We start from the raw sequence: 57,671 nt of genomic DNA, 5'->3' as shown, positions 1-57,671 counted from the left end.
CTCGACCCGGCGCTCGGGATGCCTGGCCAGGTCGTCGGCGTAACGCTCGGGCGCCTCGGATCGAAACTCGCTATAGGCGCCACCAACAAGATTCGCGTAGTAGGATTCGAGAATTTCAGGGACCCGGCATGTTCGTCGGTGAAGTTCATCCTCGTAGTCCAGTACCTCGCCGCGAACGGCATCGTAGCGATAGATACCCCCCTCTCCGAATTCCTCGTCCTCCCGGGCAAAGAGGGTCGCGCATTTCCGAATGACAAGCCCGAACCCCGGCCGAGGCTCCTTCACCGAGAGCAGGTAGCGGGTACGATATGCCGTTCGATCATAGTCCTCCCGCGCGGTCACCGACGCGGCTACGGTGGCGATGCACTCGGCCACCCAGGATGCCTCGATCAGGTCATCACAGATGTCGATGTGCGAGTTGCTGGACCCGATGCTTGGCACGGGCACGATCAAAACAACTGAACCGCCGATGGTCTTGGCAAGCTGGTCAAGCTCCGCAGGCTCGAGATCGCTCAGATCGAAAGTCGGGCAGCCGGCCGGGTCGGGATCAATGTCGGTCACGAGCAATGAATAACATCGTCCTATCCGCCGGTCGCCCGCGAATGGATCCCGCCCCGTCAGGGCAAATGCGTCCCGACCGATGAGCCGACATCGCGGCCTCTATCGAAGTCAGATGCCATTACGCCCGCCGAAGTTCGGCTTCAGGATCCTGGCGCCGTCGCGCAGATGATCGAGGTGGTCCGACCAGTGCTGCATCATGCGGACACGCTCTTCCCAGTATTCGCCGCGCGTGTAGGCACGACGCACGCCGTTGTTCTCCATGTGTGCAAGCTGGCGCTCGATCGCATCGGGATTGAACAGCCCCGACTCGTTGAGCAGCGTCGCGGCCATTGCCCGGAAGCCGTGCGCGGTCATCTCACCCTGCTTGAATCCGAGCACGCGCAGCGCTGCGTTGACGGTGTTCTCCGACATCGGCCGTCGCGGCGTACGGAAGGACGCGAAGCAATAGCGCCAGTTGCCGGTGAGTTCGTGCAGTTCCTCGAAGAGCGCGACGGCCTGGGTCGAGAGCGGCACGCGATGCGGCCGACGCATCTTCATCTTCTCGGCCGGGATTGACCAGACCGAACGGTCGAAGTCGAACTCGCTCCATTCGGCCTGCCGCAGCTCGCCGGGGCGGACGAACAGATGCGCCGAAAGCCGCAGCGCATGGAGCGTGATCGCATGGCCTGTGTAGCCTTCGATCGCCCGCATCAGTTCGCCGGCACCCTTCTCGGTAGTGATTGCGGCAAGGTGTTTTACCTTCGGTACCGTGAGTGCGCCGCGTAGATCCCGCGCCGGATCGGTCTCCGCGCGGGTGGTGGCGATCGCGTAGCGGAACACGCGGCTCAGCACGCTGCGCATCCGGCGCGCACTCTCGTAGCGCCCCGTTGCCTCGACGGCACGGAGCACCGCCAGCACTTCCTGCGCGGTGATCTTGGCGATCGGACGGTTGCCGAGCTTGGGATAGGCCTTGTCGAGCAGCCAGCGGATTTTGGCGAGCGTGACGTCGGCCATGTCCTCGCGCTCGTTCTTCGCGAGCCATTCCTCCGCGACGATCTTGAAGCTGTTTTCCTCGGAAATCATTTCACGCGCGGTCGCCAGCTTCTTCTCGTGCGAAGGATCTAGGCCTGCAGCGATCATCCGCCGCGCGTCGTCGCGCTGGGCGCGGGCGTCGGCGAGCCCGACATCCGGCCATGCGCCGAACGACAGCGTGCGCTGCTTGCCGAGGTGGCTGTAGTTGAGCCGCCAGAGCTTCCGGCCATTCGGCTTGACGAGAAGATAAAGGCCTGAGCCGTCGGTAAGCTTGTAGTCCCGGTCGGCCGGCTTGGCGTTGGCGATAGTCGTAGCGAACAGTTTTCCCATGGTATCGGCCCGTCCATTGAGGGCCGCCGATACCATGCAGGATACCATGTTTGTTCCCGATTGGTGCTGGATCAGCCCGGATTTGACCGGACGGGCATAGCACAAAAAACGGCAGAAATCTGCCGTTTTTCGGACGTTCTCGGAAGAACAAATGGTGCCCAGAAGAGGACTCGAACCTCCACGACCTTGCGATCGCCAGCACCTGAAGCTGGTGCGTCTACCAATTCCGCCATCTGGGCACGGGGTAGGCGGGGGGCTCTAGGGGAGCGGTGGCGGCCTTGTCAACATGCCTCCTGATGCGGCAAGGGGATCGGCGTACGCCAAGGCATATATGGGCAGAATTTTATGAGCATGAACGGCAAACTGGTGACGCTGATCGGCGGCGGCGGGTTCCTGGGGCGCTATGTCGCACAGGAATTGCTTGCGGCCGGCGCGCGGGTGCGAATCGCACAGCGCGAACCGCGCCAGGCGTTGTTCCTCAAACCGCTGGGTGGATTAGGCCAGACACAGTTCGCCGCAATCGACGTGACCCGGCCGGAAAGCGTAGCCCGCGCGGTCCAGGGATCGGACGCCGTGGTCAACCTGGTCGGTATCCTGTCGGGCGATTTCGACGCAGTGCAGGTCCGCGGCGCGCGCCACGTCGCCGAAGCGGCAGCGGCCGCAGGTGTCGGCGCGCTGGTGCATGTCTCGGCACTGGGCGCGGATACCGATTCGCCGTCGGCCTATGGCCGCACCAAAGCCGAAGGCGAAGCCGCGGTACGCACTGCCTTTCCGGGCGCGACGATCCTGCGTCCCTCGCTGTTGTTCGGACGCGAGGATCAGTTCGTCAATCGCTTCGCGGGCATGATCGCGAGCGCCCCGGTGGTGCCGGTGATGCGCTCCGGCGTGAAGTTTCAGCCGCTCTATGTCGTAGATGCGGCTCAGGCAGTGGTACGTGCGCTGGCCAAACCGGCAGGCTTTGCGGGCAAGACTTTCGAACTGGGTGGGCCCGATATGATCACCATGGGTGGCCTGATCCACTGGATCGCAGACGCGATCGGCCGTGAGCCGATGATCGTCGAACTGCCCGACTTTGCCGGCGCGGCAATCGCCACCTTGGGATTTCTGCCGCTCGCGCCGATCACGCGCGACCAATGGCGCATGCTGCTGCGTGACAATGTCGTCACCACGGGCAGCGGCCTGGCCGCTTTCGGCATCGAGCCGACCCCATTGACCGCTGTCGCGCCGGGCTGGCTGGTGCGCTATCGTCGACAGGGGCGCTTCGGCGTCCGGGCCGAGGCCGCCTGAAGCCCTGATATCTTTCCGAATCACAGGAACATCGCGGCCGGTGCCGCACCAAAGGGGTATCCCGCGTGAACGACCTGATCATCATCATCCTGCTCGGCATCGTCGAGGGGGTGACCGAGTTCCTGCCCGTGTCTTCAACCGGCCATCTCATCCTGGCCGGGGCGTTGCTCGGCCTGCCCCAGGCCGATGCGACTTTCGACATCGTCATTCAGCTTGGCGCGATTCTGGCGGTCGTGGTCCTGTTCTGGGGCCGGTTCATGAAGGTAGCGCAGGGGTTGCTGGCACGCGATCCGGCGGCGATCCGTTTTACGCGCAACGTGCTGCTCGGCTTCCTGCCCTCTGCCGTGGTCGGCGCGATCGCCTATAAATCGATCAAGGCCGTACTGGAGGCACCGGTGATCGGGCCGATGGTGGTGGCGATCGCCCTGATCGTGGGCGGTGTGCTGATCCTGGTGATCGAACGGCTCGCCAAGACCATCAAGACCCGGTCAGTCGAGGATATGCCATGGCGCACCGCGCTGGTCATCGGCGTGGTGCAATGCCTGTCGATGATTCCCGGCGTCAGCCGCTCGGGCGCGACCATCATGGGCGCACTGACTCTTGGTGTGGATCGTGAGACGGCGGCTGAATACAGCTTCTTCCTCGCTATCCCGACGATGCTGGGGGCCACCACACTGGCGCTGTACAAGGGCCGATTCGAGCTGGGCAATGCCCATCTCACTGCGATTGCGATCGGCTTCGTGGTGTCTTTCCTGGTCGCGTTGGCAGTGATTCGCTGGTTCGTCAGCTTCGTCGGCAAGCACGGTTTTGCGCCCTTCGCCTGGTATCGCATCATAGCCGGCAGCATCGCCTTGATCGCGCTGCTGGCGCATTAATACCGATACGGCCATAAATTAGCAGACCAATGCACCAGAAAACAGTCACTTTCTCCATGTAGCCCCTTAATAGGTAAGCAAGACTTACCTAAAAGTCGATTTTGCCGTGACTTTGCCTGTTTCTGCGGCTAAGACGCGCCTCGTTAACCGAGCGAGGCCAATGACCGAAACCATGCTGAAATTCGTGGGAACGCCGCAGGCCTTTCCCGGCAAGCGCGCGCCCATGCTGCGCGCGGAGGATTTCCGCGAGATCGCCGACCGCTATGCGCCGCCCGCCGCCGAGGATCAGGCCGGGCGCTGCTCGCAATGCGGCGTGCCTTATTGTTCGGTACATTGCCCGTTGCACAATCATATCCCCGACTGGCTTCGCCTGACCGCCGAAGGTCGGCTGCGCGAAGCCTTTGAGCTGAGCAATTCGACCTCCACCATGCCCGAGATCTGCGGCCGGATCTGCCCGCAGGACCGGCTGTGCGAAGGCAATTGCGTGATCGAATTCTCCGGCCACGGCGCGGTGACGATCGGATCGGTCGAGAAGTTCATCACCGACACGGCCTGGGAGGAAGGCTGGGTCGAGCCGCTTGTGGTCGGCGCCCCGCGCGGACAATCGGTCGGTATCATCGGCGCCGGACCGGCCGGGCTCAGCGCGGCGGAATATCTGCGCGGCCATGGCTATGACGTACATGTCTATGATCGCTACGACCGCGCCGGGGGATTGCTGACCTATGGCATTCCCGGTTTCAAGCTGGAGAAGCATGTCGTCATGCGCCGCGTCGACCGGCTGAAGGAAGGCGGCATCGTCTTTCACGATAATTTCGAGGTCGGCCGCGATGCGAGCATGACCGAATTGCGTCAGCGCCACGACAGCGTACTGATCGCGACCGGCGTCTATCAACCGCGCGCGATCAAGGCGCCGGGCGTCGGCAGTGAGGGCGTGGTCGATGCGCTCGACTTCCTCACCGCGTCGAACCGCAAGGGCTTTGGCGATGCCGTGCCCGCTTTCGACGACGGATCGCTCGATGCGGCGGGCAAGCATGTCGTGGTGATCGGTGGCGGCGACACCGCGATGGATTGCGTGCGCACTGCGGTGCGCCAGGGCGCCGCATCGGTGAAGTGCCTCTATCGCCGCGACCGCGCCAACATGCCGGGGTCGCAACGCGAAGTGGCCAATGCCGAAGAGGAAGGCGTCGAATTCGTCTGGCTTTCCGCACCCGAAGCGTTCCTCTCGGGCGATCGGGTGACCGGCGTGAAGGCCAGCCGGGTGCGGCTCGGCGCTCCCGATGCGAGCGGCCGTCGCGCACCCGAGGTCGATCCCGATGGCGGCTTCGACGTGCCCGCCGATCTGGTGATCAAGGCGCTTGGCTTCGATGCCGAGGATCTGCCGCATCTGTTCGGCGCTCCCGAGCTCGGCGTCACGCGCTGGGGCACGGTGCTGGTCGATAACAAGACGCTGATGACCAGCCTCGACGGCGTGTTCGCGGCCGGCGACATTGTGCGCGGCGCAAGCCTTGTCGTGTGGGCGATCCGCGACGGGCGCGATGTGTCGGCAGCGATGCACAAATGGCTGAAGGCCAAGGCCGCGGGTGAGCGGAAAGCGGCATGACCGGCGCACCGAAATTCGCGCTGCTGCTGGCATTGACGACACCCGCCTCCCTGACCGCTCAAACGGCGCCGGTGGCGGGCCCAGTCCCCGCCCCCAGCACGTCAGCCCCTGCACCAATCGGGCCCCCTGATGCCGCACGGCTCGCCGCCGCACGGCCGGTGATCGAGCGCATCTGGCCGCTCGGCACCTATGAACGGCTGATGCGCACCACGATGGATCAGACGGTCGGCAACATGATGTCGGGCCTGTACGGCATGAAGATGGACGACATCGCCGCGACCATGCCTGATGATGACAAGGCAAAAGGCGCTGCGCTCAAGGGCAAGACCCTGGGTGAAGCGATGGTCGCCGACGACCCCCATTTCGAAGAGCGGATGCGCATCTCGATGCGCGTCATGGCGGACGAGATGTCGCGGATCATGACCGACGCCGAACCCGAGGTGCGCGAGGCGCTGACCAGATCCTATGCCCGCCGCTTCACCGTTGCCGAACTGGGCGATCTCGATCGCTTCTTCGCGACCCCGACCGGCACCGCCTATGCCCGCGATTCGATGTTGCTGATGATGGGTCCTGACATGATGCAGGCGATGCAGTCCTTTGCGCCACGCATGATGAAGGAAATGCCGGCGATGATGGCCAAGATCGAGGCCGCCACCAAGCACCTGCCGCCAGCGCCCAAGCGGAGCAAAAGCAAGTGACGATGACAGACTCAGCAGGAAGACTCCCCATGATCAGGACAGCGACGCTCGTCGTGCTGCTGGCATCAGCCGTCTCCGCACCTTTGGCCGCCCAGACCACGCCAGCGCCTACAGCACCGGCACCGGCACCGGCACCGGCGCAGGCGACCCCGGTCGATCCGGCGCGACTGACTGTGGCGCGTGCGCTGATGGATCAGATCATGCCGTCCGCGACACGCGACCAGATGATGCGATCGATGATGGCCGCAATGATGCAGAACATGACCCGGTCGTTCGCCCAGAATGCCGAACTCGCCGCCGCGATGGACAAGCAGCCGGGGGCGCGGGCAGTATTCGACCGCTTCATGGAACGGCAGATGGCAAGGAGCACCGAGGAACTGATCGCCAATCTGCCGGGCATGCTCGATGCGATGGCACGCGCATATGCCCGCCGCTTCACGCTCGCGCAGTTGAACGACATGGCGACCTTTTTCGCGACGCCGACGGGTCAGGTCTATCTGGCGCAGGCACCGACGATCATGGCTGATCCCGATGTCGGCGTGTGGATGAATGGCCTGATGACGCGATCGATGCAACGCATGCCCGACGAAGTGGCCAAGCTGAAGGCAGAGATCGAAGCGCTGGACAAAAAGGGGCGCCACTGATGAACAGCCAGATCGCCAATCAGGCCGAACGCGACCGCCTTGCCCGTGACGGCATGTACCGGCCCGAGTTCGAAGGCGACGCCTGCGGCGTCGGGCTGGTCGCGGCCACCGACGGCAGCGCCTCACGGCGCGTGGTACAGTCGGCGATCGATGCGCTGAAGGCGGTGTGGCACCGCGGCGCGGTCGATGCCGATGGCAAGACCGGCGACGGGGCCGGCCTGCATGTCGATCTGCCGCTCAAATTCTTCGATGATGCCGTCGTCGCATCGGGGCACAAGGTGCAGCCGAACCGGCTGGCGGTCGGCATGATCTTCCTGCCGCGCACCGATCTCGGCGCGCAGGAAGCCTGCCGCACGATCGTCGAGAGCGTGATCATCGAGGAAGGCTATTCGATCTATGGCTGGCGCCAGGTGCCGGTCGATGTGTCGGTGATCGGGCAAAAGGCGCAAGCCACGCGGCCCGAGATCGAGCAGATCATGATCGCCGGCCCCCTGCCCGATGAGGCGAGCGCCGCCGAGTTCGAGAAGAATCTCTATCTCGTCCGCCGCCGGATCGAAAAGCGCGTCATCGCCGCGCAGATCCAGGGCTTTTATATCTGTTCGCTGTCGTGCCGCTCGATCATCTACAAGGGGCTGTTCCTCGCGGAATCGCTGTCGGTCTTCTATCCCGACCTGCAGGACCAGCGCTTCGAGAGCCGGGTAGCGATCTTCCATCAGCGTTATTCGACCAACACCTTCCCGCAATGGTGGCTGGCGCAGCCGTTCCGCTGCCTCGCGCATAATGGCGAGATCAACACGATCCGCGGCAACAAGAACTGGATGCTGAGCCACGAGATCCGCATGGCAAGCCTCGCGTTCGGCGACAATTCCGAGGACATCAAACCGGTCATCCCGGCCGGTGCATCCGATACCGCAGCACTCGACGCGGTGTTCGAGGCAATCTGTCGTTCGGGTCGCGACGCGCCGACCGCCAAGTTGATGCTCGTACCCGAGGCATGGCTGGGCAAGGACGAGATGCCTCGCGCGCATCTCGACATGTACAAATATCTCGCCAGCGTGATGGAGCCGTGGGACGGCCCCGCCGCACTTGCCATGACCGATGGCCGCTGGGCGGTTGCCGGCATGGATCGCAACGCACTGCGGCCGCTGCGCTACACCCGTACCTCCGACGGGCTGCTGATCGTTGGTTCCGAGAGCGGCATGGTCGTGGTGCCTGAATCGACCATCATCGAGAAGGGCCGGCTCGGCCCGGGCCAGATGATCGCGATCGATCTCGACAAGGGTGAACTGCTCAAGGACCGTGAGGTCAAGGACCGGCTGGCAGCCGAGGCCGATTACGGCGCGATGATCGGCAATTTCACCGCGATCGACGATCTCCCCGCTCCGCCCGCCGATGCGACGGCTCGCTTCAGCCGCGCCGATCTGATCCGGCGCCAGGTCGCCGCCGGCCAGACCCTGGAGGATATGGAGCTGATCCTGTCGCCCATGGTCGAGGGCGCGAAGGAAGCGATCGGGTCGATGGGTGACGATACGCCGCTCGCGGTGATCTCGGACAAGCCGCGGCTGATCAGCCAGTTCTTCCGGCAGAATTTCAGCCAGGTGACCAATCCGCCGATCGATAGCTTACGCGAGCGCCATGTCATGTCGCTCAAGACCCGCTTCGGTAACCTCGCCAACATCCTCGACACCGAGGATCGGCGCGACGGCGTGCTCGTGCTTGAATCGCCGGTGCTGACCGGCACTGACTGGGCGCGTCTCAAAGCCTATTTCGGATCGGCAGTGGCGGAGATCGACTGCACCTTCGAGGCGAGCGGCAAGCCCGAACATCTGCGCGCAGCGATCGCACGGATTCGTGCGGAAGCCGAACAAGCGGTGCGCGAGGGCAAAAGCGAACTGTTCCTGTCAGACATGAACATCGGCCCCGACCGAGTCGGCATCGCCGGCGTGCTGGCGGCAGCGGCAGTACATACGCATCTCGTGCGCAAAGGGCTGCGCTCCTATGCCAGCGTCAACATCCAGACCGCCGAATGCCTCGACACGCATTATTATGCGGTGCTGATCGGCGTCGGCGCGACCACGGTGCACGCCTATCTGACCGAGGCATCGATCGTTGACCGGCACGAACGTGGCCTGTTCGGCGACCTCAGTCTCGAGGATTGCTTCAAGCGGCATCGCAAGGCGATCGATGAGGGGCTCCTCAAGATCATGTCGAAGATGGGGATCGCGGTGATCTCCAGCTATCGCGGCGGCTATAATTTCGAAGCGGTGGGTCTTAGCCGGGCGCTGGTCAACGACCTGTTTCCCGGCATGCCGGCGAAGATTTCGGGTGAAGGCTATGCCTCGCTGTTCGTCAATGCGACGGAGCGGCATGAGGCGGCCTATGATCCCGCCGTCGCGACGCTCCCGATCGGCGGCTTTTATCGCCAGCGGCATACCGGCGAGGCGCATGCCTATTCGGCGCAGCTGATGCACTTGCTGCAATCGGCGGTCGGCAACGACAGCTATTCGACCTATCTGCAATTCTCGCGTGGGGTCGAGGCACTGCCGCCCATCTATCTGCGCGATCTGCTGCAGTTCAATTTCCCCGACGAAGGCGTGGCCGTCGACCAGGTCGAGGCGATCACCGAGATCCGCAAGCGTTTCGTCACGCCGGGCATGAGCCTTGGCGCGCTTGGGCCGGAGGCGCATGAGACGCTGGCCATCGCAATGAACCGGATCGGCGCCAAGGCAGTGTCGGGCGAAGGCGGCGAGGACAAGGCGCGCTACACGCCCTATGCGAATGGCGACAATGCGAACTCGGGCGTCAAGCAGATCGCCTCGGGCCGGTTCGGCGTCACCGCCGAATATCTCGGCGCGTGCGAAGAGATCGAGATCAAGGTCGCGCAGGGCGCCAAGCCTGGCGAGGGCGGGCAGCTGCCCGGTTTCAAGGTGACCGAGTTTATCGCCAAGCTGCGCCATGCGACACCGGGCGTGACATTGATCTCGCCGCCGCCGCACCATGACATCTATTCGATCGAGGATCTGGCGCAGCTGATCTACGACCTGAAGCAGATCAATCCACGTGCGCGCGTCTGCGTGAAGCTGGTCAGCTCGGCCGGGATCGGCACCGTGGCAGCCGGCGTGGCCAAGGCGCATGCCGATGTCATTCTCGTCTCCGGCCATGTCGGCGGCACCGGCGCGAGTCCGCAGACCAGCATCAAATATGCCGGCACGCCGTGGGAAATGGGGCTGAGCGAAGTCAACCAGACGCTGACGCTCAATGGCCTGCGCGGGCGGATCAAGCTCAGGACCGATGGCGGACTGAAGACGGGCCGTGACGTGGTGATCGCCGCGATCCTCGGCGCCGAGGAATTCGGCATCGGCACGCTCAGCCTCGTCGCGATGGGCTGCATCATGGTGCGGCAGTGCCATTCCAACACCTGCCCGGTCGGTGTGTGCGTGCAGGACGAGCGCCTCCGCGCGAAGTTCACCGGCACACCGGAAAAGGTCATCAACCTGATGACCTTCATCGCCGAGGAAGTGCGCGACATCCTCGCCCGGCTCGGCTTCCGCAGCCTGGACGAGGTGATCGGCCGCACCGAATTGCTGCGCCAGACCAGCCGTGGTGCCGAACATCTCGACGATCTTGATCTCAACCCGATCCTCGCCAAGGTCGATGCGCCCGACGATCAGCGCCGCTTCTCGCTGACCAGCTTCCGCAACGAAGTGCCGGACAGCCTCGATGCGCAGATGATCAAGGACGCGGCAGCGGTGTTCTCGCGCGGTGAGAAGATGCAGCTGACCTATTCGGTGCGCAACACGCACCGCGCGGTCGGCACGCGCCTGTCGAGCGAAATCACTGCCAAGTTCGGCATGTCGACGCTCGCCGACGGGCATGTCCATGTCCGGCTGCGCGGCTCGGCCGGCCAGTCATTGGGTGCATTCCTGTGCAAGGGCGTGACGCTGGAGGTGTTCGGCGACGCCAACGACTATGTCGGCAAGGGCCTGTCGGGCGGCAAGATCGTCGTCCGGCCGGTGGTCAGCTCGCCTTTGGTCAGCCAGCAGAACACGATCATCGGCAACACCGTCCTCTACGGCGCGACCTCGGGCAGCCTGCTCGCGGCGGGCCAGGCGGGCGAGCGTTTCGCGGTGCGCAATTCGGGCGCGACCGTGGTGGTCGAAGGCTGCGGCGCCAATGGCTGCGAGTATATGACCGGCGGCGTGGCGGTCGTGCTCGGCGCGGTCGGCACCAATTTCGGCGCCGGCATGACCGGCGGCATGGCGTTCATCTATGACGAGGACGGCAGCTTCGCACGCCGCGCCAATCCGGAAAGCATCACCTGGCAGCGACTATCGTCGATGCATTGGGAATCGGTGCTGCTCAATCTGGTCCGCGCGCATCATGCCGCAACCGATTCCAAATGGTCGGGCAGCCTGCTCGACGATTGGGGCCGGGTGGTCGACCGCTTCTGGCAGGTCGTGCCGAAGGAAATGCTCACCCGACTGAGCCATCCGCTCGACGACAGCGTGGAGATGGTCGCGGCGGAATAGGTCGGGGTCGCGTTCAATCGCCCGCTATGCTATGGATATCGCTGGTATTCGAGTCGACGGTGCTCCGATGAGACTGACCCTGTTGCTTTCCCTGGGCCTTGCCATGACCACCCCGGTCATGGCGCAGGATCGCGTCCCGGATACGGAGCGTTCGGCGGACAAGCTGGCGCGCACTCTGTCGGATCCCGCGGTTCAGGACGGGATCGCTGGGATCATCGGCGACCTGGCGAACGCAATCCTCGACACGCGGGTCGGTCCGCTCGCACGCTATACCGATCCGCAAGACGATGTGCGGTCGGACGATACCTTGGGTACACTGGTCAGGCGCGACGATCCCGCATTCGATCGTGACCTCCATGACCAGACCCGCAATGCCGTTGCCGCTGCTGGAACGGTGGCTGGCGATGCCGCGACGATGAGCGGCGAGTTGCGCGCCACCGCCAACCGCTTGCGCCGCGTGCTCAAATCCGCCCGCGATGGCGAGAAAGCCCGATCTTCGCACGACAACTGACGTCAAGCGCTGGACGTCCCTGCGCCTCGCGTTAAGTAGGCAGGGATGTGGCAACTCCATCAATTCCCTCTATGTCCTTTTTCACGCAAGGTCCGGCTTCTGCTCGGCGAAAAGGGCGTCGGTTACGATCTCGTGCGCGAATCGCCATGGGAGCGACGTGACGAATTCCTCGACATGAACCCCGCCGGCCAAGTGCCGGTGATGATCGATCCGGCACGGAAAATCCTGCTGATGGATTCGATGGCAATCTGCGAATATCTCGAGGAAACGGTCGAGAAGTCGGCGATGATCAATGGCACGGCGGTCAATCGCGCCGAAATCCGCCGGCTGGTCGCCTGGTTCGACACGCAATTCTTCGCCGATATCACCGCACCGCTGCTCCGCGAACGGATGGAGAAGCGGCTGGTGACCAAGGAATCGCCCGATTCCAAGGTGCTGCGCGAGGCAATGAAGGCGGCAGTGCGTCACCTCGATTATACCGATTATCTGCTCGACCATCACAACTGGATGGCAGGATCGACGATGAGCCTCGCCGACCTGGCGGCGGCGGCACAGATTTCGGTGACAGATTATCTCGGCGGGATCGACTGGAAGAATCATGAACAGACCGCGCGCTGGTATCGCGGGCTGAAGAGCCGTCCGAGCTTCCGACCCCTGCTGTCGGAGCGGATGGAGGGGATCACCCCGCCCAAACATTATGACGATGTGGACTTCGATCTCTGATGCACGCGACGCATGACCCGGCGGCGGCGGCCGCGCCGACGATCGGCTTCGACGATTTCCTGGCCGTCGATATCCGCATCGGCACGATCGTCGAGGCGCTGCCTTTTCCCGAGGCGCGCAAGCCGGCCTACAAGCTGGCGATCGATTTCGGTCCGACGATCGGGATCAGGCGGTCCTCGGCGCAGATTACCGAACACTACACGCTGGAGGAGCTGCCCGGACGCCAGGTCGCGGCGGTGGTCAATTTCCCGGCACGCCAGATCGGCCCGATGATGTCCGAAGTGCTGACGCTGGGCTTTCCCGATGCCGAGGGGAAAGTCGTATTGTTCAGCCCGAGCGTGGTGGTGCCGAATGGCGGGCGGCTTTTCTAGGGCAGGACAATCTCTGATTGGGCCGCCGCTGTCAGCGTGTCGCCCCTGTTATCCCCTGTTTTCGACAATGTATTTTTCTGCCCCTGTTATGTTGGATTCGGCTGCCGGATTACGCGTTTGTTTTCAGCAGCATGGCTGGCCCAGCCCCTGTTATGAGAACAGCGGCGGAACAGGGGCAATAACAGGGGCCGTTGCGATCAAAACAGGGCGATGATCGCCCGGCGTTTCGCGGCCATGTCAAAGAGCAGGGCAAGCACGCTTCGCTCGGTTTGCCCAACCGCCAACATGCAGCATCATGCAACGCCATTGAATCGCCGTTAACGACAGGGCCGCGAGGAGACGCGGGCAGGAAACATGGGGCACCAGATATGTCCCATATCCCCCTGCCCGTACCCGGACGGAAGCTCTATAGTAATAACATTATATCTTTTCCCATTCATCAAATTGTCTTAAATTTCATTCCGATTCCGTTTCGAAAACTTGCACCCATTCCACGACGCTTGACAATATAGTTGAATCACAAATAATGTGTCGATCTATGATATAGATTACCTCAGTACACTGATTCATCACATAATGTCTTTCTAATGAAACAAATCATTTGAGAGGTGAGTCAAGCGCATGTTGAATGATCGAAAATCTACTTCCTGCGCACCAGAAGATTCCCCTTCTTTGCTGGGCAGAGATGATTTGATTCGAACCGAAACGCCTCAATCCGGTATACTTGCCGGCATTGCGCAAACGCGATCCTTCGTTGAAAGACAAAGGACATTATCTGGATACGTATACGCTCTGATCAGGGTGATTGAACATTCAAGCGCCTGGGTCGGGTCGACGCAGAACATAGACTTCAAGATCGCGCTTGGTCAGCTCATCGGTCATTGTGGTGAAGAAGTTGCCAATCTTCATTACAGACTCAAGACACTCCTGACCAAGGATGTGACTCCGATTGCGACGGATGAATATGAGCGCTGGCTGGCGAGCGCGGCTACGCTGCACGATGTCCGGAGCCAGGCTGCGTTTCTTTCCGGAACACTGAGTGGTCTTTGCCGGCATTTGGCATGGTATATGTCCAATACGGACCCAATTGGTGATCAGCCTACCGTCATACTCCTTCGTGGGACAGAAATTTCCCTCAATCACCAGATTGCCATCATCTCCTCCTTCGCCGCCGATTGGCAGGATATTGCGTTCCCGGCACCCGTCACGGCCACAAATTCGCACAGCTATCTCGGAACCGAGGCGGTGCCGCCCCTGGTCGATCAGCCAGGCCGACCTGAAACCTGGCAATATTCCGAACAGCAAATCATCAAACCGATGAGCCATCAGAACTATGACCATCTCATCGAGCTTGGCGAACATATGCAACGCTGGCTCCATCAGGTGGGGATCGACGTAGAAATCAACGCAATGGAGATTTGCGGGCGGAACATTGTCGAATTCCGCGACATGCCGATCGAGTTCAAACTGGATATGGCACGCCAGGTCTGGGATGAAACGCGTCACGCCCAAATGATGCGCCGCCACCTTAAAGAACTCGGCAGTGATTTCGGAGATTATACCTACTGCAACAAGGTATGGTCAAAATATATGCTGGGCTCCACTTTGGCAGAACGCCTGGCGATCGAACAAGTTCTCCAGGAAGGTCATGCGCTCGAAGCGAATATCCCCTTCGGTGAGGCGATGAATGACGCCGGCATCCTCCACATTGCGGAGATGATCGATTATGTCGACGCCGACGAACTCAGGCATGCGTATTTCGGCTGCAAATGGCTGATCCATATTCATGACGGTTCGGACACGGCTTATCTCGACACGGTGCGGGACATGGCCATCAGGCTGGACATGCCGCTGGCGCCGCGTGGCCCACTCCAGGCGGAGCTACGGAAAGTTGCCGGCTATCCGGATGCGTTCATCGATCTTCTGGCGATGGCAAGCAGCAAGCCTCCGCAAGCGACAAGCAGCGACGCCAATGGAACAGCATTGGCTCAAAGATGAGGGCGATGAAAGGTCGACCATATCACGTGGACGACAACCATCTCCTCACATCACGTCACACTGAAACAATATAACCAGTCCGAGGCAGATCGTGTCCGATAAACCGATAAGTCAGCTGAGTTTGATGCCGGCCCCGCTTGGTGGGGCGATTTCGGACAGGCTTTTACTGGATGAGAAGACGATATTCGGTCATCCGCCACTGGAAGCGCTGTGCATCGTTTTCGCCCGCTGCAACATGGCGTGCCCAAGCTGTTGCCGGGGCAGTCAGCATGAGGATCCCGAGACAAAACTGACGGTAGGCGCGCGCTCTTTCTCCTTCGATCACGTCGTCCGCGAAATCGAGACGGAAATGCAGGCGGCAGGGGCGTATCCGGGAATCAAGAAAATACCCTATTTGACGGGAGGCGATCCCTCCACCTTCATCCGCGAGAGCGTGGCATTAGCGAAGTATTTTGCCGATCTCGGCGTCAAGATCGGTTTCGCTCATAATGGATTTTCTGCGAAATTCGCACGGGCCATCGCACCGTACAGTCAATATGCCGCGATCGATATCAAAGCATCCAGACCTCACGAATTTGAATACACTACAGGGGTAAAAAGCAGCCTTTTTTCAAAATACATGCAGGAAGTGACCCAGGTTTTGCGAATCCTCGCATCGCACGATGTTTTCACCGAAGTTCGATATCCCATTTTCGATTTCACCCAGGAAAGCGATATGGACGAGGTTGCAGCCATGGCTTCGGGAGAGATGGGGAGTAACTCGATATTACTCTATCGAATTTATCTGCCGAGCAACGAACAGACATTCGTTCCGAGAACATGGTCCGAAATTACCGAGATCGCCAACCGGATCAGCGCACGTCATCCATCCATCAAAATAGGATGCCTGGAGGGGTTCAGCCTGAACAGGAAATTCGCCCTGTATGCCAAGGGCGACCTGATCGACACTCTGGGCCTCAAAGGCGTTCATGACTTCTCGTCGATCGCCCATAACCGGGGCAAATTTCTCCGCCTTGAAGCCAAGGACCGATTGGCAATGGTATGACATCGGCTCTGAATATCCGGGTGTCAGGTCCGAAATTTGGTTTAGATGTATCAGCCGATTGGCTTGTCCTGCCACTGATCCCGGGGTTTCGCTAAAAGCTGCCGGGGATCGACACCACTCGTACCAGTCAATCGAAAAACCGAACCGGGGGCAGCAATCCTGCACCCATCAGTCGTTCGGAACTCATCGAAGCAGCATCAAACGCTTTCCAGCAATTCGCTCGCTCCGGCCCGGATATCTGGGCTTCACAGGCGCATGCCGCGGTCGCGTCGCGCTGCAACGCAGCCTGCTGATGTTTCGGCGGGGCGGGGCGTGGCAGCCAGCGACCAGAAAGGTCGCAGCGATAGCAAGCAAGCGGCGCAACCTAAGTGGGATGATCGATCAGATTCACTATCCCGCCAGGCTTCGCGACGCCTGTTCGAACATATCCTTCGACAGCCCCGGCGTCGCGACGATCCGCTCCAGTTCCGCCCGCATCATCGCCGCACGCGCTTCATCGAAGCGGCGCCAGCGGCCAAGTGGCGGGATCAGCTTGGCGGCGGTCTGCGGGTTGAGCTTGTCCAGCGCGATCAACTGATCGGCGACGAAGCGATAGCCTTCGCCCGACGCCTGATTGAACGCGCGCTGGTTGACGCTGAACGCCCCGACCAAGGCGCGGGCGCGGTTCGGATTGGCGAGCGTGAAGTCGCGGTGGCGCGCCAGTTCGGTGACCATCGCCAGCGTATCATCGCGTGCCGAGAGCGCCTGGGTCGAGAACCATTTGTCGAGTACCAGCGCATTGTCGCTGTAGCGATTGTAGAAGATGTCGAGCGCCGCGATCCGCTCCGGCGCATTGCCGCTGACCAATGTGGTCAGTGCGCCTTGCCGGTCGGTCATATTGTCCGCCGCCTCGAACTGGCCAAAGGCCAGGCTCGCCGCATCGACCGCACCGCTTGCCGCGATATAGCCGAGCGCGACTGTCTTCAGGCGGCGCTGCCCCTTGGCCGAGGGGGAATATTCGAACTTGGCGGCGCGCGCGCCGTCATAGGCCGCACGCCACTGTGCCTCGAGCGCTCGGCCGAGATCGCGGCGCAATGCCTCGCGCGCGCGGAAGATCGCTTCGGGATCGACCAGCGCCATCTGATCGCCGATAAAGCTGTCGGACGGCAACAGTACGGCTTCGGCAATGAAGGCCGAATCGAGATGTGGGTCCTGCAGCGTATTGGCGACCGCCGCGATCACCGCAGCATGGTCAGCCTGCCCATGTTTCGCACCCTCGACCAGCGTATCGAGCATCAGTTGCTGCATCGCTTCGTAGCGCGCAAAGGGATCGTCGTCATGCGCCGAGAGAAAGGCGAGATCGGCGGCCGAGCGGTCGGTCTCGACGATCACCGGCGCGGAAAAGCCGCGATTGATCGACAGGACCGGGCGTTCGGTGACGGTCTCGAAGCTGATCTGCTCTTCCGCATCCGACAGCAGGATGAGCTGTTCCGATCCGATCGGCTGTGCGGTCTCGGCACCGAACAGCTTGAGCTTGAGGGGCAGGACCATAGGCTTCTTGTCGGGCTGGCCGGGCGTCGGCGGCATGCGTTGCGCGAGCTTCAGCACCGCGCGGCCGCTTCCGGGTTCATGAGTCAGCGAGGCGGAGACGCGCGGCGTGCCAGCCTGTGAATACCATAGCCGGAACTGGGTCAGGTCGATGCCGCCGCCCTCTTCCATGCATGCCACGAAATCCTCGCAGGTCGCCGCCGTACCGTCGAAGCGGTCGAAATAGAGATCGGTCGCGGCGCGGAATTGCTTCGGGCCGAGCATCGTCGCCATCATGCGGATGACCTCGGCACCCTTGTTGTAGATCGTGGCCGTGTAGAAATTGGAGATTTCGAGATAGGCGTCGGGACGGATCGCATGCGCCAGCGGACCCGAATCCTCCGGGAACTGCGCGGCGCGAAGGCCGCGCACATCCTCGATCCGCTTGACCGCCGCCGATCCCTGATCGGCTGAGAAGCTCTGATCGCGAAAGACGGTGAAGCCTTCCTTCAGCGAGAGCTGAAACCAGTCGCGGCAGGTAACCCGGTTGCCCGACCAGTTGTGGAAATATTCATGCGCAACGACCGCGGCGATCGCGTCGAAATCATAATCGGTCGCGGTTTCCGCATCGGCCAGAATGTAGCGCGAATTGAAGATATTGAGGCCTTTATTCTCCATCGCGCCGAAATTGAAATCATCGACCGCAACGATGTTGAACACGTCGAGATCATATTCGCGGCCATAGACGTCCTCGTCCCACTTCATCGAGGTCTTGAGCGCCTCGATCGCGTGCGCGGTCTTGGGCAGGTCGGCGGGACGCACCCAGATGCCCAGCGCGACCTGGCGGCCCGAACGCGTGATGAAGGTCGCGCGGTTGGCGACCAGATCGCCAGCGACCATCGCGAAGAGATAGCAAGGCTTGGGATAAGGATCGTGCCACTCGGCCCAGTGCCGCCCGTCGCCCAGATCGCCCGCACCGACCGGATCGCCATTGGCGAGCAACACCGGGAAGCGCGCCTTGTCCGCCGCCATGCGTACCTTGTAACGGGTCAGGACATCGGGCCGGTCGGGGAAGAAGGTGATGCGACGGAACCCTTCCGCCTCGCACTGAGTGCACAGATTGCCGCCAGAGGCATAGAGGCCCATCAACTGGGTATTGCGGTCGGGCGCGATCTCGACCTCGGTTTCGATCACATGTGCGGACCCCGATAGCGGGATCACCAGCGCATCCTCCTCGATCCGCCAGTCGTTGATCGCGACGCCGTCAACCTTTACCGACAAGGGCGTCTGCCCGGCGCCGTCGAGCACCAGCGGCCGATCATGTGCGCTGGTCCGCACCACGTTGAGCGTCGCATTGACCCGCGTCGAAGCCGGGTCGAGATCGAGATCGAGCGCGATTTCGGGTACCTGCCAGTCGGGCGGGCGATAATCCTCACGGCGGGTGACGGCGGGATGGGCGGTGGCGGTCTGAACGTCTAACATCGATGCCGATCTACAGGACGTAGCAAGGGCTGCACCACAGAAATCTCTCATTTTCGTGCGATCGTCGAAAATCTCACACTCACGTGCCGGGACGTTGAGCACGAGCGGCAGGCCACTGAAATCTCACACTCTTGCGTGACGGTGCAGCAATGCTAGTCCGCGGAGCACACATATTGCCGAGAAGGACCGGGGCATGTTTCGAGTAATCGGCGTGGTAGCGCTGGCTGGCCTGGCCGGAGCGACAATTGCCCAGGCCGCGCCAGTCCCCCAAACCGCGCCGGCGCCAACGCCGACACCCGCGCCCGCCAAGCGGAGCGCCGCCGCGATCAACGCGATCGTCAACGCGGTGCTGCCCGACGATCAGGCGGCAATGAAAGCGCATGTCATGTTCCTCGCCTCCGACGCGATGCGCGGGCGTGAGGCGGGAAGCCCGGAATTCGACATCGCGGCGCAATATGTCGCGGCGCAATTCTATGCCGCCGGCCTGCGGCCGGCCGGCCAGGATGGCGGCTATATCCAGAAAGTGCCGCTGACCACCTACAAGGCGGCCGACAAAGGCAATTTCGTGCTGTCCAAGGCCGGCGCACCGCCCCAGGCGCTGGTGTTCGGGGAGGATTATACGCCGGGCGCCAATCCGGGCCGGCGCGAAACGGCGATCGACGCGCCGGTGGTATTCGTCGGTTATGGCATCGTCGCGCCGCATGTGAAGCGCGACGATTATGCCGGTGTCGATGTGCGGGGCAAGATCGTCGCCTATTTCGGCGGCGCGCCGAACAGCCTGCAAAGCGAGGAGCGCGCGCATTTCGCCAGCCCCGCGACCAAGGCGGTGATCGCGGCCGATCATGGCGCTGTCGGTACGATCATACTCGACCGGCCGGGCCTGGCGCGCGGGCGCAGCTTCGCCACTCAGGCGCGCGACTGGGACGAGGCGCGCACGACCTGGGCCAATCCCGACGGCACCGGCGAAAACGCCGGCGCCCCGGGCCTTGGCACGATCAGCGCGGCGGGCGCGGCCAAGCTGTTCGCCGGGGCGAAGGTCAAGTGGGAGGACATGCTCAAACAGGCCAACAACAGCGAAACCAGGTTCAAGGCAGTCGAACTGCCCGGCACGCTGACCGTTGCGCTGAAGACCAGCTTCGAGCCGGAATCGAGCGCCAATGTCGCCGGGATCATTCCGGGGACGGACCCGAAGGTCGGCAAGGAAATCGTCATCCTGTCCGCACATCTCGATCATATCGGCGTGGGCAAGCCCGATGCGACCGGTGACACGATCAACAATGGCGCGGAGGACAATGCGGTCGGCATCGCCTCGCTGATCGAGGAAGCGAAGCGTTTCAAGGCGAGCGGCAAGCCGCCGCGCCGCACCATCATGTTCCTTGCCGTCACTGCCGAGGAAAAGGGCCTGGTCGGCTCCGATTATTTCGCAAAACACCCGACCGTGGCGAAGGAAGCCATCGTCGCCGACGTCAATCTCGATATGCCGCTGCTCACCTATCGCTTCGAGGATATGGTGGTGTTCGGCGCCGACCGCTCGACGCTCGGCCCGATCGTCAGCAAGGCGGTCGCCGGAGTCGGCGTGACCATGTCGCCCGATCCCGATCCGTCCCAGGCGATCTTCGTGCGCTCCGACCATTACCGCTTCGTGCAGCAGGGTATTCCCTCGGTCTTTCTGTGGCCCGGCCAGGCTGGCGCGGGCAAGGCGGCCTGGGCCAAATTCTTCGCCGACAATTACCATCAACCCTCGGACGAGATATCACTGCCGATCGACTGGGCGCAGGGCATCCGCTTCGTTGACGCGAACTATGCGATCGCGCGCGAGATCGCTGATGGCGACGACCGGCCACGCTGGAACAAGGGCGATTTCTTCGGCCTGCTCTACAAGGGATATGGCGCGCGATAGGGACTGCCTTCGTCTCTGCTCGTTTCGCATGAACAGACGCGCGGGAAAATAGCTCTACCTTCGTCATGCCGGACTTGCTCCGGGATCCACGGTGCCGCACTACCGCAGGCTCAGGCTTTCATGGCACGGTGGATGCCGGAACAAGTCCAGGGTGACGGCTTGTGCAAATTGGGGGAGCAACGATGCGCAAGGCAATCATCTGGAGCGGCATCGCGTTCGCCGCCGCCATGCTACCTGCCATAGCCCATGCCGCCAATCCCGGCTTTGACGTCGATCAGGCGACGCGCGCCTATCTCGATGTGCTGCAGGGTCCCGCACGCGCCAAGTCCGACGCGTATTTCGAAGGCGGCTATTGGCTGACATTATGGTCGGCGCTGGTCGCCATCGCCTCCTATCTCGCGCTTCTCCCGACCGGCCTGTCGGCGCGGTTCCGCGACTGGTCGGAACGGCTGGTCAAACGGCGTTGGCTCCAGACCGCACTTTACGCCGTGCCCTTCACGCTTGTCAGCACGTTGATCGCGCTGCCCTGGACGATCTACACCGGCTATTTCCGCGAGAAGCAGTACGGACTGATGAACCAGTCCTTCATCGCCTGGTTCGGCGAACAGGCGATCGGCCTGGCGATCGGCATCCTCATCAACATGGCCCTGCTGACCGCGCTGTTCGCCGTGATCCGCCGCTTTCGCCGGACCTGGTGGATCTGGGGCGCGGGCACGATGATCGTCTTCGCCCTGTTCGGCGCGCTGATCGGTCCGGTGTTCATCGCGCCGTTGTTCAACAAATATACCGAGCTGCCGAACGGGCCGGTCCGCGACCGGATCGTCGCGATGGCCAGGTCGAACAATATCCCCGCCGAACATGTCTATCTGTTCGATGCGTCGAAACAGACCAAGCGCATCTCGGCCAATGTCTCGGGCCTGGGACCGACGATCCGCATCTCGCTTAACGACAATCTGCTCAATCGCACGGCGCCGGACGAGATCGCCGCGGTGATGGGACATGAGATGGGCCATTATGTGCTCAATCATGTGACCAAGATGATCGCGATGTTCGCGGTGATCCTGCTGATCCTGTTCGGCATCGTCTATCGCGCCGGCCCGGCGATGATCCGGCGCCATGGCGCACGCTGGCAGGTGCGCGGCATTGCCGATCCTGCCGCGACGCCGGTCCTCGCGTTGATGGCGGCGGTGGCGGCGCTGGTGCTGACCCCTGTCCTCAACACGATCATCCGGGTGAACGAAAGCGAGGCCGACGCCTTTGGCCTGAACGTCGCGCGCGAGCCCGACGGCTTCGCCAAGATCGCGATGCGGCTGTCGGAATATCGCAAGATCGAACCCGGCCCGATCGAGGAAGCCTTGTTCTTCGACCACCCCTCGGGGGCGACACGCGTGCGCATGTCGATGCAGTGGAAGAAGGATCATGTTCCCGGCGCGGCGATGGTCAAGCCGGACCTGAAGCTCGACCAGTAAATGCCGTCGCTGCTGATCTTCGGGCTCGGCTATACGGCGGGCCGGCTTGCGGATCGGCTGCGCGGTGAAGGATGGCGAGTGACCGGCACGTCGCGGGACCGGCGCGCGGACACGATTCCGTTGACCGACCCCGCGAGCGTGCTGCCCGAGATCGCCGCCGCCAGCCATATCCTGTCGTCCGTCCCGCCGGAGGAGGATGCCGATCCGGTGCTGGCCGCCTATCGCGACGCGCTGGCAGGCTCTCCAGCATGGCTTGGCTATCTCTCCTCGACCGGCGTCTATGGCGATGCGGCCAGCGGCTGGGTCGATGAAAGCGCGCCGATCGTCGGCCGGCGCGCCGCCCGCTCGGTGGCAGACGGGCGCTGGCTGGAGCTTGGCGCGCGTGTATTTCGGCTGCCCGGCATCTACGGCCCCGGTCGCTCGGCACTCGAGCGCGTGGCAGAAGGTCGCGCGCACCGTGTCGATCTGCCCGATCAGGTCTTCAGCCGGGTGCATGTCGACGACATTGTCAACGGCGTGGTCGCTGCGCTCGCTGCGCCGCCGGGCGCATATAATCTCGCCGACGACATGCCGTGCGGGCAGGATGAGGTCATGACATTCGCGGCGCGTCTGCTCGGCCGCCCCGCCCCGCCGCTGGTCGATCTCGCCACGCTCTCACCGGCGGCGCGCGCCTTTTATGCCGAGAACCGGCGGGTCGCGAACGGCAAGGCGAAACGGGTACTCGGCTGGCGCCCGATTTATCCCGATTACCGGTTCGGCCTGCGCGCCCTGAGTGCGATGACCAGCCCGATCATCGCCAGCACCGCGCCCGCGCCGGCAAGCAGCGACCAGCGATAGCCCTCGAAGATCGTCGACAGCAGCATCGCGATGACCGGCACGATCACCCCCGAATAGGCCGCCTTGGCCGGGCCGATCACCCTGAGCACGTTGAAATAGAGCGTGAACGCGACCGCTGAGGCCATCACGCCGAGATAGAGCAGGCCAAGGATATAGGTAGGGCGCGCATCGAACACCGGCGGCCCGGTCAGAATCCAGGCAAGCAGCGCGTCGATCGCGGCGCCGATCAGCATCGCCGCGCCGAGCATCGTCATCATGGGGTAGCGTTTGGCGGTCTGGGTTCCCTGCATGATGTTGGCAGTCGAGGCGGACAACACGCCGCAAAGCGTGATGCCGATGCCGGCCAGCGCAGCGTGCGTGCCGGAGGCGCCCGACCGCGCTTCATGGAGGAACAGCAAGGCGATGCCCGCGATCGCCACTCCAGAACCGACAAGCAATTGCCCGCCCATCCGCTGGCCAAGGAAGATCCGGGCGAACAGCGCGTTGGGCACCAGCATCAGCGCGAACACCACCGAAACCAGACCGGAGGTGACATAGCCTTCCGCGCGGTAGACGAAATTGAAGTTCAGGCAGAATTGCGTCAGCCCCAGCGCCGCTGCAAAGGCCCAGCCGCGCGCATCGAGCCGCAGCGGTTCGCGTCGGTACACGGCACAGGCCAGCATCACGCAGCCGGCGATGAGAAAGCGATACGTGACCGACCAGCTCGGCGGCACGACCCCAAGCTGACCTTTGATCACCAGCCAGGTCGACCCCCAGATCAAGGTGACGATGGTGAAGGGAATCAGAACTGCGAGCCGTGCCGATCGCGGTGTCTCGGTCCCGATCCGTGCACCACTCATTGCCGCTCGGCCAGCTTGCGCTCCCAGGCCAGCGCATCGCCGACGATCGTGTCGAGATCGTCGCGCTGCGGCGTCCAGTCGAGCGTTGCCAGGATCGCCTTGTTATCGGAGATCAATGCCGCCGGGTCGCCGACGCGGCGCCCCTCGATGCGGCGCTCGATCGTACGATTGGTGACCCGGTCGACCGCGTCGAGCACCTGCATGACCGAGAAGCCATGGCCATAGCCGGCGTTGAGGATGTGGCTCTTCGCCGGATCGGCGATCAGCAGGTCGAGCGCGGCGACATGCGCCGCGGCAAGGTCGCTGACATGGATATAGTCGCGCACCCCGGTCCCGTCGGGCGTATCGAAATCATTGCCGAACACCGCCACTGAGGAGCGTTTGCCGGTTGCAGCCTCGACTGCGACCTTGATCAGATGGGTCGCGCCGGCAGTGGATTGCCCGCTGCGGCCCTGCGGATCGGCACCGGCGACGTTGAAATAGCGCAGCGCCGCATAGTTGACCGGGTGCGCCGCCGCGACATCGCGCAGCATTGCCTCGGTCATCAGCTTCGACATGCCGTACGGATTGATCGGCACGGTCGGGCTGTTCTCGGACACCGTCTCCGTCGCCGGCGTGCCATAGGTCGCGGCGGTCGAGGAAAAGATGAAATGCGGCACGCCCTCCGCGACCGCGCTTTCCAGCAGCGACCGGCTGGCCACCGTATTGTTGCGATAATATTTGAGCGGATCGCTGACCGATTCCGGCACCACCACCGAGCCGGCGAAATGCATGATCGCCCTGACGTGATGGCCGCGAATCGCGGCGCGCACGCGGCCATCATCCTCGATATTCGCCTCGATCAGGGTCGCGCGACTATCGACCGCCCACGCGAAGCCGGTGACGAGGTTGTCGACCACCACGACCTGGTACCCGGCATCGAGCAACGCCAGCACCGCATGGCTGCCGATATAGCCCGCTCCACCCGTCACCAGCACCGTCATGTCGCGCATCGTCTTGACCTCGCTTCGTTCGCGTGTCCGCCTATCAGCGCGGATTGCCTCACGCCACCGCGATCCTATCTTAGTGAGACAAAACGAGGAGCTTATCATGGCAAGCGAAGTGGCTACGCTGGCGGGCGGGTGTTTCTGGTGCACCGAAGCGGTGTTCAATGACGTGATCGGCGTGGAAAAGGTCGAGAGCGGCTATATCGGCGGGACCGTGCCCAACCCGACCTATCGCCAGGTCTGCGGCGGGGATACCGGCCATGCCGAGGCGATCCGCGTGACCTTCGATACCGATCAGGTCAGCTATGGGGACCTGCTCGACATGTTCTTCGCGACGCATGATCCGACGCAGCTCAACCGCCAGGGCAACGATGTCGGCACACAGTACCGCTCGGCGATCTTCCCGCATTCGCCCGAACAGGAGACCGAAGCCCGCGCGGCGATGGCGCGCGCCGCGATCGACGTCAGCGGCCCGATCGTGACGACGATCGAACCGCTGACCGACTGGTATCCGGCGGAGGACTACCACCAGGAATATTGGCAGGGCGAAGGACAGCGTAATCCCTATTGCCAAGCCGTGATCCCGCCCAAGCTGAAGAAGCTCCGGAAGAGCTTCGCCGCGCGGATCAAGGCGGCGGAGACGGCCTGACTATGGCGGATTCGGGGGCGGGGTACGGGGGGCGGATTGAGGCAACCGCAAACCGTGAAAGATCAGTCACATGATCGAAATGCCGGGGGACTGGAAACGGACAGGTGCGGTAGGGTTCATCCTTGGGCTGGCAATCTGTCCCTCAGCAGGAGCGGCGCGGGAAGTTGAATACAAGCCGACCTCGATAGAGCTTGGCATTGCCCTGACCCTCGACCGCTTTCGTGATGGTTGCGCAGAGCCAGGCGAGGGTGGCTGCCCGCCAATCAACATTGATCGCGTGCTGACGCGCCGTGAGCACTGCAGGCCTGCGCGACAACGGGCAACGGCCAGCCATCATGCGATCAAGCCGATCTACACGGTAAGGTGCCATTTCCAGTCGATCGTGCTCAGCGGTTATCGAAATCAGCCGCCCTCCCATTGGCGGTCTGATCAGGCAACCCTATCCCTTTTCCCGGGTCCGGAAGCATGCCAGGCTGATCGGTCTCCACTGAACCCGACCGATCAAGCGATGACTGGCTTTTGTCAGCCCGACTGGCAGGTCGAGAAGTAGCTCGACCGTCAGCTGCGCGGACAACAGGGCATTCTACTCCCGCTCAATGGCAGGTGCTTCGACAAAAAGCCCGGCGATCGGGCCGGGCTTCCGTCGGGCAATCGAGCCTGCTTTGCAAACGCTACGCGCTTAAAGCGCCTCGCCTTCGATCGGCGGCTTGGGCTTCGCATCGGCACCGAGCGCCTTGTAGACAAGCCCGCCAAGGATGCCGCCGGCAATCGGCGCGACCCAGAACCAGACCAGCTGGGTCAGCGCCCAGCCACCGACGATCAGCGCCGGACCGGTGCTGCGCGCCGGGTTCACCGAGGTGTTGGTGATCGGGATGCTGATCAGATGGATCAGGGTCAGCGCGAGGCCGATCGCGATCGGCGCGAAGCCGGCCGGTGCGCGCGTGTCGGTCGAGCCCATGATCACGAGCAGGAAGAAGAAGGTCAGCACGACCTCCGCAATCAGGCCGGCCTGAAGCGAATAATGGCCGGGCGAATGATCGGCGAGACCATTGGCGGCGAGACCGTTGGCCGCGAGCGAATAATCGGGATTGCCGCTGGCGATGACGAACAACAGGCCCGCCGCGACGACTGCGCCGAGTACCTGGGCGATGACGTAGAGCGGGATATCCTTCGCGGCGAAACGCCCACCGGCCCACAGGCCGATGGTCACCGCCGGGTTAAGGTGGCAGCCCGAGATATGGCCGATGGAATAGGCCATGGTCAGCACGGTCAGACCAAAGGCAAGCGAGACGCCCGCCAGCCCGATGCCCACCTCCGGAAAGGCAGCGGCGAACACCGCGCTGCCGCAACCGCCAAAGACGAGCCAGAATGTACCGAGAAACTCCGCGAGTCCGCGTTGCGTATTGGTCATGTTGCTCTCCCCTTATATCTTGCGCGGAAGAAGATGACCTATCGTTGCGACTTCGTAAAGATGCTCAATCGCGGTGTGCCGCACGGCGCAATCGGTCATTGATTGCAATACCGAGACTATCGTGCGGGATCGGCGCGACCGCGATCCGCGGGCGGTCATTTGCATCCGCACGGTGGAGCAAATCGAACAGCCGCGCTGCGGCTTCGCCAAGATCACCGCTCTCCGACAGGGTTTCGTCACCGGCGATCGCTCCGAAGCCGATCAGCCACTCGCCTTGATTTGCGGACGTGGCGTTGAGGCGGAGCGGCTTGCTGGGCGCGTAGTGGCTTTCAAGCTGACCGGGCGCGGTCACTGGCGGCTTCCCCGGCGAAGACCGGGGTCCAGTAACGGCGGACGGTGGAGCTGGCCCCCGGCCTTCGCCGGGAAAGAGATCATGAAGAGCGTCCTCGGTGATTGGCCCCGGCCGCAGGATCCGCAGCCCGCCCGCTATGCCCACGATCGTCGATTCCAGCCCTGCCTCGGTCGCACCATCGTCAATGACCAGCGGAATTCGCCCGCCAAGGCTGGCCACGACATGCGTCGCGCGGGTCGGGCTGATCCCGCCGCTCGCATTGGCGGACGGCGCAGCGAGCGGCTTGCCCGTCGCGGCGAGCAGCGCGCGCATCGCGCGGTGCGCAGGCATGCGGATCGCGATGGTCGACAGGCCGGCCGTGACCAGCGACGCGACCGGCGCATCCCTGGCGAGCGGCAGGACCAGGGTCAGCGGGCCGGGCCAGAACGCCTCGGCCAGCCGCAGCGCCATATCGTCGAACACCGCCAACTGCTGCGCCGCGGCCAGATCGAGCACATGCACGATCAGCGGATTGAAGCTCGGTCGGCCCTTGGCGGCGTAGATCGCGGCGACCGCGCGCGCGTCGGTCGCGTCGGCGGCAAGGCCGTATACCGTCTCCGTCGGGACGGCGACGATTCCGCCCGCCGCGATCAGCTGCGACGCCTCGGCGATCGCGTCAGCGCCATAGTGCAGGACGCGAGTCGTCATCGTTGGGCTTGGAACGGTCATCGGGCGCGCTATAGCCGCAGGAAGCCTGAGAGATAAGAGGACCTGCCCCCGTGTTCACGCCAGCCACCGCAGACCAGCGTTTCGTGCTCGATCATATCGTCGGCATCGGCGAGCTGGCGGAAAGCGAACGCTTCGCCGCTGCCTCGTCCGATGTGGTCGACGCGGTGCTCGACGGCGTCGGTCAGCTGGCGGAGGGCGAATGGGCGCCGCTCAACCGCGCAGGCGATACGGTCGGCGCGAAATGGACGCCCGAAGGCGTGGTCATGCCCGACGGGTTCGTGAAGGCCTATCACGACTATGTCGAGGGCGGCTGGGGCACAATCGGCGTGGCGGAGGAGTTTGGCGGCCAGGGCCTGCCCTTCGCGATCCAGACCGCAGTGCTCGACACGCTGGGCGGCGCCAATATGAGCTTCGCGCTTGCACCGACCCTGACCGTCGGGGCGATCGAGGCGCTGGCGCATCACGGCTCGCCCGAACAGCAGGCGCTGTATCTGCCGCATCTCGCGACCGGCGAATGGACCGGCACGATGAACCTGACCGAGCCGCAGGCCGGATCCGATGTCGGCGCATTGCGCAGCAGCGCGAAGCCGCTCGGCGACGGCAAATGGTCGATCAAGGGCACCAAGATCTTCATTTCGTTCGGCGATCACGACATGGCGCCGAACATCGTCCACCTCGTCCTCGCCCGCACGCCCGACGCGCCGGCCGGAACCAAGGGCATCTCGCTTTTCCTGGTGCCGAAATACCGGCTGAACGCGGACGGCACGCCGGGCGACTTCAACGATGTCCGGGTGGTGTCGATCGAACACAAGATGGGCCTGCATGGTTCGCCGACCTGCGTGCTGAGCTTCGGCGACAATGACGATTGCATCGGCGAGCTGATCGGCGGCGAATTTGGCGGCATCCGCGCGATGTTCACGATGATGAACAATGCGCGGCTCAATGTCGGGCTGCAGGGCGTGCAGATCGCCGAGCGCGCGACCCAGACCGCGGTCGGCTATGCCCGCGAGCGGATCCAGTCGGCCCGGGCAGGTTCCACCAGCCGCGAGTCGGTCGCGATCATCGAGCATCCCGATGTCCGCCGCATGCTGCTGCGCATGAAGGCGCAGACCCAGGCGGCTCGTGCTTTGGTCTATCTCGCAGCAGCACAGGTCGATCGTGCCGCGCTCGGCGAGGCCGGCGCGCAGGACCGGCTCGAGATCCTCACGCCTTTGGCCAAGGCACATGGCACCGATATCGGCTGCGAGGTCACCTCGCTCGGCATCCAGGTCCATGGCGGCATGGGCTATATCGAGGAGACCGGCGCAGCGCAGCTGTTCCGCGAGGCGCGCATCACCCCGATCTATGAAGGCACCAACGGCATCCAGGCCGCCGATCTGGTCGGGCGCAAGCTCGGCCTCGCTAATGGAGCTGTATTCGCGCAACTGATCGCCGATATGCGCGCCGAGGCGGAGGATCAGGGGCTGATCACGCTGATCGACACCTGCGAGGAGATTGGCCGCGGCCTGATGACGCTCGACGCGGATGACAAACTCGCCGCGAGCTATCCCTTCCTGACCATGCTCTCGACCGCGGTATGCGGCTGGCTGATGGAGCGGCAGGGCCGGATCGCAGCGACGTCGGATGGCGACCCTGCCTTCCTGGCGATGAAGACGGCCGCGGCGCGATTCTATGTCGCGCAGATCGTGCCGGAAGCGATGGGGCTGAAGGCAGCGGCGACGGCGAAGGCGGATGTCCTGTATTCGATCCCGGCGGAAACCTTCGCGGCCTAAGGTCAGAACAGCTTGCGGATACTCAATCGCACGGTGCGGCCGAGCGGGTCGAGATAGTCGGGCTGGTAGCTGATCGGCGTCTCGCCATTCACGTCGGTCACGCGCTGGCGGCTGTCAAACACATTGTCGAACGACAAGGTGATCCGCGTGCCACGCAGCCAGGGATGCTTCTTGAGCAGTTCGAGCCGCTGGCCGAGATCGGCGAACAACCGCACGTTCAGAGTGGTCAGCGCGGAAAAGGCGAGCGGCTCGGGCGCGGCGGGTGTGCCGCCATTGACGCGCGTGCCGCTGCGATAATTGCCCGACAGCCGCAAGCCCGCGCCATTGTTGGTGTAACCGGCCTGCAGCTGCACCTCATGCCGCGACTGGCCGCCGCCACTACCGATCGCATCGCCGTTGAGCAGGTCGAGGCTTGGCCCGTTATCGGCGACCAGCACCTTGTCGGTGAAGTGCCAGGTGTGGAAGATGCCGAACTGCAGCCGCCCGCCGCCCCGGCCACCACCGCCGCCGCGACCACCAAAGCCGCCTCCGCTGCCACGCCCGCCGCCGAAGCGCGGCCGGGCGCCATCGGGGGTACCGCCATCGGCAGTGGTGCCGGGCGCACCGCCATCCGGCCGGTCACCCCCTGCCCCGTCGCCGCCCCGCCGTCCGCCGCGATCGCCATCCTGCCCCGGCCGCCTCAAACCTTCGAACGGATTGGGCCCGGTGCCGGCGCGAAACGCCTCGATTTCTTTCTGGATCTTCGACTTGAGGCTCTTGGAGAAGTTGATCCCCCAGCGCAGTTCCGATCGCTCGCTGCGCGCGAAGTTGATCGGACGCGTGTCGACCCGGATCAACGCCCCGGTCGCATCGCGCGTGAAGCGACCGGGAAACGCCGCCTCGAGCGACGCGCTGGCCGAGGGGAAGGAGGCGGTCGGATCGTCGGTTCGGCTCTTCACATAACTGGCAGTCAGGGTCAGGTCGGTCTTGCTGAACGGATTGAGCGTTAGCCCGACTTTGGTCACATGGCTGTTATTGGCCCGCAGATCGGCATTCCCGCCCGAGATGATCGACACCGTCGTCGTTTCACCGCGCAGATAATCGAACACGCGCACATTGGGGGTGATGATCTGCGGATTGGCAAGCTGTTGCGCGGTCGGTGCATTGTCCTGATCGGTATGTGACACGATCACTCGCACGCCCTCGACCGGCGACCAGTTGGCACCATAGCCGATGGTGGTCAGCGTGCCGAAGTCCGACAGATGGTCCGCGGCAAAATTGACATTGGCCGACAGCTTGCCGAGCGCGCTCAATACATCCTTCGATTTATTGGCGATCGGCAGGTCGACATTGATCTGGCCATTGACGATATCGCGCGACACCTGGCCCGGCGACACGATGTCGGCGCGATAGGTGCGGCTGGAAAAATCGTTGCTCTGCGCGCCAACGCGGATGCTCGTCGCGACTGCGCCGGCCGGCAGCTTGAACAGGCTGCCGGTGAACAGGGCATCGACATCGAGATTGTTCGAAGTGGCATAAGCGCGATTGGCGCGGCCGGCACCAAATTCCGTCAGGCCGAGCGGGCCGAACGGATTGGCGGTCGGATCGCCGGCATTGAGCCGCGCCTGGAATGCCGCGGTATCGACGCCGGTATCGGTGATCGTCCTGTTCTCGCTGCGGTCATAGGTGCCGGTCAGCGACCATTGCCAGGTCGAGATCGCGCCGTTGAGCGTCGTGCCGAGATGGGCGGAGACAGTGGAGTTGCGCTGCCTGAGCGGCGAGAAGGCGTCGAGCGAGCGGTTGAGCGTCACGTCGGTCGCGAAGGGCGAAAAGGGATTGCCGGCCGCAAGCCCAAGCGACACACCGGGCAGCCCGTTGGTACTGATACTGTCGCTGGTTTCGAGTTCGCCGTTCAGCGTGGCCGAGACATTGCCGAAGATCGTTCGGGCATAGACCGCATTCGCGCTGAAATTGCTGCTCGACGGCAGCAAGGTGCGATAAGGGCGCGGATCGCTGGCCGTCGGGCGATTGGCGGTGGCGAGGAAGTCGCCGAACGACGGAATGCCGGAGGCCGCACCTGTGGGCACGCCCGCCACTGTTACCGGCGATCCGAATTGCGCGCTTAGTGCGGGGTCGATCTCGCCCTGGGGATTGGTGTCGCTCCGCACACCGACGATATTGCCCTGGGTCGAGAATTGGCTCGGCAGCGGATTGATGTCGCGCTCGGCCTCGGTCAGCGCCGAACTGCCCTGATATTTCAAGTGCAGGTTAAACCGCCCGCCGCGCCGGATGCTGAGCAGGTCGGCATCGCCCTGTGCGGTGTTGCGCCCGCCCGCGGTCGCCGCGCGGTCGGCCGCCTCGAGCGTCGTCGCCTTGAAACGGCGGCGCAGCACCACGTTCACGACTTTCTGGTCTGCGCGATAGCCATATTTCAGCGCAACCTCCTCGGGCAGGATCTCGACCCGCTGAATCGCCTCGGTCGGGATGTCGCGGATTTCGGTAAAGCCCGAGATGCGCTTGCCGTCGAGCAGCACCACCGGCGCACCGCCACTGCCGCGGCCGCTCCCCGTCAGCGGCGCCAGTTCGTCGAGCAGGTCGGAGATCGAGCTGACGCCATAGGAGCGGATTTCCGCCGCACCGATCTGCTTTTCCGGCGGGATATCGCCGATTACCGATCCCGGCAGGTTGCGCGATCCGCGGACGATGATGTCGGAGTCATCGGCGGGCGAATCAGTCTCAACGTTCTGCTGCTCCGGCGGCGCGTCCTGCGCGAACGCCGGTACCGCCATGGTGGTGGACATCAGGAACAGGAAAAAACTCACACGCCGCATGACCACTCCAGTCGCACTCTTCACGACTGCACCTAGACGGTAATTGTCTCAAGAGTGTGCCAGCTATCCCTTGAAGAAGGGAAACACGCCGAGAAGCAGGCAGGTCACCATGAACACCGCGCAGGAGCCGAGCGCCCAGCGGAAGGTGAAACGCTGGTGATCGCCAAGGTCGACCCCGGCGAGGCCGACGAGCAGATAGGTCGAGGCGACCAGCGGGCTGAGCAGATGAATCTGCTGGCCGATCAGCGATGCGCGCGCCAGCTCCATCGGGGTCAGCCCATATTGCACGCCGGTCTGGCCGAGCACCGGCAACATGCCGAAATAGAAGGCGTCGTTCGAGATCAGCACGGTGAAGGGAATGCTGACCAAAGCGGTGATCGGCGCCATATAGGGCCCCAGCGCAGGCGGGATGATGTCGATCACCGACCCCGCCATCGCATCGACCATCTTCGTCCCCGACAGGATGCCGGTGAAGATGCCGGCGGCGAAGATCAGGCTGACCGTGCCGAGCGCGTTTCCGGCATGCGCCGAAATCCGCTCCTTCTGCTGCTGCAACCGGGGATAATTGACCATCGCGGCGATCGCGAAGGCGAGCATGAAGATCACCACCAGCGGCAGCGTGCCGGCGATCAGCAGGACCAGCAGGCCGATGGTGAGCAGCAGGTTGAACCAGAACAGCTTCGGGCGCCGCATGCTCGTGTCGCCGCCAATCTCCTCGTCGATCACTTCCTGCGCGGTGATCCGTTCATTGTCGTCGTCGAGCGCCAGCGCGGCAAGCCGGCGGCGTTCGCGGCGGCCGAAGATCCAGGCGACAAAGAAAGTCCAGGCCGCGGTGGTGATCATCGCCGGGATCAGGCCGACGAACAATTCGCGCGGATCGACATGCAGCGCGGTCGCGGCGCGTACCGTCGGGCCACCCCAGGGCGCGATGTTCATCACCGCGCTCGACATGATGAGCAGGCAGGTGAGCATGCGCAGGTCCATCTTCATATGCTTGTAAAGCGGCAGCAGCGCGGACACGGTGATCATGTAGGTGGTGGTGCCGTCGCCATCGAGCGACACGGTCAGCGCCAGCGCGACGGTGCCGATCAGGATGCGCATCGGATCGCCATGCACCAGCCGCACGATCAGGCGGATCAACGGGTCGAACAGCCCGACATCGATCATCAGCCCAAAATAAAGGATCGCGAACAACAGCATCACGCCGGTCGGCGCGAGCTCGATCACGCCGCGCACCATCATCTCGCCCAGCCCCTGGGAGAAGCCGGCGCCGATCGCGAACAGGGTGGGAATCAGGATCAGCGCGACCAGCGCGGACATCCGCTTCGTCATGATCAGCGTCATGAACGTGCCGACCATGATAAAGGCCAGTAATGCCAGCATCTTCCCCCTGATCGTGTCGGGCTGCACTATAGCAACCCGATCCCGGTCCGTGTGACCAGCCGTTATCGACGCGTCTCGCTGTCATCTGCCTGTCGCGCAATCGCTATGACAGCATGATGAAAGCGGCGTGCGCCGATAGCGGTGCCGAAAGCGGAAAGGATATCGGCGATGAGGATGTTCGTATCGGCCATGATCGCGGCGCTGGCGCTGCCCACCGCCCCGTCCATGGCACAGCGCGACGATGCCGAATCGCGCTATCTCCCCACCCCCGCCATCCCCTATCCCGGCGGTGTCGAAAGCCAGCGCGATGTCACTTATGCCGAGCTGTCGGGCTTCCGCCCGCTGACGCTTGACCTGTACCTGCCGCCGAAAGCGGGTAGGCCGCATCCGGTGCTGGTGTTCGTACATGGCGGGGCGTGGCTGCACCGCACCGCACGCGATGGCGGCGAGTTTCGCGATTTCCCGGCCGTACTCGCCGGTTTCGCGGCACGCGGTTATGTCGTCGCCAGCGTCAATTACCGCTTCAGCGGCGAAGCGAAGTTCCCCGGCGCGGTGCAGGACGTCGGCAGCGCGATCCAGTGGCTGCGCGGGCATGCGGCACGATACGACATCGACCCCGCGCATGTGGTGCTGTGGGGATCGTCGGCCGGCGGGCAGATCGCGACCCTGATCGGCACCGGCTGCGACGCGCCCGCGCTGCAGCCGCCGGCGGCAAAGGGCGTCACGGCATTGCCGCCTTGCGTGCAGGGCGTGATCGACTGGTACGGGCTGATCGATTTCGAAGGTCCGCCGTCCGCGGTCAGCAAGGCGCAGTATGCCTATCTTGGATGCGGGCCTGGCAACTGCCCGCCTGGCCTCGCCCGGTCGGCCAGTCCACTCGGCTATATCGACGCGAAAGACCCGCCCTTCCTGATCCAGCACGGCACCGCCGATGTGACGGTGTCGCCGCAACAATCGGTGCAGCTCAACGATGCGCTGAAGGCCGCGGGCGTGCCGGTCGAGATGGTGCTGTATCCCGGCGTTGCGCATGGTTTCGCGAAGGTGCCGAAGGGCGGGCCGGACGATGCGGTCAACCGCCAGGCACTGGCCAAGGTGAGCGAGTTTCTCGACCGGATCGCGCCGGTGAAACGCTAGCGCCGGTCGATATTGCTGGCTGTTCCTGGCTGTTAATTCCGGAAAACTATTTTTGCTGGCTGTTATGTTGGGGGCTGGTCCGGGGATTTCGGCTTGTTTCATTGGCTTGGAGTAGAATGGGCGATTAGTAATAACAGCCGGGTAACAGCCAGGTAACAGCCAGCATAACAGCCAACGATCAGCCAGCTATCAGCCAGCTATCAGCCAGCTATCAGCCAGCGAAACCGGCGATAACAGCCAGCCTGTGGCATTGGTTTTTGCAACGATGAGAAAGAGCCGAGCGGGACGCCGTCAGACGCTCCGTCCGGTTTCTGTCTCACGATCCCGGCCACAATTGAATCGCCGGTTTCAAGCCAGGTTACCTGCCCCCGTTCGTGCTGAGCTTGTCGAAGCACCGCCCTTCTTCTCCGACATCAGAGAAAGAAGAACGGCCCTTCGACAGGCTCAGGGCGAACGGGGATAGGGTGGTCCTCCAAAGGGAGGGTGACTCTATCCGCGCAGCGCCGCCGAGATCGCCTGCAGCCCGCCCTCGAGTTCCTCCGCGGTCGGCCAACCATAGCCGAGGCGGAAATAGGTGTCGGGCAATTCGAACCAATGGCCCGGGCCGACATAGCAGCCATGCTCCTCCAGCAGGCGCTTGTAGAAAGCATCTGTGCCGCCGCGCGGCTCGCTGCGCATCCGCGGGAAGCAGACCACGCCGCCCGAGGGCGCGACCCAGTCGAGCAAGTCCTCGCCTGCGATCCATTCGGTCACCCGGTCGCGGCGGCGGCGCATTTCGGTGAGCGTCGGGGTGAGAAGTTCGTCGCGTCGCGTGAGGATCTGTTCGCCGACCCATTCGTCGATCACGCTGCCGCAAATGCTGATCTGCTCCTTCGCTGCCAGGAAGCGTTCCTGCAGCGCGGTATCGCGGGTGATGATCCAGCCGATGCGGATGCCAGGCACGCCGTACGCCTTGGACAGCGAGGCAACGCTGATCACATGTTCGCCAAGCGAGGCAGCAAGCGGCAGCGGGCCATCGAACGACAGGTCACGATAGGTTTCATCGACCAGCAGATAGCAGCCCCTGGCTTTGGCCAGCGCGACAAGCTCGCCCAGTTCGACCGCGCTGAGCATCGTGCCGGTCGGATTGTGCGGGCAAGTGACGCTGATGATCCGGGTCTTCGACGTCACAGCGGCAGCGATCGCCTGCGGGTCGATACGGAAGCCGCTTTCGAAATCGAGCTCGACATGCGTGACGGCGCAGCCGATCGCGCGCGGTGTTTCCAGATTGGTCGCATAGTTCGGGCGAACCACGACGAGATGGTCGTCGGCGCCGAGCAGCGCAGTCGCGATGATGAACAGGGCGCCCGCCGCGCCGACCGTGACCAGCACATCATCGGCCACGACGCCGCCGCTCGTCTCCGCGATCAGACGGCGAAGCTCGCCCCCTCCGCGATGCTCGCCATACAGCAGGGTCAGGTCGGGAATAGTGAGGCCGAGCCCGGCGACGCTGCGATCGGCGACCGAGCTTTCCGACAGATTATAGCGGATCCGGCCATAGCCATATTCCTCGGGCGATTCGACTTCGATCGGCATCCGGACGTAGCGCATCGATATTCCTCTCTATCTCTGCCGGTCCGTGGACCGACGGTCAGTGCGTGGGAATATTTCCCCCTTTGAGTCCGTATCGTGCAATGCCGTCACCGACCTGTCACGGCTTGTGTCGGTGATCGCCTTTCTTGGGGATGTCATCTTCCACTGCTTCTAGAGTGGGTTGAGATCTGATTGAACCACCCGGTCATTCCCGCGAAAGCGGGAATCCCGCTTCTTCTTCTCAGTGCGGGGCAAGGCAGCGGGATACCCGCTTTCGCGGGTATGACGAAGAAGAGTTACCTAGAGTCATCTGCTTCTAATCTTCTGCTTCCCCGGCGAAGGCCGGGGCCCAGTTGGGAGGCAGTAGTAAATATGCGCTTCGCGTCATCACAAACGGCCTTCAACTGGGCCCGGGCCTTCGCCGGGGAAGCAGAAGGGGAAGTTATTGCGCGGCCAATTCCATCGCCCCGAGAAAGGTCGGCAGCGCGACGTTGCGGCCGCACAGCACCACCGCGACCTTCTTTCCGCGCCACGCCTCGGCGGTCTGGATCAGCCCGGCGAGCGCCACACCGGCCGATCCCTCGACGATCCAGCGCTCGCCCTCGGCAATGCGGCGCATTGCGCGGGCGATCTCGACTTCGCTGACCGTCAGCGTCTCGTCGATCACCGCCTGGCAGATCGGGAAGGTCACCGATCCCGGCTCGATCGCGCCCGAGGATCCGTCGGACAAGGTGTCGGATTCGGGCGTCTCGATGATCTCGCCGGCCTTGAGCGAGTCGAGCATGCAGGTCGATGCCGCCGGCCATACGCCGATGATCCGGGTCTTCGGGCTCAATTGCTTGAGCGCGGTGCCGACCCCGCCGATCAGACCGCCGCCGCCGACGCAGATGAACACTGCATCGAGATCGGGCGCCTGGTCGACCAGTTCGACGCCAAGCGTGCCCTGTCCCGCGATCGTATCGACATCATTATAGGGCGCGACATAGGGTTTGCCCTGCAGTTCGGATTGCCGCCGCGCCTCGATCTCGGCATCCAGCGCCGGGCCGTCGAGCACGACCAGTTCCGCGCCAAGCGCCTCGATCGCGCGCATCTTGGATGGTGGGGTGGTGTTGCCGACATAGACGGTGACCGGCACGCCGGCGAGCTTGCCGGCACGCGCCACGCCCTGGCCGTGATTGCCGGTCGAGGCGGTGATCACCCCGCCCCGCGCGGCTTCGCCCAGCGTGCGGATCTTGTTGGCCGAGCCGCGCACCTTGAACGATCCGGTCGGCATCAGATGCTCGGTCTTGAGCAGCACCTCGCAGCCCAGCGATTGAGAGAGCGCCGCGCTGCGTTCGAGCGTCGAAACCGGAACCTGCGGACGGATGCCGGCATGCGCGTCGAGGATGCGGTTGAACAGGCTGGTCATCGGGGGTTCTCCTTGCGCGTCGGCAATCTTTGGATCATAAGTCTAATCTGGACTTATTAGTCAGGATGACCGGAATGCACAAGCGCGCCGAAAAATCGACAGCGGATCTGGTCGCGGCATCGCCGCTGCGGCCGCATTTCGCGGTGGCACAGGGCATTGCTGCGCTGTTCACGCCGTTCGTCGAAGTGGCGGTGCATGATCTGGCGAGCGACAGTGTAGCGTGCGTGGTCAATCCCTTCTCGCCGCGCAAGGTCGGTGATCCGTCCGACCTGAAGGGTAGCCGCTTTGCCGATGATGTCGATGTGCTGGGGCCGTACGAGAAGATCAATTTCGACGGGCGGCTGATCAAGTCGATCTCGATCGTGCTGCGCGATGCGGCGCTGCTCCCGATCGGGCTGATGTGCATCAATGCCGATGTGACCGAGTTCGACGCGGTGCGGCGCATGCTGCACGGTTTCCTGGGCGCGGCGGAATCGACCGACTCGGCGATCGCGCTGTTCAAGGAGGATTGGCATGAGCGGATCAACCGCTTCATCGCCGCCTGGACCGCGGAACAGGCAACCACCATCGCGCGGCTCGACCGGACCGGGCGGCGCGCGTTGATCGAGGCGCTGTTCGTCAATGGCGGGTTCGAGGGCAAGCGCGCGCCCGAATATGTCGCCGCGATCCTCGGCATCAGCCGCGCGACCATTTACGGCGAACTTGCGCGGTTGAGGACCGGCGCATGAGGATTGTCGCCCTGCCCGAGATTCTCGCCGCGATCGACGAGGATGAGATCACGGCATTGATCGAGGACGGGTTTCGCCGCTTCAGCGCCGGGGGTGCTGATGTGATGGCGGTCGGCCATCTGCAATTTCCCGATGCGCTGGGCGATTGCCATGTGAAGGGCGCATCGCTGCGCGGTGATGATATCTTCGCGATCAAGGTCGCCACCAGCTTTTATCGCAATCCGGCGATCGGCCTGAACAGCGGCAATGGCTTTATCGCCATCGCCAGCGCCGTGACCGGCGAGGTGCAGGCGATCCTGCATGACGAGGGACAGCTGACCGATCTGCGCACCGCATTGGGCGGGGCCATCGCCGCGCGGGCGATCGCGCGGCGCGACTCCAAGGTGCTGGGCATCATTGGATCGGGCAGCCAGGCGAAGCTTCAGGCACGCGCAATTCAGCGTACTTTGGGTATCGAAGAACTGCTGGTCTGGGCGCGCGATCCGGGCCGTGCGGCCGCCGTCGGCGGCGAGGTGGTATCGCTGCCCGAACTCGCCGCGCGCGCTGACCTGATCGTCACCACCACGCCATCGACCGTGCCGCATCTCACCGTGGAGATGGCGCGGCCGGGGATGCGGATCGTCGCGGTCGGGGCGGATATGCCGGGCAAGAACGAGATCGCCGCCGGGCTGATGGCGCAGGCGCGGATCGTGGTCGATTCGCGCGTGCAGTGTATCGATCATGGCGACACGGCGAGCGCGATCGCCGCCGGGCTGATCGACGGCAGCGCGCTGATCGAACTGGGCGAGTTGCTCACTGCACCGATCGATTTTGGCGATGACGAGATTGTGGTGGCCGACCTGACCGGGGTGGCGATCCAGGATGTGCAGATCGCCAAATCGGTCTGGTCGCGGATCGGGCGGGGTTGATTTACCGGGCTTCAATCTGTTGCGACCGACACGCCAAATAGGTGCCGTCATTCCCGCGAAAGCGGGAATCCCGCTTCTTCTTCTGAGTGCGGGGCCAGGCAGCGGGATCCCCGCTTTCGCGGGGATGACGGTTGGGAATAGACCTCATCTCGCTCCGATCAGCCGGCTGACCAGCGCTGGGAGCAGGCCGCCGTCCATCAGCATTGCCACTTCGCTCTGCGTTTCGATCGCCGCGCGGGCGGGAATTGGTTGGATCGATCCATCGGCGCAGTGCAGTGCGACCGGCAGTGCGCCGCGTGGCGACAGCGGCGCGGAGAGGTCGATCGCGAGACGATCGCCCGGTCGCAACTTGCGCAACGCCAGCGCGGTCTCGCGCGGCACCTCGACCGGCAAGATCGCCAGGTTGATCAGATTGCTGCGATGGATGCGCTCGAAGCTGGACGCGATCACCGCGCGCACGCCGAGCAGCCACGCGCCCTTCGCAGCCCAGTCGCGCGATGAACCCATGCCGTAGCGGTCGCCGGCTACGATCGCGAGCGGTTCGCTTGCCGCGGCATAGGCTTGTGCGGCTTGCCAGAGCGGCAGCCGGTCGCCGCTCGGGGCGTGGATCGTCCAGCCGGCGGGCAGATCGTCGGCGAGCAAATTGCGCACCGCCGGGTTGGTGAACAGGCCGCGCAGCATCACCTCCCAATTGCCGCGCCGCGATGCATAGACATTGAGGTCCGCGGGATCGGCGCCGCGATCGACCAGCCAGCCTGCCGCATCGCTGCCCGACGGAATCGCGCCGGCCGGTGAGATATGGTCCGTGGTGATATCGTCGCCGAGTACGAGCAGCGGGTGCAGGCGCATCGATTGCGGCACGCGGTGTGCGCCCGCACCGGCAAAGGGCGGCGGACGCAGATAGGTCGAGGCCGGATCCCAGTCGAACAGCGGGCCCGACGGCGCGTCGAGATCGCGCCAGGCCGGGTTCTGCTCGGCAAGGTCAAAGGCATGCTGGACATCGCCGCGGTCGGCCGCGAGCGCCAGCGCGGCATCGATCTCCGCCCCGCTCGGCCAGAGATCGGCGAGATAGACCGGCGTGCCATCCTTGCCGGTGCCGACGGGATCGCGCGCGACATCGCCGGTGGCATCGCCGCGCAGCGCAAAGGCAATGACCAAAGGCGGCGAGGCGAGGAAGCTCGCCTGGATATCGGCATGGACCCGGCCGGGGAAATTGCGATTGCCCGACAGGATCGCGACCGGCGCAGCCGCGCCGCGCTCGATCGCATCGCGCATCGCTGGCACAAGGGGACCGGAATTGCCGATACAGGTGGTGCAGCCGATGCCGACGATCGCGAAGCCCAGTGCCTCCAGATCTTCGAGCAATCCGGCACGCTTGAGCAGGCCGGCGGCAGACGGCGAGCCGGGTGCCAGCGAGGTCTTCACCCACGGCTTCGTCGTCAGGCCGGCGCGCCGCGCGCGCTGCGCCAGCAGGCCGGCCGCGATCAGCAGGCGTGGGTCGCTGGTGTTGGTGCAGCTGGTGATCGCGGCGATCGCGACTGCGCCGTGCGGGATGACCGGGTCGGTCTGCGGCGCCGGCGCGGGCAGCATTGCGGCGATGCGATCGAGCGACAGCAGGTCCTGCGGCCGCGACGGGCCCGCGACCGAGGGCGTGACCGCCGACAGGTCGATCGCGATCACCAGGTCGTAAGCGGGCCGCGCCGCCGGATCGAACCAGAGCGACTGGGTCTGCGCATAGTCGCGCACGCGGTCGATCGCGGCAGGGTCGCGGCCAGTGGCGTGGAGATAGTCGAGCGTATGCTGGTCGATCGGGAAAAAGGCTGTGGTTGCGCCATATTCCGGGGCCATGTTCGCGACGACAGCGCGTTCACCCGCCGACAGTGCGGCGACGCCGGGGCCGAAGAATTCGACGAAGCGATTGGCGAGATCGACCTGGCGCAGGCGGTGGGTGACGGCCAGTGCGAGATCGGTCGCCAGCACGCATTCACCGAGCGCACCGGTCAGTTCGACCCCGACCACACGCGGCACGCGCAGCATCACCGGCGCGCCGAGCATCGCCGCCTCCGCCTCAAGGCCTCCAACGCCCCAGCCGAGCACGCCGATGCCGTTGATCATCGGCGTGTGGCTGTCCGTGCCGATCAGCGTGTCGGGGATCAGCCATTCCTCGCCATCGCGCCGCTCGACCGTAACGACGCTGGCAAGCCGTTCGAGGTTGAGCGTGTGCATGATGCCGGTGCCGGGCGGATGGACGGTCAGGCTCGCCATCGACCGGTCGGCCCATTTCATCAGCCGGAAGCGTTCGCCATTACGCGCCGCTTCGCGCGCCAGATTGCGCCGCATCGCATCGCGCGTGCCGAAATGATCGACCGCGATCGAATGGTCGGTCGACACATCGACCGGCACGACCGGGTCGAGCGCGCGCGGATCGCCGCCGGCCGCCGCGACCGCATCGCGCGCGGCGGCGAGATCGACCAGGGCCGGCACGCAGGTCGTGTCGTGCATCATGATCCGCGCCGGGTAGAAGGGTATCTCCGCATCGCTGCCGCCGTCGGCCAGCCAGCGGTCGAGCGTCGCCATGGCGGCGGGATCGCCGGCGCTGCGGCGAAGAAGGTTCTCAATCAGGATGCGGTGCACCCAGGGCAGGCGTCCAAGCACCGCCAACCCGATCGCCTCGGGCAAGTCGAGCAACCGTGGCATGCTCATTCACCTTGCATCCGCGAATCCGAGCCGAGCCATTCGAACCAGATCATGACGAAGGCGATGAAGGTGAGGATCGCGAGAAAGATCAGCCCGGCCATCGCGCTGCCGGTCGCGTCCTTGATCACCCCGATCAGATAGGGGCCGGCAAAGCCACCGAGATTGCCGATCGAATTGATTGCGGCGATCGCGATCGCCGCAGTGCCGCGCGACAGAAACAGACCGGGCAAGGCCCAGAACGGCGCCTTGAACGCGTACAGGCCGGTCAGCGCGACGGTGACCAGCCCGACCGCGAATACCGTGTTGGTCGCCAGCCCGATCGCGCCGAGCGCAAGCGACGCGGCAAGCAGCGGCAGCGCGGTGTGCAGGAAACGCTCACCCTTCTGGTCCGAATGGCGTGACCAGAGCACCATCCCGATCGTGGCGACGACATAGGGGAAGGTCGAGATCAGCCCGATCTCGAAGGTCGACGCCTCGCTCGACAGTCCGCGCACGATCTGCGGCAGCCAATAGCCGACGCCGAGGCTGCCGCATTGATAGGCGAAATAGACCAGGGCCAGATACAGCACCTTGGGATGGGTGATCGCGGCAAGCGTGCCGAGCGTGCGGCGTCCGGCGGCGGGCGCATGTTCGCTCGCCATTTCCGCGGCGAGCCAGTCGCGTTCGGCCGGGTTGAGCCAGCGCGCCTGATCGGGCCGGTCGGTGAGCAGCCAATAGGTCGCCACGCCGCCAAGGATAGCCGGCAGCCCTTCGAGGAACAACATCCAGCGCCAGCCACTGAAGCCGAACCAGCGGATATGCTCCATGATCAGCGTGCTGAGCGGACCGCCCAGAATATAGGAGACGGGGATCGCGGCAGTGAACAGCGCGATCACCGTCGCCTGCTCCTTGGTGCGGAACCACAGGGTCAGATAGAGGATGATGCCGGGGAAGAAGCCGGCCTCCGCCACGCCGAGCAGGAAGCGCAGCACATAAAGCTGCATCGCGGTCTGCACGAACGCGGTGAGGATCGAGACCACGCCCCAGCTGAGCAGGATACGTGCGATCCATTTGCGCGGGCCGAAGCGCAGCAGCGCCATGTTGCTCGGCACTTCGAACAGGAAATAGCCGATGAAGAAGACGCCGGCGGCAAAGCCGAATGCCTGGCTCGACAGCGCGAGCTCGGCGTTCATCTGCAGCGCTGCGTACCCGATATTGGCGCGGTCGATATAGGAGATGACGTACAGCGCGAAGCAGAACGGGATGATGCGCCAGAACACTTTGCGCGGCACGCTCCGCTCCAGCGTTTCGTGATCGGCTGCGATGGCAGGCTGCATGGTCGTCCCCCGATAGATCGCGGCACGACTACATTATGTAAATGCAAAGTGCAATTATTCGATGAAACGCTGCAATGCTCGCTCCTTGACTGCGAGCGCATGGACCAGATGGCCACGCATGAATTCGGCAGCAATCAGGAGGTCGCCGCGCTCGAGCATATCGAGCAAAGCGAGATGCTCGCGGCATTGCTGGTCGAGCCGGCTGCGGTCGCCGGTGACGCGGAATTCGATCAGCCGGCGCAGGCGGTTGATGCGCCGCAGCGAATCGAGAAAGAAGGGATTGCCCGACCAGCTGATGATAGTTTCGTGGAAGCCCGAATTGAGCTCGAACAGGCGCGCACGCGGCAGCGCCTCGATCGTGCCGTCGAGCAGGCCTTGCTGTTCGGCGCGCAGCCGCGCCAGTTCCTCGGGCACCACTGTATAGCCGGGCTGGAGCAATGCCTGGGTCTCGATCATGCCACGGAAGCGATAGGCCTGTTCGTAGGATTCGGCGGTGTGCAGCGTGGTGCTGAATTGCCAGCCATGGCCCGGGAGCCGCTCGACCCAGCCCTCGTCGGCGATCTGCGCCAGGGTGCGTTGCAGCCGCGCACGGGTCACGCCGAAATGACGCATCAGCTCATTCTCGCTGACCTTGTCGGGGAGCGTCTCGGCCAGGCGCTGGTCGACGATCGCGTTGTAGAGATCGTCCTCGCCGTCGCGTCCCTCGGGCGGCAGCGGCACCACATCGGTAGCGGCGACGAAGAAGCCGCGATTGGGGATTGAGCGCACCGCGCCGGCCTGTTCGAGCGCGCGCAATGCCGCGGTCACCGGCGCGCGCGACACCTTGAACAGGTCGGCGAGCTCCTGCGCCGCGAGATGCGTGCCCTCGGGCAACGCGCGGGCACGGACATGCTCGATGATCTGTCGCGCGACGCGATCGGCCAGCCTGTCGGTCATCTCGTCCTCATGATCGAATTACCTATAGACTTTTGCGCATTCAAAATGCAAATGAGCGCGCAAGCGATAGCGAAGCGGATCGGAACGGGATTGGCGGGCAAGGGCATCGACAAGCGTATAGCATCAGCGCCGCGCGCCGCCACGGGGATCGCGCGCCGCACCATGCTGGGCTCGGCGATGCTGGCGGTCACGGCGCTCGGCACCAGCCGGCTGATCGCGGGAGGATTAGCGATGGACAAGACCACCACCGACCAGCTCGTCTATATCGGCTGCCGCACGACGCGGGAGCGCAATGCGCGCGGCAACGGCATCACCGTCGCGCGGATCCGGCCGGACGGGCTGTGGCAGATCGTCCAGTCGCTCGACGGGATCGTCAACCCCGCGTTCCTGGCGTTCGATCATCAACGCCGTTTCCTGTTTGCAGTCCATGGCGACGGCAGCGAGGTGAGTGCCTTTGCGATCGACACGAAGACCGGCATGCTCCGCTTTCTCGGCAAGCAAGCCTGCCAGGGCAAGAATCCGGTGCATCTCGCTGTCGATCCGACCAACAAGTTCCTGCTCGTCGCCAACCACCTGACACTCGACGGGTTCGTATCGAATGTCGCAGTGCTGCCAATCGGTGATGACGGGCGGCTCGGACCAGTGTGCGACCTTGTGGCGCTGACCGGGCCGGTCGGACCGCACCGCATCGAACAACCCTTCGCCAAGCCGCACCAGATCTGCTTCGACCCGAAGGGCGCGCTGATCGGGGTGCCGGACAAGGGCCTCGACCGGGTCTTCACCTTCCGGCTCGATGCGTCGGGCAAACTGCAGCCGGCCGGCGCACCGATGCTGTCGCGCGAAGGCGCCGGGCCGCGTCATCTCGCTTTTCACCCCGCCCTGCCTTTTGCCTATGTCGTGGACGAGTTGAGTTCGACCATCGTCGCCGCGCGGGTCGACGCGGCAGGGGGCACGCTGACACCGCTGCAGATCGTCTCCGCCCTGCCCGATGATTTCACCGGCAATAGCCGGGGCTCCGAAATCGCGGTGTCGCCCGATGGCCGGCATGTCTTCGCCTCAAACCGTGGCAGCGACACGATCGCAAGCTTTCCGGTCGATCCGGCGACCGGCCGGCTCGGCGTGGGGAGCTGGCAGATATCGGGCGGGCGGACGCCGCGTTTCTTCGCGGTCGCGCCGAACGGACGGGCATTGTTCGTTGCCAATGAAGACAGCGATTCGATCAGCCGCCTGGCGATCGACCCGGCGACCGGGCGGCTCGCACCGCCAGTGCCGGTGATGACCACCGGGAGCCCGACCTGCCTGTTGTTCGCGCCCGCGCCAAGATGAGGAAAACCTGATGCAGTTGCTCGTTCTGCCCGGCGACGGGATCGGTCCGGAAATCACCGCGGCGACGCTGGCGGTGCTGCAGGCGGCCGCCGATGCGTCGGGTGTCGTACTCGACGTCACGGAGCGCGATATCGGGCTGAAGAGCCTGGCCGAGCAAGGCACGACCTTGCCCGAGGCGGTGCTCGACGCGATCCCCGAAGCGGACGGGGTGATCCTCGGCCCGGTCTCGCATTACGACTATCCCGCCGGCATGCCCAATCCGTCGGCGGCGCTGCGCACCAAATTCGCGCTCTATGCCAATATCCGGCCGTGCCGGTCGCGCGAGGGGCTGAGCATCCTGCGCAAGCCGATGGACCTGGTGATCGTGCGCGAGAATACCGAGGGCTTCTATGCCGACCGCAGCATGCATGCGGGGCCGGGTGAATTCATGCCCGATGCCGACAGCGCATTCGCGATCCGCAAGATCACCGCTGCTGCCTGTGCGCGTGTCGCCCGCGCCGCATGCGAGATCGCGATGGGCCGCACAAAACGCGTGACCGCGGTGCACAAGGCGAATGTCCTCAAGCTGACCGACGGGCTGTTCCTACGCGAAGTGCGCAAGGTCGCGGCCGAGTTCCCGGAGGTGACGCTCGACGAAGTGATCGTCGATGCCGCCGCCGCACTACTGATACGCAGCCCGGAGCGGTTCGACGTGATCGTCACCACCAATATGTTCGGCGACATCTTGTCGGACGAAGCGTCGGAATTGAGCGGCAGTCTCGGCCTTGGCGGATCGATCAACCAGGGCGATGCGATCTGTGTCGCGCAGGCACAGCATGGCTCCGCACCCGACATTCAGGGTCAGGGCATCGCCAACCCGACCTCGCTGATCCTCTCGGCGGCAATGCTGCTCGAATGGCAGGCGCAGCGCAGCGGCGATGCGGCACTCGGCGCGTGCGGACGGCGGATCGAAGCGGCGGTCGAGACCGTGCTGGCCGATCCGGCGAAACGGACGCGCGATGTCGGCGGGCCGCTCGGCACCGAGGCATTTGCCGAAGCGGTGATCGCCGCGATCCGGGACCAGCGGGCATGATCGTCTCGATCAACCCGGCCACTGGCAGCGAGATCGCACGCTACGATGTCCATACACCGGCGGAGATCGATACGATCCTCGACCGTGCAGCGCGGGTGCAGGCACGCTGGCGTACCGCACCGATAGCTGAACGCACCGCATTGCTGCGCGTGATCGCGGCACGGCTGCGCGAGCGCAAGCCGGACCTAGCGCAACTGATCGTTGCGGAGATGGGCAAGCCGATCGGCGAGGCCGAGGCCGAGGTCGAGAAATGCGCGATCAATTGCGATTTCTATGCCGGTGCCGCGCCGGCAATGCTTGCCGACACGAAGGTCGCGAACGTCGCCAATACCGAGCTGATGTTCGATCCGCTCGGCGTGGTGCTGGCGATCATGCCGTGGAATTACCCGTTATGGCAGGTGTTCCGCTTCGTCGCGCCGGCGCTGGCGGCGGGCAATGGCGTGATCCTGAAACATGCCGGCAATGTCACCGGCTGCGCGCTGGCGATTGGCGAGGTTATCGCCGAGGCAGGCTGTCCCGCCGGGCTATTCGGATTGGTGATCACCGAAGCGGAGCAGGTCGAAGCGATCATCGCCGATCCACGCATCGCCGCGGTCACGCTGACCGGGTCGACTCAGGTGGGCATGATCGTCGCGGCGCAGGCCGGGCGGACACTGAAGAAACAGGTGCTCGAGCTGGGCGGGTCGGACCCGTTCGTGGTGCTGGCCGATGCCGATCTCGACCATGCCGCGCGCATGGCGGTGACCGCGCGCTTCACCAATGCCGGGCAAAGCTGCGTCAATGCCAAGCGCTTCATCGTCGAGGCGGCAGTGCATGATCGGTTCGTCGACTGCTTCCTCGACCATGCCGGGCGGCTGACGATGGGCGACCCGCTCGATCGCGCGACCGGGCTCGGGCCGATGGCGCGCGCCAATCTGCGCAGTGCGATCGACGATCAGGTGCGGCGCAGCGTCGCGGGTGGCGCGCGGCTGCTGCGCGGCGGGGCAGTGCCGGACAGGCCGGGCTTCCATTACCCGCCGACGCTGCTGGACGGCGTCACACCGGGCATGGCCGCATTCGATGAGGAGACGTTCGGCCCCGCTGCGGCGATCGTGCGGGCACGCGATACCGAGGATGCGATTGCGCTCGCCAACCGCACAGCCTTCGGGCTTGGCGCGTCGCTGTGGACCGCAAATCTCGATCGCGCCCGGACATTGGTGCGGCGGATCGATGCCGGGGCCGTGTTCGTCAACGCTATGGTCGCATCCGACCCGCGCGTGCCGTTCGGCGGGATCAAGCAATCGGGTTATGGCCGCGAGCTTGGCGAACATGGATTGCGGGAGTTCACCAATATGAAGACGGTGCGGATCGACCCGGCGCCACAGGCGGTGGCGGCATGAGCGGCGTGATCCTCCGCCCTGCCGACCTGCCGGTAAAGGATCGCGGTGGCGGCATCCGCACCACACCTCTGGTCACCGCACGAGTCGGGTCGCGCGCGATGCTCAACGGCATCACCACGCTCGATCCCGGCGCGGCGGTGCCGCTCCACACCCATAATTGCGAGGAGAGCGTGGTGGTTCTGTCGGGCCAGGCGCGCGCCCATATCGACGGAGTCGAGACGGACCTGGTCGCGCATGACACGACCTGGATCCCGGCCGGGGTGCCGCATTTCTTCCGCAACATCTCCGATAGCGAACCGATGTCGATCCTGTGGACCTATGCCTCGATCGATGCGACGCGGACGATCGTCGCCACCGGCGTCACCACGCGGATCGATGAAGAACGAGGCAATGGATGATCGACGAGATCGCACGGATCGATGTGACGCCGGGCAGCGAAGCCGCGTTCGAGGCGGCGGCGGCGGAGGCTACGCCCTTGTTCAAAGCGGCCGCCGGGTGCCATGCGATGCGCCTGCATCGGTCGCATGAAGTGGCTGGCCGCTATTGGCTGATCATCGCCTGGGACTCGGTCGAGGCGCATCTGGCATTCCGCGACACGCCCGAATTCGCCGAATGGCGGCGGCTCGTTGGGGGTTATTTCGCCGGGCCGCCTTCGGTCGAGCATGGTATTCCGACTGGCGCTGGATTCTAGCACGGCTTCGAGCTGAGCTGATCCACTCCCTTCCGTTCGCCCTGAGCTTGTCGAAGGGCCGTCCTTCTCTTTCCCACGTTGAAGTGAAGGACGGTGCTTCGACAAGCTCAGCACGAACGGGGGAAAGTGATTCCACCCAGGCCGATGGCGCTCCAGGTCCAATCGACGATCGATCGGCGATTTGCCTGCTGTTTCGTGCTGTTATTTCAGAGAAAATTTTCCCCTGCTGTTAAGTTGGATTTTAGCTGTAAAATTCAAGCCTATTTTCAGCGATTTACGGCGAATTATGCTGTTATTCGTAACAGGGCGATAACAGCATCATAACAGCAAGGAACAGCATGCTGTTCGGTGCCGAAACAGCAGCGTCGGAGCGTTCGTTATTTTCCAGTCATGTCAAAGAGCGGGGCGGCACGCCGGCTGGCGTTTCGACCGGCCGTCACAGTGGCGCATCCTGCGATGTCATTGAATCGATGGCTGTTGCAGCGCCGGTGCAGAAGCGCATTGGATTGATTGCAGGCCGGCTGTCGTCGGCGGCCACCCTCTTCATCTTTCTTGCTTCCCCGGCGAAGGCCGGGGTCCAGTTGCAAGACGGCGGTAACAGGCGCTTCACGCCACGCGAACGCCCCCAACTGGACCCCGGCCTTCGCCGAGGAAGCAATAGAAGAGGTCAGCCGCGCACACCCTTCAGGTCGCCGCGCTGATCGACCACCGTATCCGCCTCGAAACTGGCGACCGGATAGGCGCAATAATCGGCGGCATAATAGGCGCTGGGGCGATGATTGCCCGAGGCGCCCAGCCCGCCGAACGGCATCGACCCGGCAGCGCCGGTGGTCGGCCGGTTGCGGTTGACCACGCCGGCGCGGATGCGGCGCAGGAACGTCTCCCACAGCGCATCATCGTCAGTGATCAGGCCGGCGGACAGGCCGAACCGCGTCGCATTGGCAGCCTCGATCGCAGCATCGAAATCCGCGACGCGGATGACCTGCAGCACCGGGCCGAACATCTCCTCGTCGGGTGCGTCGATCCCAGTCACGTCGAGGATTATGGGGTTGAGAAAAGCAGTGGGGCGGCCCGCCACAGCCTCGGTCCGGCGGATAGGATGCGAGCCACGCCGCACGAGTTCAGCGACCTGTTCGGAAACGCGAGTGGCGGCGGCGGGTGAGATCAACGGGCCCATGAACGGTTCAGGGTCGTCGTTCCATGCGCCGATCACCAGCCGGTCGGACAGCGCGACAACGGCAGCGACGATCGCATCGCCGGCGGCGCCCTCTGGTACGATCAGGCGACGCGCGCACGAGCAGCGCTGGCCAGTGGTGATGAAGGCCGAGGCGACGACAATCGAGGCGATCGCGTCGCTGTCGCCGTCCCAGGCGATGAGCGGATTGTTACCGCCCAGCTCAAGCGCGAGGATCACCTTGGGACGATCGGCAAACACGCGTGCGAAATGCGCGCCGGCGCCGGCCGATCCGGTGAACAGCAGCCCGTCGATATCCTGGTCGAGCAACGCCGCGCCGGTATCGCGGCCGCCCTGCACCACGGCGAACACGCCTTCGGGCACGCCCGCCTCGCGCATCGCGGCGCCGATCAGTTCGCCGGTCAGCGGCGTTTCCTCGGACGGCTTGAACACCACCGTATTCCCGGCAAGCAAGGCGGGCACGATATGGCCGTTGGGCAGATGGCCGGGGAAATTATACGGCCCGAGCACCGCCATCACGCCGTGCGGGCGGTGGCGCAGCACGGCACGGCCGAACGCGGCGGCCTGTTCGCGGCTGCCGGTGCGTTCGGCATGGGCGGCGATCGACAGATCGACCTTGCCGATCATCGAGGCGATCTCGGTGCGCGTTTCCCACAACGCCTTGCCGGTCTCGCGCGAGATCGCGGTGGCCATCGCCTCGGCATTGGCCCTGAGCGCGTCCTGATAACGGCGAACGATCGCGATCCGTTCATCCACACTCGTTGCCGACCAGCCTGCGAATGCGTCGCGCGCCGCGGCAACGGTGTCGGCACATTGCTGCGCGGATGCGGCAGGCCCCGACCAGACAATATCGCCGCTGGCCGGATCGCGTGAATCGAAGGTCGTTGTCATATCAGGCCGCCATTGTCCCAAGCATCGCGTTGCACGTCTCGTCCATCCGCTCGAGCGCGATATCGGCCTCGGCATGCGACAATGTAAGGGGCGGGAGCAGGCGGATGCAATTGTCGCCGCCGCCGGCGACGAGCAGGTGCCGGTCGCGCGCCGCGGCCATGAAATCGCGGTTGTTGACCGCGAGCTTGACGCCGATCAGCAATCCCTTGCCGCGCACATCGACGATCGTCTCGGGGTAGCGCGCCTTCAGTGTGGCAAGGCCGTCGCGCAAATGCGCGCTGATCTCACGGACATGCGCGAGCATCTCCGGCGCCGCAATCGCGTCGAAGGCGGCAATCGCCACCGCCATGGCGAGCGGGTTGCCGCCAAAGGTCGAGCCGTGCGTGCCCGGCGTCATGCCGCTCGCGGCGCGGCTGGTGGCAATGCATGCACCGACTGGAAAGCCGCCACCAAGCGCCTTGGCCACTGTCATGATGTCAGGAGCGACATCGTCATGCCATTGATGCGCGAACAGCCGACCGGTGCGGCCCATGCCCGACTGAACCTCGTCATGGATCAGCAGCACGCCATTCGCGTCGCAGGCCTGGCGCAGTTTGCGCAGCATGGCTTCGGGGATGGCAAGCGCGCCGCCCTCGCCCTGCACCGGCTCGATGATCACCGCAGCCGTGGTCGGCGCGGCAATGGCGTCGGCGATCGCTGCCCAGTCATCGACGGCAAGCTGGAGATAGCCGGGAAGCGCCGGGCCGAAGCCATCGAGATAGGCCGTGTTGCCCGACGCATTGATCGCGCCATAGGTGCGGCCATGGAACGAGCCCTTGAAGCCGATAATCACGTCGCGTTCGGGATTGCCGCCCGCCGCATGATAGCGCCGCGCCATTTTCAGTGCGCATTCGATCGCCTCCGATCCCGAATTGGCGAAGAAGGCGAGATCGGCGAAAGTTGCGCCCGTCAGCCGTTCGGCGAGTGCTTCCTGCCCCGGAATCCGGAACATGTTGGAGATATGCCACAATGTGTCGGCCTGGTCCTTCAGCGCCGCGACCAGAATCGGATTGCAATGGCCGAGCGCATCGGTGGCGATGCCGGCCACACAATCGAGCCAGGCGTTATCCGCGGCATCGTAAAGCCAGCTGCCTTCGCCGCGCACGAAGACCGGGGCAGCACGATTATAAACGTTGAGCAGCTTGGACATCGACGCTTCCTTTCCGGGTTCATGACGAAATAGTATGAAATCGGAAAAGCGGAATCGGCCGGGATCATCGACAGATCAAACGAGTTAGTTGCAATTCCTTATGCGTAAACCGCATCAAGAAATGACGCGAGATCCACCGGACCCCGCGTCATGAAGGTCAGAAGCCCGTCGCGATGGTGAACTTGATCGCGGTCGGGATGCCTTGAGCAACGAAATCGGCGCCGGCAGACCCGAAGTATCGCTTGTTACCGACATTCTCCCAATTGACCCGGAACGACGTCTCCGCGCCGGAAATCTCGGTCGTATAACCGGCGCCGAGATTGAAGATCGTATAACCCGGCACGATCGCCAGATTGGCGGCATTGAGCGCACGGCTGCCGACATGGAACACCGCGCCATTGACCGCAAAGCCGGGCAGGATCGATGTCAGCTTATACTCCGCCGATACCGACACGGTGTTCTTGGGTGCGTTATCGACGCGATTGCCGACGATCGTCGTGGTCTGCTGACGGCTCCCGGTGATCGGGTCGAACACGGGCACTCCGGCATTGTTGACGGTCAATGTCGTTGGCGCGCCCTCTGTATATTTGGCATCGAGAAACAGGGCGCTGGCATAGATCGAAAGATCCTGCGTCACCTGGCCGCTCGCACTGATCTCAAGACCCTTATACACTTGCTTGCCGTCGAGTACGTACAGGTTGGACCCGTTCACATAGGCCGCATCGCGTTTGATGTTGAAATAGGCAGCCTGCAGCAGGAGGCCGTGTTTCGGCTCGACCTTTACGCCCGCCTCATATTGGCGGCTGTTGGTCGGAGGCAGCGGCGACCCGGCATTCGATGCCGTTACCGGCGCCGACGGGGTGGTTTCCAGCCCCTCGATAAAGGTGCCGTAGACACTGATCCATTTGGTCGGCTTGCCGACAACGCCATAGGAGAAGGACGTCGGCGACGCCTTGAACGCCGTGACGTCATTGAAGCGAATCGATTCCCGATATTTGGATTTGCGCACCCCGGCGAGCACGTCGAGATACTCACCGAACGAGATTCGGTCGAAGATGTAATAGCCGACATCGTTGATGCGGGTTTTGCGGGCATCGTTCGCACCGTAGTTGGGCAGTGCGAACGGGACCTCGGCGAACTGGATCGGATTGGCCAGGTTCTGTGTGAAGTTCAAATTGACCGCATTGGGGTTATCGCGATCGCGGACATTCTGCGAGACGCCGATCAGGATATTGTTCTTGATGAAACCGATCGGCACCACGCCCGCCAGTTCGGCGCGGATATTGCGATTGAGGAACTTGTCCTGCGGCGAGTTGGCCACGGTCAGCGTGTAGTTGCCGCCGGGAAGCGGCTTGCCAAAATCGATATAGCTGAAGTGCCGATCACGGCTGAAATCGGAGAAGCCCGCGCTGGCGCTCAGTTCCCACCGTGGGGTGAACTTCCACCGCGCGCTGAGCAATGCATTGGTCTCCTCACCCTCCGTATACCCCCATTTGCCCGGGCCGAAGTTCAACGAGTTGCGCTGGAATTGGGGTAATGTGACGGTCGGCTTGGGATTGGCCACGGTCTGAACCGGCTTGGTCGCATAGCGATAAATGCCAGGCTCTCCCGCCTTGCCGTAGATCCGCTCGACGTCGAAATTGAAGGTCAGCGTATCGGTCGGCTTGAAGTCGAACGCACCGGCCAGCAGGTAGCGATGCCCGTCGGCATTATCGATGCCGGCGTCGATGCGGGAATAAGCCGCGTTGAGCCGCGCGCCGAACACGCCATTACCCCAGCTATTGCCGTAATCGACGGCGCCGCCGATCGCGCCGCGCGAACTGCCGTTGAGCTTGAAACCGAACTTCTCGGTTTCGGTCGGACGCTTCATCACCATGTTGATGATGCCCGACGGTGCGGTGAAGCCATAATACAGCGCCGACGCGCCCTTCAGCGCCTCGACCCGCTCCTTGTCCTCGAGCGGCAAGCCGACGATGTTGATCACCGGCAGAATGCCGTTGAGGCGGTAATTGCCGCGATTCTCGACATCGATGCCGCGGATCGCGAGGTTGCTGTAGACCAGGGACGAAATCTGCGAGACCGACACCCCGGCCGAGTTGCGCAATGCGTCGAGCACCGAGGCCGATTGCTGCTGATCGAGCAATTCGCGCGGAATGACGCTGACGGTCAACGGCACGTCGAGTTGGCGCGCGCCACGGAAGCTGCCGACCTGCACTGCCTGAGTGCCGGTCCGGTCGGCGGTCACGACGATATCCTCAAGCTGGGCGCCGTCGTCAGGTGCCTGCTCGACCGTGGCCGGCGCCTGTTGTTCGGCGGGCGTGGCGGGCTGCGATTCAGTCTGCGCCGAGGCGGACATCGGCAGCATCAAGGTGGCGGCGCCACCAAGCAGGATGGCTTTATAGGTCGGCTTCATGTTACTTCCCCTTATTCTAAATTGTTATTTATAAAGGTGACGCGCTGTTTGCGTCTTTCACCCAAAACCCTCATAGCTAACCCGAGTCTTGCAACAGGACTTGCGACTTTTCCGCACCGTTACATGCGAGAATGGAATGAACGACCGCAGCCGCCGCCTGCTTCCACCGATGGGTGCGCTGCACAGTTTCCTGATCGCGGCGCGGCATGAGAGCTTCTCGCGTGCGGCCGACGAGATCGGCCTGACGCAAAGCGCGATCAGCCGGCAGATCGCGACGCTGGAGGACTGGTTGCAGGTCACCCTGTTCACGCGCATCGGTCGCCGCGTCACGCTGAGCGCTGACGGGCGCGCCTATCTGGACGCGGTCGCGCCGGCACTGGCGGCGATCCGCGTCGCCACGTCGCGCGTCATCGCGCGGCCCGACGACAATGCGCTGAGCATCGCCACCTTGCCCGGTTTCGGCATGCGCTGGCTGGCGCCGCGGCTCGGCGGGCTGACCCGTGAAGTGCCCGAGCTGGTGATCAATGTCGCCGCGCGAGTGCATGAATTCGATCTCGAGGCCGATGGCTTCGATGCGATGATCCACTTCGGCGCGCCCGACTGGCACGGCATGGAACATGACCTGCTGTTCCACGAACAATCGATCGCGGTCATTGCGCCGGCCCTGCTCGCCGACCGGCAGATGGCAAGCCCGGCCGACCTGCTGAAGCTGCCTCTGCTCGTGCAGACCGAGCGACGCGGCGCATGGCGGCGCTGGTTCGATGCCGCCGGGATCAACGATGTGCTGCCCGGCGACGGCCCGGTGTTCGAACATTTCCTGATGGTCGCGCAAGCCGCCGCCGGCGGGGCGGGCGCCGCGCTGCTGCCGCGTTTCATGATCGAGCCCGAGCTGGAATCGGGTGCGCTTGTGCCGCTGTTCGACCACAGGCTGGAGGATGAAGGCGCTTATTATCTGGTCTATCCCGCCGACCGGCTGAAGCGTCCGATCTTTGCCCGGTTCCGCGCCTGGATCGTGGAACAGGCTGCCAGCGCGAGGGGGTAAGCGCCGGATCATGCCGCCACCCCGACGGCACCCGGCGACCAGCGGACGGTGGCGCCGCGATCGGCACCGAGCAGCTGGATGGCATCGGTCGCCAGCGCGATCTCGCCGTCGGCGACCTGGGCGCTGGCCATCACGGCGCGAAAACCCAGCAGATCTTCCGAGCAGATCAGATGCGGCGTCGCGGCGGGCGCGGCATTGGGTGAGAGCGTGGCCGGCCGGGCCTGGCGCGACTGGGCGACGGTCGCGATCTGGTCGCGGTCGCAATGCATTTGTGGCCCGGCGTCGAACACATCGACATAGCCTTCGTAGCGGAATCCTTCGCTACGCAACATCGAGCGCGCCGGCATCGAATTGCGGTGCGGCTTGCCGATCACTTCGCGCGCATCGGGCGGCAGCAGCTCGATATAGAGCGGGTGCTTGGGCAGGAGTTCGGCGATGAAATCCGCACCGCGCGTTGCACTGAGCAGGTCGGCGGTGGCGAAATCCATGCTGAAGAAGCGCGCACCGACCGCGTTCCAGAACGGGTTCTCGCCGCGATCGTCCTGCCAGCCGCGCATCTCGCCCATCAGCAGCGGGGCGAACAGGTCGGGCCGGATCGCGACCAGCATATAACGCGCCCGCGCCAGCAAGCGGCCCGCGCCCGTGCCCTTCAATGACGGATGGATCGCCAGCGTGCCGACCTCGGTCGTGCCGGTATAGTCATTGGCCAGCGCAAGCATCTCGACATCGCAGCTGACATCGACCGCCTGGCTGCGCTGCACCAGTCGAAGGCGTTTGTAGGAGAAGAAGCCGTAAGGCGAGCCGACATGCGGGTAGAGCGCCGAGGTGCCCTGGACCGTACCGTCCCCGGCATCGAGGACGAGCAGATATTGCGTCTGGGCACGGTCGAGCTGACCGCGAAAGCTTGCCACAGAGCGCTCGATCTTTTCGCCGAGCACAGCACGGTCGGCCGGCAGCGTGGTCATGCCCGAGCCCAGGCTTTCGGCAAGCGCAACGACGCCGTCCAGGTCGCGGGTTTCGGCGGGGCGGACGAAGCGCATCACGCCGCCTCCGCCGTGCTCAGCGCCGCCGGTGCGCGCTTGCGACTGCGGGCGCGGCGCGAAAACCACAGCCACAATCCCGTCCCCGACAGGCCGGCGAGCGACAGCCCGGAGAGCAGGAACAGGAGCCGCGTCGCGATGCCGCCGAACAGGCCGGTATGGACAGTGTAGAGCCAGTCGACGATCTCGCTGCCCGCGGGCAATGCGCCAGCGACGTAATGGCCGAGATCGGCGCCGCTATAGGCATTGTAATAGACCTGTTTTGCGCCATCGGGCCGCACTGTCAGGTCGCTGTCGAGATAGATGGCGACGACATTGCCGCCGCTCGAAAAGCGGATCTGGCGCAGCGGAGTCGCGCCATATTCGGCGCGGGCGCGGGCGACCAGGCGATCGACCGGCAACGGCGTTGCGCCCGCCACCGCGGCGACCTTTGGCGCGGGACGCTGC

The 57,671-nt window shown here is 64.1% G+C and carries 47 protein-coding genes and 1 tRNA gene (2 of these 48 only partly in view); 27 read left to right on the top strand and 21 right to left on the bottom strand.

The window, feature by feature from the left end:
• From H3Z74_RS23950 to H3Z74_RS23940, 3 genes are all read right to left on the bottom strand, one after another.
• Positions 1 to 567, bottom strand: partial view of a hypothetical protein gene (locus H3Z74_RS23950; protein WP_187761947.1) — the 5' end (the start) only. It extends 1,032 nt beyond the left edge of the window; only the first 567 of its 1,599 coding nucleotides appear in the window; the start codon lies at positions 565 to 567; the stop codon falls past the left edge of the window.
• 102 nt (positions 568 to 669) lie between these two features.
• A complete protein-coding gene (locus H3Z74_RS23945; protein ID WP_187761946.1) occupies positions 670 to 1,902 on the bottom strand; it encodes a tyrosine-type recombinase/integrase in 1,233 nt (410 codons plus the stop codon).
• 152 nt (positions 1,903 to 2,054) lie between these two features.
• Positions 2,055 to 2,141 (bottom strand) — tRNA-Leu (locus H3Z74_RS23940).
• 112 nt (positions 2,142 to 2,253) lie between these two features.
• Here H3Z74_RS23940 and H3Z74_RS23935 point away from each other — a divergent pair.
• From H3Z74_RS23935 to H3Z74_RS23885, 11 genes are all read left to right on the top strand, one after another.
• Positions 2,254 to 3,189 (top strand): complex I NDUFA9 subunit family protein, encoded by a 936-nt coding sequence (locus tag H3Z74_RS23935; protein WP_187764517.1) that lies wholly within the window; start codon positions 2,254 to 2,256, stop codon positions 3,187 to 3,189.
• 65 nt (positions 3,190 to 3,254) lie between these two features.
• A complete protein-coding gene (locus tag H3Z74_RS23930; protein ID WP_187761945.1) occupies positions 3,255 to 4,064 on the top strand; it encodes an undecaprenyl-diphosphate phosphatase in 810 nt (269 codons plus the stop codon).
• Between the two features lie 160 nt (positions 4,065 to 4,224).
• Positions 4,225 to 5,664: an NAD(P)-dependent oxidoreductase gene (locus H3Z74_RS23925; protein WP_229726784.1), complete on the top strand. Its 1,440-nt coding sequence runs from the start codon at positions 4,225 to 4,227 to the stop codon at positions 5,662 to 5,664.
• Positions 5,661 to 6,362, top strand: a complete 702-nt coding sequence (locus H3Z74_RS23920) for a DUF2059 domain-containing protein (RefSeq protein ID WP_187761944.1) — start codon at positions 5,661 to 5,663, stop codon at positions 6,360 to 6,362. The genes H3Z74_RS23925 and H3Z74_RS23920 overlap by 4 nt, the downstream gene beginning before the upstream one ends.
• 29 nt (positions 6,363 to 6,391) lie before the next feature.
• A complete protein-coding gene (locus H3Z74_RS23915; protein WP_187761943.1) occupies positions 6,392 to 7,006 on the top strand; it encodes a DUF2059 domain-containing protein in 615 nt (204 codons plus the stop codon).
• Positions 7,006 to 11,535, top strand: a complete 4,530-nt coding sequence (gene gltB, locus H3Z74_RS23910; RefSeq protein WP_187761942.1) for a glutamate synthase large subunit — start codon at positions 7,006 to 7,008, stop codon at positions 11,533 to 11,535. Before H3Z74_RS23915 ends, gltB begins: the two co-directional genes overlap by 1 nt.
• 67 nt (positions 11,536 to 11,602) lie before the next feature.
• Positions 11,603 to 12,046, top strand: coding sequence for a hypothetical protein (locus tag H3Z74_RS23905; RefSeq protein WP_187761941.1), 444 nt, complete (start codon positions 11,603 to 11,605; stop codon positions 12,044 to 12,046).
• A 45-nt stretch (positions 12,047 to 12,091) separates the two neighbouring features.
• The gene (locus H3Z74_RS23900) at positions 12,092 to 12,769 is read left to right on the top strand and encodes a glutathione S-transferase family protein (protein ID WP_187761940.1); all 678 of its coding nucleotides are present in this window, start codon (positions 12,092 to 12,094) and stop codon (positions 12,767 to 12,769) included.
• The gene (locus H3Z74_RS23895; protein ID WP_187761939.1) at positions 12,769 to 13,140 is read left to right on the top strand and encodes a tRNA-binding protein; all 372 of its coding nucleotides are present in this window, start codon (positions 12,769 to 12,771) and stop codon (positions 13,138 to 13,140) included. Before H3Z74_RS23900 ends, H3Z74_RS23895 begins: the two co-directional genes overlap by 1 nt.
• A gap of 621 nt (positions 13,141 to 13,761) precedes the next feature.
• Positions 13,762 to 15,138, top strand: coding sequence for a DUF455 family protein (locus tag H3Z74_RS23890; protein WP_187761938.1), 1,377 nt, complete (start codon positions 13,762 to 13,764; stop codon positions 15,136 to 15,138).
• Positions 15,139 to 15,262: 124 nt separating this feature from the next.
• The gene (locus H3Z74_RS23885; RefSeq protein WP_187761937.1) at positions 15,263 to 16,183 is read left to right on the top strand and encodes a radical SAM protein; all 921 of its coding nucleotides are present in this window, start codon (positions 15,263 to 15,265) and stop codon (positions 16,181 to 16,183) included.
• Positions 16,184 to 16,573: 390 nt separating this feature from the next.
• On the opposite strand, the gene pepN is transcribed toward H3Z74_RS23885, so the two are convergent.
• Positions 16,574 to 19,171 carry an aminopeptidase N gene (pepN, locus tag H3Z74_RS23880; protein ID WP_187761936.1) on the bottom strand — a complete coding sequence of 866 codons (2,598 nt, stop codon included), beginning with the start codon at positions 19,169 to 19,171 and terminating at the stop codon, positions 16,574 to 16,576.
• A 193-nt stretch (positions 19,172 to 19,364) separates the two neighbouring features.
• Here pepN and H3Z74_RS23875 point away from each other — a divergent pair, with 193 nt between their 5' ends.
• From H3Z74_RS23875 to H3Z74_RS23865, 3 genes are all read left to right on the top strand, one after another.
• Entirely contained in the window at positions 19,365 to 21,071 is a 1,707-nt protein-coding gene (locus H3Z74_RS23875) for a M28 family metallopeptidase (RefSeq protein WP_187761935.1), read from the top strand.
• Between the two features lie 182 nt (positions 21,072 to 21,253).
• Positions 21,254 to 22,540, top strand: coding sequence for a M48 family metallopeptidase (locus H3Z74_RS23870; RefSeq protein ID WP_229726783.1), 1,287 nt, complete (start codon positions 21,254 to 21,256; stop codon positions 22,538 to 22,540).
• Complete coding sequence (locus tag H3Z74_RS23865; RefSeq protein ID WP_187761934.1) at positions 22,541 to 23,377, top strand: Rossmann-fold NAD(P)-binding domain-containing protein; 837 nt, start codon at positions 22,541 to 22,543, stop codon at positions 23,375 to 23,377.
• On the opposite strand, the gene H3Z74_RS23860 is transcribed toward H3Z74_RS23865, so the two are convergent.
• On the bottom strand, positions 23,287 to 24,216 hold the full coding sequence (locus tag H3Z74_RS23860; protein WP_187761933.1) for a DMT family transporter: 930 nt from the start codon (positions 24,214 to 24,216) through the stop codon (positions 23,287 to 23,289). The two genes, H3Z74_RS23865 and H3Z74_RS23860, sit on opposite strands and share 91 nt — an antisense overlap.
• Positions 24,213 to 25,208, bottom strand: coding sequence for a UDP-glucose 4-epimerase GalE (gene galE, locus H3Z74_RS23855; protein ID WP_187761932.1), 996 nt, complete (start codon positions 25,206 to 25,208; stop codon positions 24,213 to 24,215). The genes H3Z74_RS23860 and galE overlap by 4 nt, the downstream gene beginning before the upstream one ends.
• A 97-nt stretch (positions 25,209 to 25,305) precedes the next feature.
• On the opposite strand from galE, the gene msrA reads away from it, so the two are divergent.
• Together msrA and H3Z74_RS23845 are read left to right on the top strand one after the other, a co-directional pair.
• The gene (msrA, locus tag H3Z74_RS23850) at positions 25,306 to 25,851 is read left to right on the top strand and encodes a peptide-methionine (S)-S-oxide reductase MsrA (RefSeq protein WP_187761931.1); all 546 of its coding nucleotides are present in this window, start codon (positions 25,306 to 25,308) and stop codon (positions 25,849 to 25,851) included.
• Between the two features lie 70 nt (positions 25,852 to 25,921).
• Positions 25,922 to 26,401 carry a hypothetical protein gene (locus H3Z74_RS23845; protein WP_187761930.1) on the top strand — a complete coding sequence of 160 codons (480 nt, stop codon included), beginning with the start codon at positions 25,922 to 25,924 and terminating at the stop codon, positions 26,399 to 26,401.
• Between the two features lie 129 nt (positions 26,402 to 26,530).
• On the opposite strand, the gene aqpZ is transcribed toward H3Z74_RS23845, so the two are convergent.
• A complete protein-coding gene (aqpZ, locus tag H3Z74_RS23840) occupies positions 26,531 to 27,262 on the bottom strand; it encodes an aquaporin Z (RefSeq protein ID WP_187761929.1) in 732 nt (243 codons plus the stop codon).
• A 64-nt stretch (positions 27,263 to 27,326) separates the two neighbouring features.
• Positions 27,327 to 28,322, bottom strand: coding sequence for an L-threonylcarbamoyladenylate synthase (locus H3Z74_RS23835; protein WP_187761928.1), 996 nt, complete (start codon positions 28,320 to 28,322; stop codon positions 27,327 to 27,329).
• 50 nt (positions 28,323 to 28,372) lie between these two features.
• On the opposite strand from H3Z74_RS23835, the gene H3Z74_RS23830 reads away from it, so the two are divergent.
• The gene (locus tag H3Z74_RS23830) at positions 28,373 to 30,094 is read left to right on the top strand and encodes an acyl-CoA dehydrogenase (protein WP_187761927.1); all 1,722 of its coding nucleotides are present in this window, start codon (positions 28,373 to 28,375) and stop codon (positions 30,092 to 30,094) included.
• A 2-nt stretch (positions 30,095 to 30,096) separates the two neighbouring features.
• Here H3Z74_RS23830 and H3Z74_RS23825 read toward each other — a convergent pair whose 3' ends face one another.
• The 3 genes from H3Z74_RS23825 to H3Z74_RS24700 all read right to left on the bottom strand — a co-directional run bounded on the left by H3Z74_RS23825 (position 30,097) and on the right by H3Z74_RS24700 (position 34,478).
• Entirely contained in the window at positions 30,097 to 32,904 is a 2,808-nt protein-coding gene (locus tag H3Z74_RS23825; RefSeq protein WP_229726781.1) for a TonB-dependent receptor, read from the bottom strand.
• Positions 32,905 to 32,967: 63 nt separating this feature from the next.
• Positions 32,968 to 34,287, bottom strand: a complete 1,320-nt coding sequence (locus H3Z74_RS23820; RefSeq protein WP_187761926.1) for a CitMHS family transporter — start codon at positions 34,285 to 34,287, stop codon at positions 32,968 to 32,970.
• Between the two features lie 62 nt (positions 34,288 to 34,349).
• Entirely contained in the window at positions 34,350 to 34,478 is a 129-nt protein-coding gene (locus tag H3Z74_RS24700) for a hypothetical protein (protein WP_261300264.1), read from the bottom strand.
• Between H3Z74_RS24700 and H3Z74_RS23815 the strand changes: the two genes are divergently transcribed.
• Entirely contained in the window at positions 34,456 to 35,421 is a 966-nt protein-coding gene (locus H3Z74_RS23815) for an alpha/beta hydrolase (RefSeq protein WP_187761925.1), read from the top strand. The genes H3Z74_RS24700 and H3Z74_RS23815 overlap by 23 nt on opposite strands.
• Before the next feature lie 489 nt (positions 35,422 to 35,910).
• Here the strand turns inward: H3Z74_RS23815 and H3Z74_RS23810 are convergent, their stop codons facing one another.
• Positions 35,911 to 37,011, bottom strand: coding sequence for a pyridoxal phosphate-dependent aminotransferase (locus H3Z74_RS23810; protein ID WP_187761924.1), 1,101 nt, complete (start codon positions 37,009 to 37,011; stop codon positions 35,911 to 35,913).
• Between the two features lie 424 nt (positions 37,012 to 37,435).
• Positions 37,436 to 38,401, bottom strand: a complete 966-nt coding sequence (locus H3Z74_RS23805) for a threonine/serine dehydratase (RefSeq protein ID WP_187761923.1) — start codon at positions 38,399 to 38,401, stop codon at positions 37,436 to 37,438.
• A gap of 74 nt (positions 38,402 to 38,475) precedes the next feature.
• Here H3Z74_RS23805 and H3Z74_RS23800 point away from each other — a divergent pair, with 74 nt between their 5' ends.
• Together H3Z74_RS23800 and H3Z74_RS23795 are read left to right on the top strand one after the other, a co-directional pair.
• Positions 38,476 to 39,129: a helix-turn-helix transcriptional regulator gene (locus tag H3Z74_RS23800; protein WP_187761922.1), complete on the top strand. Its 654-nt coding sequence runs from the start codon at positions 38,476 to 38,478 to the stop codon at positions 39,127 to 39,129.
• Entirely contained in the window at positions 39,126 to 40,037 is a 912-nt protein-coding gene (locus H3Z74_RS23795; RefSeq protein WP_187761921.1) for a Rossmann-fold NAD(P)-binding domain-containing protein, read from the top strand. The genes H3Z74_RS23800 and H3Z74_RS23795 overlap by 4 nt, the downstream gene beginning before the upstream one ends.
• A 144-nt stretch (positions 40,038 to 40,181) precedes the next feature.
• Here the strand turns inward: H3Z74_RS23795 and acnA are convergent, their stop codons facing one another.
• From acnA to H3Z74_RS23780, 3 genes are read right to left on the bottom strand one after another with little or no spacing between them, the layout of a single operon-like run.
• Positions 40,182 to 42,740 (bottom strand): aconitate hydratase AcnA, encoded by a 2,559-nt coding sequence (gene acnA / locus H3Z74_RS23790; protein WP_187761920.1) that lies wholly within the window; start codon positions 42,738 to 42,740, stop codon positions 40,182 to 40,184.
• Positions 42,737 to 44,050, bottom strand: coding sequence for an MFS transporter (locus H3Z74_RS23785; protein ID WP_187761919.1), 1,314 nt, complete (start codon positions 44,048 to 44,050; stop codon positions 42,737 to 42,739). Before H3Z74_RS23785 ends, acnA begins: the two co-directional genes overlap by 4 nt.
• 54 nt (positions 44,051 to 44,104) lie before the next feature.
• Positions 44,105 to 44,986 (bottom strand): GntR family transcriptional regulator, encoded by an 882-nt coding sequence (locus H3Z74_RS23780; protein WP_187761918.1) that lies wholly within the window; start codon positions 44,984 to 44,986, stop codon positions 44,105 to 44,107.
• A gap of 51 nt (positions 44,987 to 45,037) precedes the next feature.
• Between H3Z74_RS23780 and H3Z74_RS23775 the strand changes: the two genes are divergently transcribed.
• The 6 genes from H3Z74_RS23775 to H3Z74_RS23750 all read left to right on the top strand — a co-directional run bounded on the left by H3Z74_RS23775 (position 45,038) and on the right by H3Z74_RS23750 (position 50,155).
• Complete coding sequence (locus H3Z74_RS23775; RefSeq protein WP_229726780.1) at positions 45,038 to 46,312, top strand: lactonase family protein; 1,275 nt, start codon at positions 45,038 to 45,040, stop codon at positions 46,310 to 46,312.
• Between the two features lie 10 nt (positions 46,313 to 46,322).
• Positions 46,323 to 47,384 (top strand): isocitrate/isopropylmalate dehydrogenase family protein, encoded by a 1,062-nt coding sequence (locus H3Z74_RS23770; protein ID WP_187761917.1) that lies wholly within the window; start codon positions 46,323 to 46,325, stop codon positions 47,382 to 47,384.
• Entirely contained in the window at positions 47,381 to 48,763 is a 1,383-nt protein-coding gene (locus H3Z74_RS23765; RefSeq protein WP_187761916.1) for an NAD-dependent succinate-semialdehyde dehydrogenase, read from the top strand. Before H3Z74_RS23770 ends, H3Z74_RS23765 begins: the two co-directional genes overlap by 4 nt.
• The gene (locus H3Z74_RS23760; protein ID WP_187761915.1) at positions 48,760 to 49,161 is read left to right on the top strand and encodes a cupin domain-containing protein; all 402 of its coding nucleotides are present in this window, start codon (positions 48,760 to 48,762) and stop codon (positions 49,159 to 49,161) included. Before H3Z74_RS23765 ends, H3Z74_RS23760 begins: the two co-directional genes overlap by 4 nt.
• Positions 49,158 to 49,454 (top strand): putative quinol monooxygenase, encoded by a 297-nt coding sequence (locus H3Z74_RS23755; RefSeq protein WP_187761914.1) that lies wholly within the window; start codon positions 49,158 to 49,160, stop codon positions 49,452 to 49,454. Before H3Z74_RS23760 ends, H3Z74_RS23755 begins: the two co-directional genes overlap by 4 nt.
• 338 nt (positions 49,455 to 49,792) lie before the next feature.
• On the top strand, positions 49,793 to 50,155 hold the full coding sequence (locus H3Z74_RS23750) for a hypothetical protein (RefSeq protein ID WP_187761913.1): 363 nt from the start codon (positions 49,793 to 49,795) through the stop codon (positions 50,153 to 50,155).
• On the opposite strand, the gene astD is transcribed toward H3Z74_RS23750, so the two are convergent.
• The 3 genes from astD to H3Z74_RS23735 all read right to left on the bottom strand — a co-directional run bounded on the left by astD (position 50,122) and on the right by H3Z74_RS23735 (position 55,142).
• Positions 50,122 to 51,540 carry a succinylglutamate-semialdehyde dehydrogenase gene (gene astD, locus H3Z74_RS23745; protein WP_229726779.1) on the bottom strand — a complete coding sequence of 473 codons (1,419 nt, stop codon included), beginning with the start codon at positions 51,538 to 51,540 and terminating at the stop codon, positions 50,122 to 50,124. The two genes, H3Z74_RS23750 and astD, sit on opposite strands and share 34 nt — an antisense overlap.
• A 1-nt stretch (position 51,541) precedes the next feature.
• Positions 51,542 to 52,729 (bottom strand): aspartate aminotransferase family protein, encoded by a 1,188-nt coding sequence (locus H3Z74_RS23740; RefSeq protein WP_187761911.1) that lies wholly within the window; start codon positions 52,727 to 52,729, stop codon positions 51,542 to 51,544.
• 157 nt (positions 52,730 to 52,886) lie between these two features.
• Positions 52,887 to 55,142 carry a TonB-dependent siderophore receptor gene (locus H3Z74_RS23735; protein ID WP_187761910.1) on the bottom strand — a complete coding sequence of 752 codons (2,256 nt, stop codon included), beginning with the start codon at positions 55,140 to 55,142 and terminating at the stop codon, positions 52,887 to 52,889.
• Between the two features lie 136 nt (positions 55,143 to 55,278).
• Between H3Z74_RS23735 and H3Z74_RS23730 the strand changes: the two genes are divergently transcribed.
• The gene (locus H3Z74_RS23730; protein WP_187761909.1) at positions 55,279 to 56,184 is read left to right on the top strand and encodes a LysR substrate-binding domain-containing protein; all 906 of its coding nucleotides are present in this window, start codon (positions 55,279 to 55,281) and stop codon (positions 56,182 to 56,184) included.
• 8 nt (positions 56,185 to 56,192) lie between these two features.
• On the opposite strand, the gene H3Z74_RS23725 is transcribed toward H3Z74_RS23730, so the two are convergent.
• Together H3Z74_RS23725 and H3Z74_RS23720 are read right to left on the bottom strand one after the other, a co-directional pair.
• Positions 56,193 to 57,224: an arginine N-succinyltransferase gene (locus H3Z74_RS23725; RefSeq protein WP_187761908.1), complete on the bottom strand. Its 1,032-nt coding sequence runs from the start codon at positions 57,222 to 57,224 to the stop codon at positions 56,193 to 56,195.
• Positions 57,224 to 57,671, bottom strand: partial view of a PepSY-associated TM helix domain-containing protein gene (locus H3Z74_RS23720; protein WP_187761907.1) — the final stretch only. The gene runs 674 nt beyond the window's last position; the window shows 448 of its 1,122 coding nt (coding positions 675-1,122); the start codon falls outside the window, past its right edge; its stop codon occupies positions 57,224 to 57,226. The genes H3Z74_RS23725 and H3Z74_RS23720 overlap by 1 nt, the downstream gene beginning before the upstream one ends.

Source organism: Sphingomonas alpina, from assembly GCF_014490665.1.
GTDB classification, from domain to species: Bacteria; Pseudomonadota; Alphaproteobacteria; order Sphingomonadales; family Sphingomonadaceae; genus Sphingomonas; species Sphingomonas alpina.
The sequence above is the reverse complement of the archived record's forward strand: the minus strand, read 5'-3'. Positions and strand labels throughout refer to the sequence as shown.

What these genes read in the sequence shown, in the direction of transcription:
- H3Z74_RS23945 (WP_187761946.1), bottom strand. Translation starts at nt 1,902, where the DNA reads ATGGGAAAACTGTTCGCTACGACTATCGCCAACGCCAAGCCGGCCGAC.
- H3Z74_RS23935 (WP_187764517.1), top strand. Translation starts at nt 2,254, where the DNA reads ATGAACGGCAAACTGGTGACGCTGATCGGCGGCGGCGGGTTCCTGGGG.
- H3Z74_RS23925 (WP_229726784.1), top strand. Translation starts at nt 4,225, where the DNA reads ATGACCGAAACCATGCTGAAATTCGTGGGAACGCCGCAGGCCTTTCCC.
- H3Z74_RS23920 (WP_187761944.1), top strand. Translation starts at nt 5,661, where the DNA reads ATGACCGGCGCACCGAAATTCGCGCTGCTGCTGGCATTGACGACACCC.
- H3Z74_RS23915 (WP_187761943.1), top strand. Translation starts at nt 6,392, where the DNA reads ATGATCAGGACAGCGACGCTCGTCGTGCTGCTGGCATCAGCCGTCTCC.
- gltB (WP_187761942.1), top strand. Translation starts at nt 7,006, where the DNA reads ATGAACAGCCAGATCGCCAATCAGGCCGAACGCGACCGCCTTGCCCGT.
- H3Z74_RS23905 (WP_187761941.1), top strand. Translation starts at nt 11,603, where the DNA reads ATGAGACTGACCCTGTTGCTTTCCCTGGGCCTTGCCATGACCACCCCG.
- H3Z74_RS23900 (WP_187761940.1), top strand. Translation starts at nt 12,092, where the DNA reads ATGTGGCAACTCCATCAATTCCCTCTATGTCCTTTTTCACGCAAGGTC.
- H3Z74_RS23895 (WP_187761939.1), top strand. Translation starts at nt 12,769, where the DNA reads ATGCACGCGACGCATGACCCGGCGGCGGCGGCCGCGCCGACGATCGGC.
- H3Z74_RS23890 (WP_187761938.1), top strand. Translation starts at nt 13,762, where the DNA reads ATGTTGAATGATCGAAAATCTACTTCCTGCGCACCAGAAGATTCCCCT.
- H3Z74_RS23885 (WP_187761937.1), top strand. Translation starts at nt 15,263, where the DNA reads ATGCCGGCCCCGCTTGGTGGGGCGATTTCGGACAGGCTTTTACTGGAT.
- pepN (WP_187761936.1), bottom strand. Translation starts at nt 19,171, where the DNA reads ATGTTAGACGTTCAGACCGCCACCGCCCATCCCGCCGTCACCCGCCGT.
- H3Z74_RS23875 (WP_187761935.1), top strand. Translation starts at nt 19,365, where the DNA reads ATGTTTCGAGTAATCGGCGTGGTAGCGCTGGCTGGCCTGGCCGGAGCG.
- H3Z74_RS23870 (WP_229726783.1), top strand. Translation starts at nt 21,254, where the DNA reads ATGCGCAAGGCAATCATCTGGAGCGGCATCGCGTTCGCCGCCGCCATG.
- H3Z74_RS23865 (WP_187761934.1), top strand. Translation starts at nt 22,541, where the DNA reads ATGCCGTCGCTGCTGATCTTCGGGCTCGGCTATACGGCGGGCCGGCTT.
- H3Z74_RS23860 (WP_187761933.1), bottom strand. Translation starts at nt 24,216, where the DNA reads ATGAGTGGTGCACGGATCGGGACCGAGACACCGCGATCGGCACGGCTC.
- galE (WP_187761932.1), bottom strand. Translation starts at nt 25,208, where the DNA reads ATGCGCGACATGACGGTGCTGGTGACGGGTGGAGCGGGCTATATCGGC.
- msrA (WP_187761931.1), top strand. Translation starts at nt 25,306, where the DNA reads ATGGCAAGCGAAGTGGCTACGCTGGCGGGCGGGTGTTTCTGGTGCACC.
- H3Z74_RS23845 (WP_187761930.1), top strand. Translation starts at nt 25,922, where the DNA reads ATGATCGAAATGCCGGGGGACTGGAAACGGACAGGTGCGGTAGGGTTC.
- aqpZ (WP_187761929.1), bottom strand. Translation starts at nt 27,262, where the DNA reads ATGACCAATACGCAACGCGGACTCGCGGAGTTTCTCGGTACATTCTGG.
- H3Z74_RS23835 (WP_187761928.1), bottom strand. Translation starts at nt 28,322, where the DNA reads ATGACCGTTCCAAGCCCAACGATGACGACTCGCGTCCTGCACTATGGC.
- H3Z74_RS23825 (WP_229726781.1), bottom strand. Translation starts at nt 32,904, where the DNA reads ATGCGGCGTGTGAGTTTTTTCCTGTTCCTGATGTCCACCACCATGGCG.
- H3Z74_RS23820 (WP_187761926.1), bottom strand. Translation starts at nt 34,287, where the DNA reads ATGCTGGCATTACTGGCCTTTATCATGGTCGGCACGTTCATGACGCTG.
- H3Z74_RS23815 (WP_187761925.1), top strand. Translation starts at nt 34,456, where the DNA reads ATGAGGATGTTCGTATCGGCCATGATCGCGGCGCTGGCGCTGCCCACC.
- H3Z74_RS24700 (WP_261300264.1), bottom strand. Translation starts at nt 34,478, where the DNA reads ATGGCCGATACGAACATCCTCATCGCCGATATCCTTTCCGCTTTCGGC.
- H3Z74_RS23810 (WP_187761924.1), bottom strand. Translation starts at nt 37,011, where the DNA reads ATGCGCTACGTCCGGATGCCGATCGAAGTCGAATCGCCCGAGGAATAT.
- H3Z74_RS23805 (WP_187761923.1), bottom strand. Translation starts at nt 38,401, where the DNA reads ATGACCAGCCTGTTCAACCGCATCCTCGACGCGCATGCCGGCATCCGT.
- H3Z74_RS23800 (WP_187761922.1), top strand. Translation starts at nt 38,476, where the DNA reads ATGCACAAGCGCGCCGAAAAATCGACAGCGGATCTGGTCGCGGCATCG.
- H3Z74_RS23795 (WP_187761921.1), top strand. Translation starts at nt 39,126, where the DNA reads ATGAGGATTGTCGCCCTGCCCGAGATTCTCGCCGCGATCGACGAGGAT.
- acnA (WP_187761920.1), bottom strand. Translation starts at nt 42,740, where the DNA reads ATGAGCATGCCACGGTTGCTCGACTTGCCCGAGGCGATCGGGTTGGCG.
- H3Z74_RS23785 (WP_187761919.1), bottom strand. Translation starts at nt 44,050, where the DNA reads ATGCAGCCTGCCATCGCAGCCGATCACGAAACGCTGGAGCGGAGCGTG.
- H3Z74_RS23780 (WP_187761918.1), bottom strand. Translation starts at nt 44,986, where the DNA reads ATGACCGACAGGCTGGCCGATCGCGTCGCGCGACAGATCATCGAGCAT.
- H3Z74_RS23775 (WP_229726780.1), top strand. Translation starts at nt 45,038, where the DNA reads ATGAGCGCGCAAGCGATAGCGAAGCGGATCGGAACGGGATTGGCGGGC.
- H3Z74_RS23770 (WP_187761917.1), top strand. Translation starts at nt 46,323, where the DNA reads ATGCAGTTGCTCGTTCTGCCCGGCGACGGGATCGGTCCGGAAATCACC.
- H3Z74_RS23765 (WP_187761916.1), top strand. Translation starts at nt 47,381, where the DNA reads ATGATCGTCTCGATCAACCCGGCCACTGGCAGCGAGATCGCACGCTAC.
- H3Z74_RS23760 (WP_187761915.1), top strand. Translation starts at nt 48,760, where the DNA reads ATGAGCGGCGTGATCCTCCGCCCTGCCGACCTGCCGGTAAAGGATCGC.
- H3Z74_RS23755 (WP_187761914.1), top strand. Translation starts at nt 49,158, where the DNA reads ATGATCGACGAGATCGCACGGATCGATGTGACGCCGGGCAGCGAAGCC.
- H3Z74_RS23750 (WP_187761913.1), top strand. Translation starts at nt 49,793, where the DNA reads ATGCTGTTCGGTGCCGAAACAGCAGCGTCGGAGCGTTCGTTATTTTCC.
- astD (WP_229726779.1), bottom strand. Translation starts at nt 51,540, where the DNA reads ATGACAACGACCTTCGATTCACGCGATCCGGCCAGCGGCGATATTGTC.
- H3Z74_RS23740 (WP_187761911.1), bottom strand. Translation starts at nt 52,729, where the DNA reads ATGTCCAAGCTGCTCAACGTTTATAATCGTGCTGCCCCGGTCTTCGTG.
- H3Z74_RS23735 (WP_187761910.1), bottom strand. Translation starts at nt 55,142, where the DNA reads ATGAAGCCGACCTATAAAGCCATCCTGCTTGGTGGCGCCGCCACCTTG.
- H3Z74_RS23730 (WP_187761909.1), top strand. Translation starts at nt 55,279, where the DNA reads ATGAACGACCGCAGCCGCCGCCTGCTTCCACCGATGGGTGCGCTGCAC.
- H3Z74_RS23725 (WP_187761908.1), bottom strand. Translation starts at nt 57,224, where the DNA reads ATGCGCTTCGTCCGCCCCGCCGAAACCCGCGACCTGGACGGCGTCGTT.